This is a genomic window from Caulobacter sp. BE264, from assembly GCF_031457805.1.
Lineage (GTDB): Bacteria > Pseudomonadota > Alphaproteobacteria > Caulobacterales > Caulobacteraceae > Caulobacter.
The window spans coordinates 225,582-280,912 of sequence record NZ_JAVDXI010000006.1 but is presented as its reverse complement, the minus strand read 5'-3'; the positions used below and the strand labels follow the sequence as shown (position 1 = coordinate 280,912).

Sequence of the window (55,331 nt, the reverse complement as noted above, 5' to 3'; positions counted from 1 at the left end):
GCGATCCGGTCTCGGCCCTTTTGATCGACATCGATTTCTTCAAGAAGATCAACGACACCTTCGGTCACGACGTCGGCGACGAAGTGTTGCGGGAGTTCGCCCTGCGCCTCGCGTCGAACGTTCGGGCGATCGATCTGCCCTGCCGCTATGGCGGGGAGGAGTTCGTGGTGATCATGCCCGACACGGCGCTTGCCGACGCCCTGCGGATCGCCGAGCGCATCCGCATGCATGTGTCGGGCTCGCCTTTCAAGGTGGCCCACGGCAAGGAAATGCTGAACGTCACCATCTCGATCGGCGTCTCTGCGACGGCCGGCGAGGGCGATACGCCCGAAGCCTTGCTCAAGCGTGCGGACGAGGGCGTCTACCAAGCCAAGGCCTCGGGCCGGAACGCCGTGGTCGGCAAGGCCGCCTGACCGCGGGCGCCATGCGCCCATTTCAACGCTGAAACGCTTCCGTCCTTGCACGGACGGCGGCTTCGGGCGAAATCGCTCGAATGAAGAAGATGCTTACCTGCGGCGTGATCGCCGCCGCCGTCTCCGTCGGCTTCGCGGCTCAGACCCGACCGGCTCAGGCCCAGTCGACCAAGCCTGCGCCCAAGCTGGTGGTCGTGATTTCGATCGACCAATTCAGCGCCAATCTCTACGCCCAGCACAGGCCTGAGTTCACCGGGGGGCTGAAGCAGCTGAGCGCGGGCATCGTCTACCCGAACGGCTACCAGTCGCACGCCTTCACCGAGACCTGCCCCGGTCACTCGACCCTACTGACGGGCAAGCATCCCAACAAGACGGGCATCAGCGCCAACGACTGGTACGACAAGACGACGGGCAAGACCGTCTATTGCCTGGCCGACCCGAGCGTCACTCTGGCCGACGATCCCCAGGGCAGGGCGGTTTCGCCGGCAAACATGGTCGCGACCACCTATGGCGATTGGCTGAAGGCGGTCTCGCCGCAAAGCCGCGTGTTCGGCGTTTCGGGCAAGGATCGCGGCGCGCTGACCATGTCGGGCCACGCCGCGGACGGCCAGTTCTGGTACCAGCCCGGCTTTGGCTTCACGACCTACGTGCCCCCGGGGCAGACCGCCGAGGCGCGCCTCAAGCCGGTCGCGGCGTTCAACGCCAAGCTGGCGGCGGACCTTAAGAAGCAGCCCTTCGTCTGGGACTACGCTCGCAGCCCGCTGGACAAGGTTACCGGCGGCGGCTCGGCCAAACGCTGCAAGGCGCTGGAAGCCGACTACGAGACCGGCGGTCGCAAGTGGCGCGCGGCGCTGCCCATACCGGCGGCGACCAGCGAGGCGGACAAGCGTCGCGATCTCTACGCCAGCCCCTATACCGATCAGGTCACCCTGGAACTGGCGACCGCCCTGCGCGAGGCCTACGGCCTGGGTGACGGCCCGCAGATCGACCTCCTGACCATCAGCCTGTCGGCGACCGATTTCATCGGTCACCGCTACGGGACCCGCGGTCCGGAAATGTGCGACCAGATCGCGCGCCTCGACGATCGGCTGGGCGTCTTCCTCAAGAGCCTGGAGAAGGTGAAGGGCGGCGTTCTGGTCGCGCTTAGCGCCGACCACGGCGGCGCCGACATGGCCGAGCGTCTGCATGACGAGGGCTATGACTACGAGCGCCTGATCGGTAGGCCCTGGATCGCCAAGCTCAACGCTACGGTTCGTGCGCAGCTGGGTCTGTCGTGGGATCCGCTGAACGCCGATGGCGGGGTGGATCAGATCTATGTCGTCGGACCCGACCGCAAGGCGGTGTCCGATGTCGAGCGCGCGCGCATCACCGCCGCCGCCTTGCCGCTGATCAACAGCGACCCAGCCGTCGCGGGCGCCTTTGACTCCAACGCCATCTTCACCCTCGACCCCGCGGCCGCCGACGCCTCGCCCGAGGAACTGTCGCTGGCCGAGCGCCTGCGCCGCAGCGCCTATCCTGGGCGGGTCGGCGACATCCTGGTGGCCTTCCGGCCCGATAGGGTGCCTGCGACCGCCGGGCCGACCTATGTGTCGACCCATGGCAGCCCCTGGGACTATGACCGCCGCGTGCCGATCCTGTTCTGGTGGAAAGGCGCGAGCCCGCACGAGCGCGTCCTGCCGCTCGACACGGTCGACATCGCCCCGACGCTCGCCGCCGTCACCGGCGTCAAGCCGCCGGCCGACATTGATGGCAAATGCCGCCCGTTAGTCTACGGCCAACGTTGCTAACGGCGGTTAGGGCGACTTTTTAAGCTCTCGCACACGCACGGGGCGCAACCTCCTGCATGCATCTTATGCGGGAGGGGTCGGTGAGGGCGAGACTTCGCGCGAGACGACGGTCTTTTCCGGCCGCTTGGCTGGCCTTGGCCTTGGTGGCCTGCGTGTCGTTGTTCTGGCTGGGCGCGCGCCTTGAGGGCGATCCATCCGGCGGCCTTTCGACAGCCGCTGTGCTGGCCGCATTCGTCGCGCTCTGCATCGGCCCCGTGGTGCTGGCGGTCACCGTGATCCGGGGCGGCTTTGCGTTCTTCCGCTGGTTCTGGTTCGGCCAGGGCCAGTAGTGCGGCCACAAAAGCAAAACGCCCGGCTATCGCTAGCCGGGCGTTTCGATGTCGTAGCGCTGAAAGCGATCTTACTTGATCTTGCCTTCGCGGAATTCGACGTGCTTGCGGATGACCGGGTCGTACTTCTTCAGCACCATCTTCTCGGTCTTGGTGCGGGCGTTCTTCTTGGTGACGTAGAAGAAGCCGGTGTCCGCCGTCGAGTTCAGGCGGATCTTGATGGAAGCCGGTTTGGCCATGGTCGAATCCCTGCGGTGGTCGCGCAGGTTCCCGCGCGTTGGAAATGAGAGGCGCGGAACATACTCATCGGCGGCTCAAAGTCAATTGCCGGCTGGACACCGCTTGTAAGGAAAATCCGCTGACCGCTCCTGGCCGTTCAGAGAGCCCTCAATCCGGGCCACCAGCGTGTCCTTGTCCGCCAGACGATAGAGAATCCGCTGGGGAAAATCATTCTTGGGATTTTCGAAGGTCGCCGTATTGGCCGCCAGATCCTTCAGGGTGAACGCCGTCTCGGCCTGGCCCGACGGAATCACCACGTAACGCAGCGCGCCGTCCTCGCCGGGCACGATGCGCATGAACTCGAATTCGCGCAGCTTGCCGTCGCGCACGCTGCGGCTCATGCCGATCATCGCCCCGCCGGCCGGGGCCAGCCACTGTTCCTCGATCTTCGTGCCGTTGGGGCGTAGCAGCGTCCAGCAGCCGCCCATGAAGGCCAGCTTGTCGATCTCGCTGGGCGCGGCCACGACGCTTAGAGCCATGAGGACGGCGATCATGCGAACCTCCCGATCAGCGACCCGGCGGCTAGAGGTGGGTCAGGTGACGCTTGCCGTTCAGGAAGCGCATGAACGGCGCGGGACGTCCAGTCTCGGCCAAGCGTTGACCGATCTCATGCACGACGAAGCGCGTGATGTTGGGCAGGTCCAGCGCCATCGCCTCCTGGAAATCGACCCAGGCGATCTCGTCCAACTCGCCGCAGTCAGGGCGACGGTCCAGCGATAGCAGCGACTCGGCCGAGGCCATGAAGAACCGGGCGTCGAAGCGGCGGGGGCGATAGGGCGGGGTGATGGCGCGGGCCACGAAGCTCAGCGGGGCTAGGTCGGGCAGGGCGCCTTGGGCCAGGAACGGCCGCCAGGGGCCAGCGCCGGGTCGCTCCGGCGCGGGCTTGGCCAGCAGGAGCCCGGTCTCCTCGAAGGTCTCGCGCACGGCCGCCAGCGCCAGGGCGCGGGCCAGGCGCGCGGGTTTGGGGTGGCGGGGTTCCAGCTCCAGGCGCATGGCCACCTCGCCGTCGAGCTCGGTGGCGCTAGGGGCGTCGTAGTCGGTCCGATCCACCCGTCCGCCGGGGAACACCCACTTGTCGGGCATGAAGGCGTGGCCGCGGTTCCGGCGGCCCATCAACAGGCGCGGCTGCGGGCCGTCGGTGCGGACGATGATCAAGGTGGCCGCATGCCGAGGCTTGAGCGCGACGCCAGTCTCGCGCGTCGCGCCGTCGTTGATGGTGTCGAATTTAGCGTCAATCGGCGGCAGGCTCATGCGCTCAAGGTTAGCCCCATCCGCGCGGCTGCATAGGGCGACGTAGCGTCAAGGCCGCTTGCGGCTTGACCCCCCGCGGCGACGCGTCCCAATCTCGCGCCGGTTTCCTGGAGGGGTGATGATGATCGGACGGATTTCGACGCTGGCGCTGCTGGCGGGTCTGGCGATGAGCGCGCCGGCGGTGGCTGCGCCGTCCGCCGCCAAGGTCGAGGCGGCCGCCAGGGCGGTCCAGCCCAAGGTCATCGCCTGGCGGCGCGATATCCACGAGAACCCCGAACTGGGCAACCAGGAGGTCCGCACCGCCGCCCTGATCGCCAAGGAACTGCGGGCGCTGGGCATCGAGGTGCGCGAGAACGTCGGCAAGACCGGCGTCGTGGGCGTCCTCAAGGGCGGCAAGCCCGGCAAGGTCGTGGCCCTGCGCGCCGACATGGACGCCCTGCCGGTCGAGGAAAAGACCGGCCTGCCGTTCGCCTCCAAGGTCAAGGCCACCTGGGAAGGGCGAACGGTGCCGGTGATGCACGCCTGCGGTCACGACACACACGTGGCCATGCTGCTGGGCGCGGCCACGGTGCTGGCCGGCATGAAGCAGGACATCCAGGGCACGGTGGTCTTCCTGTTCCAGCCCGCCGAGGAAGGTCCCCCGGCCGGCGAGGAGGGCGGCGCCAAGCTGATGATCCGCGACGGCGCGCTGGACAATCCCAAGGTCGACGCGGTGTTCGGCGTCCATATCGGTCCCGGCGATCCGCACGAGCTGAACTATCGCCCCGAAGGCTTCTACGCCTCGTCGGACCGCATCACGATCACCGTCAAGGGCCGCCAGACCCATGGCGCCCGTCCCTGGGCCGGGATCGACATGGCCAGCGTCGCCGCCGACATCATCCAGGCGACCAACCAGATCGCCGCCCGCCAGGTCGACGTCGGCGCCTCGCCATCGGTGCTGACCATCGCTACGATCAACATGGGCTTCCGCCAGAACATCATCCCCGAGGACCTGAAGATGGAGGGGACCATGCGGGCCTTCTCCAAGGCCCGCCGCGAGGACCTGATCGCCCGGATGCAGAAGTCCGTCGCCGCCATCGGCGATCGCTACGGCGCCAAGGCCGAGGTGGTGTTCACCCAGCCCTATCCGGTCACCTACAATGACCCGGCCCTGAGCAAGTGGGTGAAAGGAACCCTGGAAAAGGCCTCGCCCGGCAAGGTCGACGACAACGCCGCCCTGGTCACCGGCGCCGAGGACTTCTCGATGTACGCCGAGAAGGTCCCGGGCGTGTTCATCCAGCTGGGCGGTCGCAAGCCCGGCGTCCCGGCCGACACCGTTCCGGTCAACCACTCGCCCTATTTCGACGTCGACGAGGCCGTGTTCGAGACCGGCGTGAAGGCCCACGCCTTCATGGCGCTGGACTATCTGGCGAAGAAGTAGGGAGCTGCCCAAGTTCCTCCCCCGCGATGCGGGGGAGGTGGCCCAGAGGGCCGGAGGGGGCTAACGCGGCCGATATCCCGCTTGCCCCCTCAGTCGCTCCGCGACAGCTCCCCCGCATCGCGGGGGAGCATCTATCGAGCGCTTCGCGCCTCAAACCACGGCGTGATCCGCCGCAGGGCCTCTTCGACCTCCGGCGTCGAGACCGCGAAGCTGAAGCGGATGAAGCGCTTGCCCTCGACCGGGTCGAAGTCGACGCCGGGCGCGGTGGCCACGCCCGTGTCGCGCAGCAGGTCTTCGCAGAAGGCCAGCGAGTCGTCGGTCAGGTGGGCGATATTGGCCCAGATGTAGAAGGCGCCGTCGGGCGGGGCGATTTCCTTGAGGCCCAGGGCCGGCAGGGCGTCCAGCATCAACTGGCGATTGGCGCGATAGACGGCGATGTGGCCTTCCAGCTCGTCGATGCAGTCCATGGCCGCCAGGCCCGCATGCTGGGCCAGGGAGGGCGCGGTAAGGAACAGGTTGCCGACATAGGCCCGCGCCCGCTCCAGGTCCTCGCCCGGCGGCGTCAGCAGCCAGCCCAGCCGCCAGCCGGCCATGCTGAAGTACTTGCTGAAGCTGTTGACGATCAGCGCATCCGGCGCGAACTCCAGCATCGAGGGCGTGCGGCCGGTGTAGCTGAGCCCGTGATAGATCTCGTCGCTGATGATGCGGATGCCGCGCTCGCGGCAGATCTTGGCGATGGCTTCCAGTTCGGCGGGCTCGATGATGGTGCCGGTCGGGTTGGCCGGGCTGGCGACGATGACGCCGGCGGGAGCCGGATCGAGCGCGGCCAGGTGCTGGGCCGTAAGCTGGAAACGGTCTTCCGGCCCGCAGGCGATCTCGACCGGGTGAAGGTGAAGGGCCTTCAGCGTGTTGCGATAGGCGACATAGCCGGGCCGGGCCAGGGCGATGCGGTCACCCGGCTTGAACGTGCTCGATAGCGCTAGGACCAGCGCGGGCGAGGCGCCGCAGGTCAGGATGATCCGCTCCGGCTCGACAGTGACCCCATAAAGCGTCTGATAGCGCTGGGCGATCTTCTCGCGCAGCAGCGGGCTTTCCCAATAGCCCATGGCCTCGGCCTCGAGGATGTCATGCGCCTTGGCTAGCGCCTTGCTCGGCGCGCCCGTCGAGGGCTGGCCGAACTCCATATGGATGATCGAGCGCCCCTCCATCTTCAACTGGTGAGCCAGACGGCTGATGGCGATGGCGTGGAAGGGTTCGATCTCGGCGCGCATGGCGACTGCATAGCTAGGTTTGACGTCCCGCGCATCCCGGATGAGAAGAGGCTATGCTCGCGCTCATCCTTGCCGCCGCCCTCGCCCAGACCGCCCTGCCGCTGAACATCGGCGGCCGCGTCGCGTCCGCGCCCGACGGCGCTTATGACTTCGGCTGGCCCGGGGTCTATTTTGAGGGGCGTTTCACAGGCTCTTCGGTCGAAGTCGTCGTCGACACGGGCGGCGAGCACCTTGCCGTCAGCGTCGACGGCGTGCGCAAGGCCGAGCTGACCAAGTCGGGCCAGACCCGCCTGAAGCTGGATCGCCTGGGGCCGGGCGAACACGTCGTGCGACTGGACAAGCTGACCGAGAGCCAGTCGGGATCGTCGCGGTTCCAGGGCTTCTTTGTCGGCGAGGGGAGTGAGGCGCTGCCGGCGCCGTCGCGACCGCGCAGGATCGAGTTCATCGGGGACTCCCACACGGTGGGCTATGGCGTGCGCTCGACCAGCCGCGACTGCACCGAAAGCCAGGTTCACGAACTGACCGACACCAGCCTGGCCTTCGGACCGATCCTGGCCCGCCGGCTGGACGCGGATTACCGTATCGTCGCCTTCTCGGGGCGCGGCGTAGTGCGAAACTACAATGGCGTCGCCGCTGGACAGCCGCTACCGGCGCTGTTCCCGCGTCTGATCCCCGGACAGGAGCAGCCGCGAGTCGGCGCGGACGACACGTGGAGCCCGGACGTGCTGGTGATTGGCCTCGGCACCAATGACTTCTCGACGCCGCTGAACCCCGGCGAGCCCTGGGCCAACGAGGCGACCTTACGCCAGGATTATCGCGACCGCTACGTGGCCTTCATCCAGGCGCTGAAGGCCAGTCGCCCGAAGGCGCGCGTCTTCCTGATCGCCGGAGACACCTTCGCCGAAGACGTCGCCCAGGTCGCCGACCGTACCGGCGCCAAGGCCGTGCGGATCACCGACATGGACCGCGGCGCTTGCCACTGGCATCCGTCGGTGGCGGATCAGCGGATGATGGCCGACCGGCTCGAGGCGGCGATCGCGGCGAAGTAGTTCCTCCCCCGCATCGCGGGGGAGGTGGCCCAGAGGGCCGGAGGGGGCGAGCTGAATGGCGGCCGTGATGGCCCCCTCAGTCGCTTTGCGACAGCTCCCCCGCATTGCGGGGGAGCATCTAGTGTCTCTGGCCTCTACCGCCGCTTCCCCCGCCGGACGCCCTTCGGCAATCCGCCGCGCGGCTTCACCGCCGCCTGGCGCCGAGCGCCTAGCCTCGGCCGGGGCATTTTCGGGTCGGGCGGCAGCGGGTCGCTGAGCATCTCGAACAGCAGGCCGCCGGTGACGGGCGTCGCCTCGACCAGCTTGACCTCGACGCCCATGCCCAGCGGCCAACGCTTGCCGGTCCGCTCGCCGACCAGGGCGTGCATCTTGTCGTCGTGGACGAAGAATTCCTGGCCGAGGCTCGAGACCGGCACGAGGCCGTCCGCGCCGGTGTCGGCCAGCTTGATGAACAGGCCAAAGCGGGTGACGCCGGTGATCCGGCCCTCGAAGGTCGCGCCCACGCGGTCGGCCAGGAAGGCGGCGATATAGCGGTCGGTGGCGTCGCGTTCGGCGGCCATGGCCCGGCGCTCGGCGTGGGTGATGACCTCGGCGGTGTCCTTGATCTGGGCGATGTCCTGGTCGGTGAGACCGTCGGTTCCCAGGCCGAGCGCTCGGATCAGGCCCCGGTGCACGATCAGGTCGGCGTAGCGGCGGATCGGGCTGGTGAAGTGCGCGTACTTGGCCAGGTTCAGGCCGAAGTGACCGATGTTGTCGGCGCTGTAGTGGGCCTGCATCTGGGTGCGCAGGACCACCTCGTTGATGATCGCCGCGTTCGGGCTCTCGCGGGTCTCGTCTAGAAGCTTGTTGAACCGCGCGGTCTGCGGGGCCTCGCCCTTGCTCCAGCGGATGTCCAGGGTCTGCAGGAAGTCGGCGAGGTTCTGCACCTTCTCCAGGCTCGGCGTGTCGTGCACCCGGTAGATCAGGGGAGAGCGCTTGGCTTCCAGGCTCTCGGCGGCGCAGACATTGGCCTGCACCATCATCTCCTCGATCAGCTTGTGGGCTTCGAGGCTGGCGCGCTTGGTGATCGAGGTGATTTCGCCGTCACGGATGATGATCCGGCGTTCGTCACTTTCGATAGCGAGTGGCGAGCGGGCGTCGCGCCCGATCTTCATTGTCCGGTAGGCTTCCCACAGGGGCTTCAGGATCGGCTCCAGCAGCGGGCCGGCCTTGTCGTCGGGTTGCCCGTCGATCGCCGACTGGGCCTGCTCGTAGGAGAGCTTGGCGGCCGAGCGCATCAGACCGCGCACGAACCTGTGGCCCTTCTTGCGGCCCGACTTGTCGAACACCATCCGCACGGCCAGCGTGGCGCGGTTCTCAGCTTCACGCAGCGAGCACAGGCCGTTCGACAGGGTCTCGGGCAGCATCGGCTCGACGCGGTCGGGGAAATAGACGCTGTTGCCCTTCTCGCGGGCGTCGCGGTCCAGGGCCGAGGCCGGGCGCACATAGGCGGCCACATCGGCGATGGCGACCCAGACGACAAAGCCGCCCTTGTTGGTCTCGTCGTCGTCGGGATGGGCGTAGACGGCGTCGTCGTGGTCGCGGGCGTCCACCGGGTCGATGGTCACGAACGGCAGGTCGCGCAGGTCATCGCGCCCCGACAGGGTCGGCTCGACGGCGGCCTTGGCCTCGCGTTCGGCCTCTTCGGAGAAGCCGGTCGGGATGCCGTGGCTGTGGATGGCGATCAGCGAGGCGGCGCGGGGATCGTTCTCGGTCCCGACCACCTCCAGCACCTTGCCGGGCTTGGGACCGTAGCGGCCGCCGTGCGTGCCGACCTGGGCGACGACGAGGTCGCCGTCCTTGTACTCGTGGGCCACGCTGGGATCGAGGACCAGGCTTTCCTTGGACTTGCGATCCACCGGCTCGACCCGGACCTCGCGGCGGTGCTTGCGGATCACGCCCAGGATCTTGTGGGCGCTCTGGCCCAGCTTCTTGATCAGCTTGGCCTCGTACTCGCCGGTCTCCAGACGCTCGAAGCGGACCAGCAGGCGGTCCCCCAGGCCCGGCGCGCCGGCGGCGGCCTCGCCCTTGCCGGGCGCGAGGCGGACATTGGGCACGTCGTCGTCGGACTTGGTCAGCTTCACATAGAGCTCGCCGTCGCCGTCACGCTCGACCACGTCGGCCACGCCGACGGGGGGCAGGGAGCCGGCCTCCGCAAAGCCTTTGCGGCCGCGCTTGGCCAGCGCGCCTTGCGCTTCCAGCTCGCGGATCATCTCGCGCAGGGCCCGGCGGTCGGCGCCCTTGAGGCCAAAGTGCCGAGCGATGTCGGCCTTTCCGGTCTCGCCGGCGTCCCGCAGGAACGCCAGCAGCGTCTCGCGATCGGGCAGGCCGGCGGGCGGCTTGGGCTTGAAGGTCTTGGTCGGGCGAAGTTTGGCCATGTCCTGCCTTAACGCGTTCGGCGGACTTAGGGAAACGCGGTGGTGGGGGAGGCGGCCCATGAGCCGATCTCCCCGGCGACACTGACGTGCCGCCGGGGGGATCGGAATAAGAGAGCGCCTAGTACAGATCCTCGATCGACTTCGGCGCTTGGGGCTCGACCGGCTTGGTCTCGGCCACCGGCGCAGGCGCGGTCGGCGGCGCTTCTACCACCGGCGCGGGTGGCGGGGCTTCCTGCTCGACGGTTTCGACCTCGACAGCCTTGGGCTTGGGCTTTTCGACCGGCGGCGGCTCGTAGGCGAGCGCGGGAGCGGCGTCCTTGATCGGAACGCCCGAGGTCTCGGCCAGCGGCTGCTGGCTGGTCACGGCGCCGCCGCGATCCAGCTTCATCGCGTTGGTCAGGCCCATGGCGAAGCCGCCGATGCAGCACAGCACCAGGACCACGACCACGACCTGCAAAGGCAGGGGACGTTCCAAGGTCGTCATGGGCGAACTCTACTCCCGTCCCTCAGCCCTGAACAGCGTCAGCCCTCGTCGTCCCAGGGCGCGGCGCCGTCGTCGGACGTCGCGGCGGCCTTGGCCTTCGGCGCGGCCTTTTTGGCCGCCGGCTTCTTGGCGGCGGGCTTTTTCGCCGCCGTCTTCTTGGCCGGAGCGTCGCCTTCGGCCTTGGCCTTGGACTTCGAAGCCGCCGCCTTCTTGGCGGGCTTCTTAGCCCCGCCCTTGGCCGCGCGTTCGGCGATCAGGGCCAGCGCCTCTTCCAGGGTGATGGCGGCCGGATCCTTGCCCTTGGGCACATTGGCGTTGGTGTCGCCGTGCTTGATGTAGGGGCCAAAGCGGCCCGACAGCACGCGGATCGGCTTGCCGTCCTCGGGGTGGTTGCCCAGTTCCGCCAGGGCCGCGGCGGCCGCGCGTTGCGGACGTCCGCCGCCGGCGCGCTTGTCGGCCAGGATGGCCACCGCGCGGTTGAGGCCCACGTCGAACACCTCGTCGGCGTTCTCCAGATTGGCGTAGGTGCCGTCGTGCAGCACGAACGGTCCAAAGCGCCCCAGGCCCGCCGTGATGACCTTGCCGTCGTCCGGGTGCTTGCCCACCTCGCGCGGCAGCGAGAGCAGGCGCAGGGCCTTCTCGAGATCCATGGCCGAGGCGATCCAGCCCTTGGGCAGGGACGAGCGCTTGGGCTTGTCGCCGCTGCCTTCGGCGGCCAGCTCCTCGACATAGGGGCCAAAACGGCCGTTCTTCAGCCAGACCGCCAGGCCCGTGGCCGGGTTGAGGCCCAGCTGCTTGTCGGCGCTCTCGGCGTCGCCGTCGCCTTCGGACACGCCCAACTGGCGGGTGTAGCGGCACTCCGGATAGTTCGAGCAGCCGATGAAGGCCCCGAACTTGCCGGTCTTCAGCGACAGTTGCCCCGAGCCGCACGTGGGGCACAGGCGCGGGTTGGAGCCATCGCCCTTGTCGGGGAAGATGTGCGGGCCCAGCGCTTCGTTCAGGGCGTCCAGGACATTGGTGGTGCGCAGCTCGGCGATCTCGCCGACGGCGGCGTGGAAGTCCTTCCAGAACTCGCGAAGGAACTCCTTCCAGTCCAGCTTGCCGTCTGAGACGAGGTCGAGCTTCTCCTCCAGCGCGGCCGTGAAGTCGTACTCGACATAGCGCTTGAAGAACTGCTCCAGGAACGCGGTGACCAGGCGGCCCTTGTCCTCGGGGATGAAGCGCTGCTTCTCCATGCGGACATATTCGCGGTCGCGCAGCACGCCCAGCACCGAGGCGTAGGTCGACGGACGGCCGATGCCCAGCTCTTCCATCTTCTTGACGAGGCTGGCTTCCGAATAGCGCGGCGGCGGTTCGGTGAAGTGCTGGTCGGCGCGCGACTTCAGCACCTTGGCGCTGGCGCCCTCGGTGATGGCGGGCAGGCGGGCGCTGTCCTCGTCGCCCTCGTCATCGCGGCCTTCTTCGTACACCGCCAGATAGCCGGGGAACTGCACCACCTGGCCGGTGGCGCGCAGGCCGGTCTGGCCATCGGCGCTGGTCAGGTCGACGGTCGTGCGCTCGATGCGGGCGCTTTCCATCTGCGAGGCGATGGTGCGCTTCCAGATCAGCTCGTAGAGGCGCCCCAGCTCCGGCTCCAGGCGCAGCGAGCCCGGATTGCGGCCCATGCTGGTCGGGCGGATGGCTTCGTGGGCCTCCTGGGCGTTCTTGGCCTTGGACTTGTACATCCGCGGCGAGTCCGGGACGTACTCCTTGCCATAGACCGCGCCGATGACGTCGCGGGCCTCGAAGATGGCTTCGGGCGCCATCGAGACGCCGTCGGTCCGCATATAGGTGATCAGACCCACCGTCTCGCCGCCGATGTCGACGCCCTCGTACAGCTTCTGGGCGGCCTGCATCGTGCGCTGGGCCGAGAAGCCCAGCTTGCGGGCGGCTTCCTGTTGCAGGGTCGAGGTGGTGAAGGGCGGGGCGGGCGAGCGCTTGCCGGGCTTCTTCTCGACGGCCTCGACCTTGAACACGGCGGCCTCGACGGCGGCCTTGGCGGCCAGGGCCGAGGTCTCATTGCCCAGGTCGAACTTGGTGAGCTTCTTGCCCTCGTGTTTGACCAGACGGGCCAGGAACGGGTCCGATCCGGCCGTGACGTCGGCGTCGACGGTCCAGTATTCCTGGGTCTTGAAGCGCTCGATCTCCAGCTCGCGATCGACGACCAGGCGCAGGGCCACCGACTGCACGCGGCCGGCCGAGCGGCTGCCCGGCAGCTTGCGCCACAGCACGGGCGAGAGCGTAAAGCCGACCAGATAGTCGAGGGCGCGGCGGGCGAGATAGGCCTCGACCAGCTCCATGTCGAGATCGCGCGGGGCCTTCATGGCCTCGGTCACGGCGGTCTTGGTGATGGCGTTGAAGGTAACGCGCTGGACGGTCTTGTCCTTCAGCGCCTTCTTCTTGTTGAGCACTTCCAGCACGTGCCAGCTGATCGCCTCGCCTTCGCGATCCGGGTCGGTGGCCAGGATCAGGCGGTCGGCCTTCTTCATGGCGTCGACGATGTCGCTGACGCGCTTGGAGGCCTTGGCGTCGACCTCCCAGCTCATGGCGAAGTCGTTGTCCGGCTCGACCGAGCCGTCCTTCGACGGCAGGTCGCGGATGTGGCCGTAGGAAGCGAGAACCGTGTAGTCGGACCCGAGGTACTTGTTGATGGTCTTGGCCTTGGCCGGGCTCTCGACGACGACGACGTTCATTCTGACTCTTGTTCAGGAAAAAGAGATCGCCCTGCAGGCGAGCGGCGCGAAAGTGGGGGCTTCACTAGGGGTCTGTCAACGAAGGACCCGGAAAACAGTCAGGCTTTGGTGTCCGGTAGGCGCTTGTTAAGCCCCTTGCGCGACACTGACGTGGCAAGTTCCACCTGTGCTGACCCCGATGGACCTGACCGTCAATCGGATCGCCACCGAGGCCTATGTCTCGCCGATCCGCCCGATCAAGCCCGTGACCTCCAACGCCGAACGCGCGGAGATCGTCGATCGGCTGAAAGAAGCCGTGCGCGCCGCGCCGGCGGCCGGGACGGGGCTGCTGGTGGATCTGAGCGTTTAGAGCGGTCGACCGCGCAGGGCTTCGCAATCTGTGGGGCCGGCGCTTGGTTGCTCCGTAGTCACCGGGATCACCTGCGTCTGCCGATGGAGAATGGGCGCTAGCTGCCATTCCTTGTGCACGCGAAGCAGATGCACTGTGTCCAGCCAACCTTCCGCATTGGTCATGATGCAGACCGTGTTGGCGTCCAGACCTACGGTCTGCAGTGGTGGGTCGATATAGCGATCAGCCTCGAAGGTTAATGCCAAAAGGCCAACCGTACCCATGAAGTACCCGTAGGCGATGGGCAGGGTGGCGACGGCCAACGTCGTCAGTCGGGCTGTGCGGTGCCAGGGGAGCCACCCTGTTGCAAACGCTAGAAAGCAGTAGGCGAAATAGGCGATCGCCAGTGCCCAGATATTGGCGAGGATTGGCACGAACCTGACGCCGGTGCAGCCTGCCAGCCCCATTGCGACCAGCCAGACGATCGATGCCCAGAGCAAGGCCTTGGCGATGTTCATCTGGAGGCTTGATGGCAAAACCTTGACCAGGATTTGCGCGATCAATGCCGCAACGGGTGCGGACAGCAGCAAAATCCAGATCAGTTTCAGCAGATTCACTCCGGTGTATCCTTGGTTGGCTTCGATCTTCGGTTGCGCTTCGAGCATTGGCAAGCGCTACCATTCGCCTACTTCCTGACGTCTAGTCGTGGTCCACAGCGTCTCGGGCCGGCGCTTCGGCTTGTGGCTTGGCGAACAGATGGCGGGCTGGAGACGACGGGGCGGGAAGGGCGCGGCGTTGGCGGTGAGCGTGGTCGCGCACGCTGTGGCCGTGGCCGTGCTGCTGGGCGCGCCTGTCACGCCTGCGCCGCCCGAGGCGCCGTCCGTCATGGTCTCGCTCGTCGAGCCGCCGCCACCCCCGCCGCCTCCACCGCCCGCGCCGCATGATGCGCCGAAGTCACCGGTCCAGGCGCCCAAGAAGCCGCCGTCGCCGGAGAAACCCAAGGACACCGCCCGCGCCGCGCCGCGCTCGCCGCTGCGGGTGACCCAGGCGCCGGTCCCCAAGGACGTGATCCCGCTGCCGGCCAGTCCGAAGCCGGCGCCCGCACGCGTGATGGGCCTGGGCGAGGCCGAGCTGACGGGCGCGGCGACCGCCGGCTCGGGGGCTGGCGGCGGCGGGGGCGCGGCGGGCTGCGACATGGTTCGGCTGCTGCAGGAGGGTCTACGCAAGAACCCGCGCGCCCGGGCTTCGCTGATGCGGGCCCACGCCGCCACCGTCGGCGCCGGCCGCGCGCCGCTGGTCTGGAACGGCGACTGGCTTCGCACCGACGGCGAGGAAGGCGACGGCCTCTCAGGCCTGCGCGAGATGATCATGCTGGAGGTCGCCTTCGCCCCCGCCGCCTGCCGGGCCGAGCCGATGCGGGGCCTCGTGCTGATCTCGCTGAACGACGGCCCCGGCGCGGCCCGCTTCGCCCTGGGCGGCGGCCACTGGCGGTGGTCGGACCTGCTGTTCGCCAAGGGCGCGCGGCGTTAGGCCCTAGAGCCTTTAGCCTGAAATCGGAATCGATTTCAGGCGTTAAAAAGGCTCTAAATCATATACTTAGAGCGTGAGGCCGAAACCGGTTCCCACTTTCGGCCTCACGCTCTAGTCTTCCGCAGTACGTAGAGCCCGCCCGGGATCGCGGCGTCGGCCTGACGGCGCAGCGGCGTCTGGCGATGCTGGATCACCTCCAGCCCGACGCCGGCGGCGGCCGCGCGGACATAATCGTCGCCGTGCGCGTAGCGCGCCGAGGGCAGCAGTCGCCACCCCGTCTCGCCCTGTTCGACGCTGAAGGCCAGCAGGCCCTCGTCGCTGAGCGCCTCGGCCGAGGCGGCCAGGATGTCGCCCAGGTCGCCGAGATAGCTGAACACGTCGGCGGCGACGATCAGATCGAAGCGATCCGACGTCTCGCGCAGGAAGGCGACGGCCTCGGCGTGGACCAGCGCGTCATAGCCGCCGCGCTCGGCCGCCTTGGCCAGCATGGCGTTGGAGAGGTCCACGCCGGTCAGGCGCGCGACGGCGGCCCGGAAGGGCGGACCCGCCAGGCCCGTGCCGCAGCCGAGATCCAGCAGGTGTTCGAACCGGCGCCCGGTGACGCCGACCATCTCGGCCAGGATCGCCGGGGCCTGGTACTCCAGGTTCTCCACCAGCTGGTGGTCGAAGCGCTCGGCGAAGGCGTCGAACAGCGCTTCGACATAGGCGGGCGGCGCGCGGTCGATCTCGGGATCGGTCAGCACCCGCAGCTCATGGGCCTGGATCGCATCCCCCTGCGAGCGGGCTTCCAGCCATCGACCCAGCTTGCGCGCGGCGTTCAGGCGCTGGAAGGCCACGAGAGCGGAAAAGCCTTCGCGCGCCACGGTGTCGAGATCCTCGGCCACCGGCCCGGCGATCCGCCCATAGAGCGCCAAGGCGGTATCGGCATCGCTGTCGTCCAGCGCGGCGTAGGCGGCCGAACGGGCCCAGGTCAGGCGCGCGCCGTCGTGGAAGCCCTCCTGGTTTTCCATCGCCGCGAACGTCTCGGCTGCCTGCGCGAATGCGCCGGTCAGGTAGAGCGCCTGGGCCAGACAGAGAAAGCGGATGGGCTCAGCGCCTGGCTGAGCGGCGGCGGCGTGCAGGGGCACCACCGCTTCGGTGAAGCGTCGCAGCCCCATCAGGGTCAGGCCCAGGCCAAACAGGGCCTCGCCCTCATGCGGCAGGACCGCCAGCACGGCGCGGAAGCCGGCCTCGGCCTCCTCCAGCCGTCCCTCGCCATGGGCTTGAACCGCCTCGTCGAAGGTCCGTTGCAGGGTTTCGGCGTCCACGACTCTCTCCGGTGCGTCTGCCGCCAGCCTATCAGCCCGGGCCCGAAGCGGAAGCTCAGGTTCCCGCGACCAGTCCGCCGTCCAGAAGCTCGGCGCGGCCGGCCAGGCTCAGCTCCACCAGCGCCGCCATCACCGCCGAGGCCGGGGCGGCGGCCGCGCGGACGAGGTCGTCGCGCGATACGGGGGTGGGGGAGAGCAGGGCGGCGATGCGTTCGCGCAGGGCGTCGTGGTCGATGTCCATCTCGGGCGCCGGTTCATAGCGGTGATCATGTTCACGCAGATGCGTCTGGCCCGACAGCGAGCGCAGAACGTCCTCGGCGCCTTCGCACAGGATCGCGCCCTGGCGGATCAGGTCGTTCGTACCCTTTGAGCGTGGGTCCAGCGGCGAGCCCGGCACGGCGAAGACGTCGCGGCCCTGTTCGGCGGCCAGGCGCGCGGTGATCAGCGAGCCCGACTTCAGCTCGGCCTCGACGACGATGACGCCCAGCGACAGGCCCGAGATGATCCGGTTGCGGCGCGGGAAGTCCTTGGCCTGGGCCCGGCGGTCGGGCGCGCTTTCCGAGACCACGCAGCCCTCGGCGGCCAGACGGGCGTGCAGCCTGTCGTGCTCGGGCGGATAGATGTCGCCGACCCCGCCGCCCAGCACCGCCACCGCGCCGGTGGCCAGCGAGCCTTCGTGGGCGGCGCCGTCGATGCCGCGCGCCATGCCTGACACAACGACATGGCCGGCGGTTCCCAGATCCGTGGCCAACTGGCGCGCAAAGCGCTGGCCAGCGGCCGAGGCGATGCGGGCCCCGACGATGGCCAGACTGGGCTGGGAGAGCAGTTCGGCTCGCCCCAGCGCCCACAGCACGGGCGGCGGCGGATCCAGGGCCGCCAGCCGGGGCGGGAAGTCGGGCTCGCAGCCGCAGATCAGGCGCGCGCCCAGTTTCTCGCCGGCCTCAAGCTCCTGCTCGATCGCCTCGCGCGGCGGCAGGGACAGCGGCACGGCGCGGCCGCCCTTGCGCGAGAGATCGGGCAGGGCCGACAGCGCCCGCTCGGGCGTGCCGTAACGGGTGATCAGGTGGTCGAAGGCGACGGGGCCGACGGTCTCGGTGCGCGCCAGGCGCAGCCAGGCGAAGCGCTGGATGTCCGAGAGCCGGCCCGAGATCACGGCGCGTCGGGCGCGGGGGGAGCATCCTCCGCCGGCTTCTTCTTGCCGATCTTGGGCTCCTGGCCCTTGAGCAGGCGCGCGATGTTCTCGCGGTGACGGATGAAGATCAGCACGGCCATGAACAGGCACAGGCCCAGCATCGGATAGGGCTGGTCGAAGGCCAGGGCGAAGGGGGCGGCCAACACGGCGGCGGTCAGCGCCGCCAGAGAGCTGATGCGGAACAGGGCGGCCATGGCCAGCCAGGTGGCGCCGGCGGCGACGCCCACCGGCCAGGCCGCGCTCAGCAGCACGCCATAGAAAGTCGCCACGCCCTTGCCGCCCTTGAACTTCAGCCAGACGGGGAACAGGTGACCCAGGAAAGCCGAGCCGCCGGCCAGGGCGATCACCGCCGGATTGCCGTTGGTCAGGTACCGGGCCAGCAGCACGGCCACCACGCCCTTGCCCGCGTCGCCCAGCAGGGTGATGGCCGCCAGGTCCTTGCGGCCCGAGCGCAGCACATTGGTCGCGCCGATATTGCCCGAGCCGATCTGGCGGATGTCGCCCGCGCCGCCCAGCCGCGTGGCGATCAGCCCGAACGGGATGGAGCCCAGCAGGTAGCCGCCGACGATGGCGATCCCGATGGTGAGGTAGGCGATGGCGGCGAGATCTTGCACGGTTCGACCCTAAGGCGAGTTGCGCGCGAATTCAACCGCTGCGCAAGCGAAAGTTGTGAGATAGGTTTAGTGCAGAGTCGGACGTCATCCAAATCCTCCCCCCAGAGGGGGAGGCGGCGCGAAGCGCCGGAGGGGGAAGAGGCAGGGTCAGCAGGACTTCCCCCTCCGTCGGCTGCGCCGACACCTCCCCCGCTTGGGGGAGGGGTTGGGAGCTACCCCTCCGCCCGATGCACCACGCGGCCATCCACCACCGTCATCAACACCTGGCCTTGCAGCCGGCGCCCGTCGAACGGCGAGTTCTTCGATTTCGATAACAGGCGTGCGGCGTCCACGATGATCGGCGCGTCGATGTCGCAGAGCACGAGGTCGGCCGGCGCGCCGGGCGAGAGGCGGCCGCCGCGCAGGCCCAGCAGCTGGGCTGGGGCCAGGGTGACGGCGCGGACTAGGTCGAGCAGCGGCAGGCGCTCCTCGTGGTACAGCGACAGCAGGGCGGGCAGCAGGGTTTCCAGACCCACGGCGCCGGGCGCGGCCTCGTCGAACGGCAGACGCTTGTCCTCGGCTGGGGCCGGGCTGTGTGAAGAGACGACGATGTCGATCAGGCCCGAGGCCAGGGCCTCGATCAGGGCCTGGCGGTCGTCCTCGCCGCGCAGGGGCGGGTTCAGCTTGGCGAAGGTGCGGTAGTCGCCGATGTCCAGCTCGTTGAACGACAGGTGGTTGATCGACACAGAGGCGTTGATCCGCAGGCCCTTGCCCTTGGCGCGAGCCAGGGTTTGCAGCGCCTGGGCCGAGCTGATCTGGTCGACCAGCAGCTTGCCGCCGGTGGCTTCCAGGAGGGCGACGTCGCGCTCCAGCATGATCCGCTCAGCCATCGGCGAGATCGAGGGCAGGCCCATACGGCCGGCGAACTCGCCGCCGATCGCCGCGCCGCCCCGGCCCAGCCACGGGTCCATGGGCCGGTGGGCCAGCAGGGTGTCGAAGCCCTTGGCGTAGGTCAGGACGCGCTGCATGACCTTGCTGTCGACGATCGGCTTGCCCGCGTCGGTGACATAGACGCAGCCGGCCTCGCGCATCAGGCCGATCTCGGCCATCTGCTCGCCCAGGAGGCCCTTGGTCGCCGCGCCGGCCACCAGGATGCGGGCGCTGTCGACGTCGCGGGCCCGGCGCAGGATGAAGTCGACCATGCTGGGGTCGTCGATCGCCGGCGCCGTGTCGGGCTGGACCACGAACGAAGTGACGCCGCCGGCCGCTGCGGCCTTGGCGGCGCTGGCCAGGGTTTCCTTGGTCTCGGCGCCGGGCTCGCCCGTGCGGACGCGCAGGTCGATCAGGCCGGGCGCCAGAAGCGCGCCGCCGCAGTCCACCACGCGGACAGCCTTGCTGAGCTTGCCGAACTCGCGGCTCTTGGCCACGTCGGTGATGACGCCTTCGGAGACGATGACGCCGCCGGGGCCGTCATAGCCGCTCTCGGGATCGACCAGGCGGGCGTTGACGAAGGCGAGGGGCTGGGGGGCGTTCATTGGGCCGCCTCCAGACGGGCCGCGAGGCTGGTGAGCACCGCCATCCGGGCGGCGACGCCCATCTCGACCTGGTCCTGGATCAGGCTGACGGCCGGATCGTCGGCGACGTCGGAGTCGATCTCGACGCCCCGGTTCATCGGGCCGGGGTGCATGACCTTGGCGCCTGGCGCGGCGCGGGAAAGCTTTTCGCGGTCAAGGCCATAGAAGCGGAAGTACTCTCGCGTGGACGGCACGAAGGCGCCCTGCATCCGCTCCAGCTGGAGGCGCAGCATCATGACGACATCGGCGCCGGCCAGGCCCGACTTCATGTCGTGGTGGACGGCGACGCCCCAGCGCTCGGCTTGAGCCGGCATTAGGGTCGGTGGTCCCACAAGGCGCACGCTGGCGCCCAGGGTGTGCAGCAGGGCGACGTTCGAGCGGGCCACCCGGCTGTGCAGCACGTCGCCGCAGATGGCGACGGTGAGGCCCGACACGCGACCAAAGGCGCGGCGGATCGACAGGGCGTCGAGCAGGGCCTGGGTCGGGTGCTCGTGCTGGCCGTCGCCGGCGTTGACCACGTGACCGCTGACCTTCTGGCTCAGCAGGCTGGCCGCGCCGGACGAAGCGTGGCGCACGACCAAGAGGTCGGGCCGCATGGCGTTCAGGGTGACGGCCGTGTCGATCAGGGTCTCGCCCTTGGCGACCGACGAGGTCTTGGGGTTCATGTTGACGACGTCGGCGCCCAGGCGCTTGCCCGCAAGCTCGAACGAGCTCTGGGTGCGCGTGCTGTTCTCGAAGAACAGGTTCATCAGCGTCCGACCCTTGAGGATGTCGAGGGTCTTGGAGGTCTGCCGGTTCAGGGCGACGAAGGCGTCGGCCAGATCCAGCAGGTCCGCCGCCTGGGGCGCGTTCAGATCGCCCGCAGACAGGAAATGGCGCTTGGGAAAAGCAAAGACGCGGCTGCGGATCGTCTCGATCGCGGCGCGGGCGGGGTCATGGGCGGAAGCCGTCATGAGCCCGCGTCTTAGGCGGCTTTGACCGTTAAGGAAAGGCCGGGGTGGCGGGGTCCTGCAGCGCACCGTCTCGCCCGCTCAAATCACACCCTCACTTGTTGCCGCGTGCAGGAGGCGCATACTGTAGAGGTCGCGTTCGAAAGCGCGGCGATCGGGGTTGGCCATGCTGTTGCTTATGCTCGCTTTGTTGCAGGCCTCCGCGCCGGCCGAGGAGACCCGCGCGACGCTGCAGTCCTGCCAGATGACCGACAAGGGCTGGGTCTGCCACTACCAGATGCCGACCGAGATGACGGTCAAGCCGCTGGAGGGGCAGCCGCCCGTCATGGCGCCGCCCCCTTCACTAGAGCTGGCGCCAGCTGCGCGCGCCAAGCCGGCTGTTGACAAGCCGGCAGAAGCGCCCGCTCCCGAAACCACAACGGATCTGTCGCGCCAGACGCGTCTGATCGCGCGGTGCGGTGACGCCAAATGGTACTCGCCCTGTCTGCCCGGCGAGCGCAAGGAGGCCCAGCTCCTGAGAGAGGCTGCGGCCAAGTCAGCGGCCTTGCGCGGCAAGGTCACGGCGCTGTTGAGCGAGAATCGCTGCGACGAGGCGGTGAAGGCTGCGCTGGAGGGCGGTGACCTGCCGCTGGCGCGCGAAGCCCGAGCGTTCTGCGCGCCGCAGCGCTGAGCCCTTATCTGGGCGTCAAAAAGAAAGAGGAGGGGGCCCTGGGCCACCCTCCTCGATAGTCTCACGATTGAGGTTGCGCTTAGCGACGCGGCGGAGCCGGTTCGCAGCGCACGCCGTCGGCGCAGCCGGTGAAGTGGATCTGCGGCGCTTCGACCGTGACGGCCGAGGGACGCACATGCACTTCCGGACGATGCAGATAGATCTGCGGCGCGGCCACGCGGACCGGCGGAGCGTCGACATAGACCGGCGGGCCCTGGATATCGATGCGGCCCGACGGCACGACGACCGGCTCGCCGTAGACGCGCACGCCCGGCGCCGCGACCCGGATGTCGCCCCAGCCCGTGGTCGGGCCGTAGAACACCACCGGGCGGGTGCAGAGGCAGTCGTCCGCAGGCGGGCCCGGCGGCGGCGACGGCGGGCGCGGCGCGGGCGGATAAGACGGCGGCGGCGGCACCGGCGGATAGCTGCGCGCGGCCGGCGCCGGCGCATAGTTGCGGCCGTCCGCGAGCACAGGGCTCACCGACATGCCGGTGACGGCGACCGCCACCAAACCCATCAAGACCTTTTTCGTCACTCGAGCCCCCTCGTTTGCCCTCAACCCAAAACTGTACAGTCGTGGAACGAACTTGGAGTCCGATCCCGGAACGCGACAATTAACCTTAACCAAAGAAAAAACGATGTTGTCCCGAAAATTCACCCGCTGAGCGAATTTCTTTTTCGGTGGGGCCGTCTGGCCTCAGGGGAAAACCCAAAAAGAGTTTCGGGCGAAAGCGGCGTTACTTCAGACGAATTCCGTCCGTTAGCAGACTAGCCACCTGTGCGCGGCGGCGTGCGGCCCGCACCACAGGGGACGACCTGCCAGGTGAAGCTCGCGTCGCGCAGTTTGTGCCGGGTCACCACGATCCTGTAGGTGGCCGGCGCAGTGTTGCTTCCAGTCCGCGCCGGTTGATCGAGCACCTGCTCGGCCCGGTCCTCATAGAGCGGCGGGCTGTAGACCTTCTCATAGCACTTGCCAGGCTCAGGATTGGGCGGACAGTCCGCGCCGTCGCTGGCGACGCCGATGTCGGCTGTCAGCAGAACGATCAAGGCGGCGCTCGCCGCAGTCGCGCGATGGCGATCTGCTTTCAGTCTCAAGTCCACGCCCGTCCCCCGTTTTGGCAATCAACGAATGTTAACCAACTCGGTTCGCGCTCGAAAAGCCTCGACTTTCTCGCCGGGAGGGAATGTTCGATGCGGACCCTGATCTAGAGGCCGCGCAGACGCTCCAAGGCGCCCTGCAGAATCCAGCCGGCGGCCATCTTGTCGACCACCTCGTCGCGACGCTTGCGCGAGATGTCATGCTCGTCGATCAGCACGCGGGTGACCGCCGCCGTCGACAGACGCTCGTCCCAGAAGGTGATCGGCAGGTCGGGCTTCAGGCGCAGCAGGTTGCGGCCCAGCGCCCGGTTGGACTGGCAGCGCACGCCCTCGGTGCCGTCCATGTTCATGGGCAGGCCGATGACGATCGCGACCGCGTTTCGGCTGTCCATTAGCTTGAACAACTGCTCGGCGTCCTTGCTGAACTTGGTCTTCTCGATCAGCGCCAGGGGGCTGGCGACCGTGCGCGTGACATCCGAGACCGCCACGCCGATGGTCTTTTCGCCCGGGTCCAGGCCCACGATGGTGGCGTACTGGGGCAGGGCGGCGGCGAAATCTTCGATGTCGAGAACGGGCATGGCGGTCTTCTACGTCCTCGCCTCGCGCTTGTCGAAGGGCGTCGCGCCGGGCGTCAGCCTGGCCCCTCGACAGGCCAAGGGTGAGGCTGAAGGAGAGGTTCGCCTTGAAACACGAGCCTTCGCCCGCTACCCACCGACAATAACAGTCAATGCTGACTATCTATCCGGAGTAGCCTTCCATGGCCATTGACGCCGCCACCGTGCGGAAGGTCGCGCGCCTCGCCCGCATCGCGACGCCCGAAGAGCGCCTGGAGCCGCTGGCCCAGGAACTGAACGGCATCATGACGTGGATCGAGCAGTTGGCTGAGGTGGACACCGACGGCTGCGAGCCCCTGACCAGCGTGGTCGCCGCTGGCCTGCCGCTGCGCGAGGACGCCGTCACCATGGGCGGAGATCCTGCCCGCGTGACCAGCAACGCGCCCAAGTCGATCAACAACTTCTTTGTCGTGCCGAAGGTCGTCGAATAATGAGCCTGACGAACCTGACCCTGAAGGCCGCCATCGACGGCCTGGCCGCCCGCGAGTTCACCTCGGTCGAGCTGACCCGCGCCCACATCGAGGCCATCGAAGCCGCGCGCGGTCTGAACGCCTACATTCTGGAAACCCCGGAACAGGCGCTGGACATGGCCGCAAAGTCCGACGCCCGCCGGGCGCTGGGCGAGGCCGGTCCGCTGGAAGGCGCGCCGCTGGGCGTGAAGGACCTGTTCTGCACCAACGGCGTGCGGACCACGGCCTGCTCGAAGATCCTCGAAAACTTCGTCCCGACCTATGAGTCGACCGTCACGAGCCAGCTGTGGCGCGACGGCGCGGTGATGCTGGGCAAGCTGAACCTGGACCAGTTCGCCATGGGCTCGTCGAACGAGACCAGCTATTTTGGCCCTGTCACGAACCCCTGGCGCGCCCAAGGCTCGACGAAGGCCCTGACCCCCGGCGGCAGCTCGGGCGGTTCGGCTGCGGCCGTCGCCGCCGATCTTTGCCTGGGCGCCACGGCGACCGACACCGGCGGTTCGATCCGCCAGCCGGCCGCCTTCACAGGCACCGTCGGCATCAAGCCGACCTATGGCCGCTGCTCGCGCTGGGGCGTCGTGGCCTTCGCCAGCTCGCTGGACCAGGCTGGCCCGATCGCCAAGACCGTCGAGGACGCGGCCCTGCTGCTGACCTCGATGTCGGGCCATGACCCCAAGGACTCGACCAGCCTCGACGTGCCCGTGCCGGACTTCACCCAGTTCGTCGGCAAGTCGGTGAAGGGCCTGAAGATCGGTATCCCCAAGGAGTACCGCGTCGACAACATGCCGGCCGAGATCGAGAAGCTCTGGCAGGACGGCATCGCCTGGCTGAAGGAGGCTGGCTGCGAGATCGTCGACATCAGCCTGCCGCACACCAAGTACGCCCTGCCGGCCTACTACATCGTGGCCCCGGCCGAGGCGTCCTCGAACCTCGCCCGCTATGACGGCATGCGCTACGGCCTCCGGGAAGAGGGCGCGAACCTCACTGAAATCTACGAGAACACGCGGGCCTCGGGTTTCGGCGACGAGGTCAAGCGCCGCATCCTGATCGGCACCTATGTGCTGAGCGCCGGCTATTACGACGCCTATTACCTGAAGGCGCTGAAGGTGCGTCGTCGCATCGCCGAGGACTTCGACAACGCCTGGGCCCAGTGCGACGCGATCCTCACCCCGACCGCGCCCTCGGCGGCGTTTGGCCTTGGCGAGAATTCTAACGATCCGATCGCCATGTACCTGAACGACGTCTTCACGGTGACGACGAACCTGGCGGGCCTACCGGGTCTGAGCCTCCCCGCTGGTCTAGACGCCAACGGGCTCCCGCTGGGCCTGCAGATCATCGGCAAGCCACTGGACGAAGCGACGGTTTTCTCGGTCGCGGGAGCGGTCGAAAAGGCGGCCGGGTTCAAGGCCAAGGCTGAAAAGTGGTGGTGATGTGAAAAGGGCGGCTCCAATCGGAGCCGCCCTTCTTCTTAGGATCGGTATCGAGCCTTACATCGGCGTGGTCGGTTCCGGCGTCGAAGGCGTCACGGGTTGCGGCGCAGCCGGCGCCGGGATCACCAGCGGCGGCGGTTCTGCGATGGCCGGCGCGCTGACCGTGGGCGTCGAGGCCGGCACGGTCGCACTGACGTTCGACGCTGCGGTCGACACGTCCGGCGCGGTTGTTTCACGCGGAGCGGTCGACGGGCTGCGCGTGACGGCGCGGCCTTGAACCGAGGCGCGAGGCGCTGACGCGCGCGCGACAGGCGCTGGCGCCGGAGGCGTTTCGTTCATCGCCAGCTCAGTGGGCTGGGGAATCGGCGTCGCGGGTGGCAGCGTCACGGATGAACGCGGCGCGGGCTGGCTGTCGGTTGTGGCCATCTGAAGCGATTGCGGATCGGTCGGCGTCTCGGGACGGTCGCCCATCGCCATCCAGACCAGGCCGCCAGCGACCAGCGCGAGAACCGGCGCCCCGACCATCAACGGCAGATTTCCGCCAGCGCTCTTCTTGGGCGTTCGTGCATAAACGGGCTGCGACGGAAACAAGGCTGAAGCATTCGGATCGGCGGCGACAGTCGGTTCTGGTGAATCGAAATTGAGTGCCGGGCGATTCGTGTAAGCGGTGGGCATTTCTACCTCCGTGAGTGAGCAGTTCGTGGAATCGAACGGCGCGATAACTCGACGGTTCCCAGATCCCGAAATGGTGCGGTTTTGGGCGAATTCCCGCCTTATTTGAGAATTGCTCCATGGCTTTGCTGGATTAGGCTTTGCACGCTGAAAACCGCGATGACGAACGGAATGAGGGAAGATCGCGCGGCGGGCCCGCGAGAGCTTTTCCGCGCCGCCTCGCTTGATGTAGAGAGACGGCCATGACGCAAGAATCCAAACAGATCCAAGGTCGCACCGGCCCCTGGGAAATGGTCCTCGGTCTTGAGGTGCACGCTCAGGTCGCCAGCAAGTCCAAGCTCTTCTCGGGCGCCGCTGTCGGTTTCGGCGCGGGGCCGAACGAGCAGGTGAGCCTGGTGGACGCGGCCATGCCCGGCATGCTGCCGGTGCTGAACCGGTTCTGCGTCGAGCAGGCGGTGAAAACCGGCCTGGGTCTGCGGGCGCAGATCAACCTGAAGAGCCGGTTCGACCGGAAGAACTACTTCTATCCGGACCTGCCGCAGGGCTATCAGATCAGCCAATTCGACCAGCCGATCGTCGGTGAGGGCGTGGTCACCGTCGAGCGTGACGACGGCACGACCTTCGACGTCCGCATCGAGCGCCTTCACCTGGAGCAGGACGCCGGCAAGTCGCTGCACGACCAGGATCCGAACGCGACCTACGTGGATCTGAACCGCGCCGGCACCGCGCTGATGGAGATCGTCTCCAAGCCCGACATGCGCACTTCGGAAGAGGCCGCCGCCTACGTCAAGAAGCTGCGGACGATCCTCGTCTATCTCGGCACCTGCGACGGCGACATGGAGAAGGGCAACCTGCGCGCCGACGTCAACGTCTCGGTCTGCCGTCCGGGTGACTATGAGAAGTTCCGCGCGACGGGTGATTTCAAGCACCTGGGCACGCGCTGCGAGATCAAGAACGTCAACTCGTACCGCTACATCCAGCAGGCGATCGAGTACGAGGCCCGCCGCCAGATTGAAATCCTTGAGGACGGCGGCGTGATCGACCAGGAAACGCGCCTGTACGATCCCAACAAGAACGAGACGCGCTCGATGCGCAGCAAGGAAGAGGCGCACGACTATCGCTACTTCCCCGACCCTGACCTGCTGCCGCTGGTGCTGGACTCAGCCTGGGTGAAGTCGATCGAAGAAACCCTGCCGGAACTGCCGGACGCCAAGAAGGCGCGCCTGCAGAGCCAGTACGGCCTTTCCGCCTACGACGCTGGGGTGTTGATCATCGACGCCGACCGCGCCGACTATTTCGAAGCCGCGGCCAAGGGGCGTGACGCCAAGCTGGTGGCCAACTGGGTCACCAACGAGCTGCTGGCCAAGCTGTCGGCGGCCGGGACGTCGTTCACTGACTCGCCGCTGCCGCACACCGACATCGCCCAGCTGGTCGAGCTGATCGAGAATGGCACCATCTCGTCGAAGATCGCCAAGGAAGTCTTCGAGCACATGTGGGCCGGCGAAGGCCGCCCTGCCGAGATCGTCGAGAAGCGCGGCCTGGTGCAGATCAACGACACCGGAGCCATTGAGAAGGCCATCGATGACCTGATCGCCGCCAATCCTGACAAGGCCGAGGCCGTGAAGGACAAGCCGCAAGCCCTGGGCTGGTTCGTCGGCCAAGTCATGAAGGCCACCGGCGGCAAGGCCAACCCGGGTACGGTCAACGAGCTGCTTCGCAAGAAGCTCGGCGTCGAATAGGCGCTCGATCATCGCGAAACGGACGAGGGCCCGCGGCGCACGCCGCGGGCCCTTTTCGTTGATGCGAACAGTCGTGGTTATTGCGGCGTCGGCGCGGCTTCCGGCGACGTCGTGGCGGCGTCTCGGGCCGGCTTCCGGTGCTTCTTGGCCTTCTTGCCCGTCATGTCGTCCGGCGAAGGCGCGGTAGCCTGATCCTCAGCGATGGGCGCAGAGGCCGAACTGGGCGTCGCAGCGGAATCCGCCGGAGCGGCGGTGTCGGCTAGCGAGGGCGCGGCAGAGTCCGCAGGCGAGGCGGAGGGCGTGGCGGCCGGCGGCGTCGCGGTCATGGACGGCAGCGGCGCGCTCTCGGGCGAGGTCGTCTGGGGCGCTGTGGTTTGGGGAGAGGTCTGGGCCAGCGCCGAGCCGGCGAAGGCGAGGGCGGCCAAGGTCAGGGCGGTGGTGGCGGCGCGCAAGGTGTTCATGGTCGTGACCGTGTTGCTGCAGCGTCGATGTGTGACGCAGGGCCTACGCTGGCGGGGCAATACGGTCGAAATGACTTCGCATTCTGGCCATCGCGCCGCATGCGGGACGAGGGCGAGGCCGTTGTGGCGGCAAAACGGCGTCCGAGGCAAAGCCTAGGACGCCGTCGGGGCGCCGAAAGCGCTTTCAGGTCTAGCGGTTGGCGATGACGTCGAAAATCAAGCCCGTCGCGATCGCCGCCAGGACGTAGTCATTGCCAGTGCGGTACCAATAGTAACCGCGCGGCGGCGAGCGGAGGTTGTAGCGGTAGTAGTCGTTCACGACGTAGCCGTGGCCGCGGTAGTAGCTCGGCAGATAGGCTCCGCGACGCCAGGCGCTGTAGCCGGGCCGATAGCCGGGGTGTCCGTAGTAGGCCGAGGGCGGCGGGCCGTAGTACCAACGGCTGTTGTAGTAGTAGCCGTTGTGCCGGCCGCGATCCCAGCGGTCGCGACGGTCCCAGCGATCACCGCGATCCCAGCGATCGCCGCGATCACGATCCCAGCCGCCTCGGTCGTGGTCTCGGCCGCGGTCCCAGTCACGGTCGCGGTGCTCCCAGCGTCCGCGGTCCTGGGCGGCGGCCTCGGTGGCGGTCAGGGCCATCGGGCCGGCCACCGAGGCCGCAGCGGCGATCGTCAGCAGCAGACGCTTCATCTCGTCTTCTCCTCGTGGTCGGGCGAACACCCTCCGGCGCCGCCTAATGTCCCTCGACCGTGAAGCGCACGATGAGCGGCTCTGGCTGAACCCAGCCTGAATGGGGTTGTCAGCGATTTACCTTGTCGGCCTCTTGGCGCGCGGCGCGGCGGCGACCATGTTCTGCAGCAACGACGACAAGGGGAGGGAAGGCTGATGAGCCGTCCGATCGAACTGCACTACTGGCCCACGCCCAACGGCTGGAAGATCTCCATCGCCCTGGAGGAGATGGGGCTGCCTTATGAAATGGTCCCCGTGAACATCGGGGTCGGCGAGCAGTTCAAGCCGGAGTTCCTGGCGATCAGCCCGAACAATCGCATGCCCGCGATCGTCGATCATGACGGCCCGGACGGCCAGCCGATCTCGATCTTCGAGTCCGGCGCGATCCTGCAGTACCTCGCCCGCAAGTCCGGCCAGTTCTACGGCACCAATGAGCGCGAGCGGGTCGACATCGACCAGTGGCTGATGTGGCAGATGGGCGGGCTGGGCCCGATGGCCGGCCAGACGCACCACTTCCGACAGTACGCCCCGGCGATCATCGCCGACCAGCGCCAGATCGCCTACGGCGTCATCCGCTACACCAACGAGACGCATCGCCTGTATGGCGTGCTCAACAAACGTCTCGACGGCCGTGATTTCGTCTGCGGCCAATTGTCCATCGCGGACTTTATGATCTGGCCGTGGATTGTCCCCTGGAAAAATCAGGGCATCATTCTGGAAGAGTTTCCGCATCTGAAGGCGTGGTTCGAGCGCGTTGGCGCGCGCGAAGGCGTCCAGAAGGGCTTCAAGCTGGGTGCGGAACTTCGCTCCGGCGGCCTGCAAGCCTCTGGAAAAGCTGCGGAAGATGCTCGCAGAGTCCTGTTCGGTCAGCGCGCCCGTTAACGCGCTGTATACTGGCGTTTACGCGCAGTAATCACCTCTAATAACTAGTATACTCGACATTATTTTCATGATGTTCGGCCGCTTAACTATATGTTCAGTGGCTGTGGACTTTTCTTCTCTCAGGCTCTGATCCGCCAGAACGGCGAGGCGAGCTTGAGAGAGGAGATGTGCCATGATGTTGATGAATGAACCGCCGGCCGTCGTTTCCACGCTGCCGCTGCCGACCGCCGCGTCCACCGGCGACGAGCTGTTCCGTATGGGCCTGCTGTACTCGACGGGTCAGGGCGGCGCGCCGCTGGACTATGTTTCGGCCCACATGCTGTTCAACCTCGCTGCGATGCGCGGGTCGATCGAGGCCAAAGTCTATCGCAAGGAACTCTCGCAGGAGATGGCCAGCGAAGAGGTCGCCGAAGCCCAGCGCCAGGCGCGCGAATGGCTTGCCCACGGCTGAGCCCGGTTCTCCGGGCTCACGTCGCCTCGATCTGGCGGTCCGCTAGCGGATGTTGCCGTTGATCGCGTAGCTGAAGCTGACCGGCAGCAGGTCTCGGAAGTACTGCTGCATGAACAGGCCCGTCTCCGCCGCGCCGCTGCGTGGCACATAGACGATGTCAAAGCGGCGCAACGGCACGAGGTCCGCACCGCCGGGGCTGGTCAGACCCCTCAGCAGGTCGGCCGTCCGCATCATCGCCCGCCCATCGGGGCCGCGACGAATGATCACGACCTGGTTGCGCTTGGCGCTGGTCTTGAAGCCACCCGCCTGGATGATGGCGCGCAAAGCATCTCCGTCGCCCGCCATGTCGTAGACGCCGGGGTTTCCGACCTCTCCGCCGACGAACACCTTCAAGGGCGCCGTCGCCTTCACTGAAATCTGCACCTGCGGTCGCAGCAGGGTGCCGGCATAGGCTTGACTCAGCGAGGCCTGCAGTTCGCCGATCGTGCGGTCGGCGGCCATGACCGGCGAGACCAGAGGTACGGTGATCCGGCCATCCGGCTGCACGATGGCGCTCTTGTTGAGTTCCGGCGCCGAAGGCACCGTCATTTCGATCTCATCGCCAGGATAGAAGCGATAGTCGGGCTCCTGCTCGCTCCAGTCCGCGTAGCCGATATTCGAGAAGGTCGCCGTCGGACGCGGCGCCGGCGTGATCGGTTCGGCGTCCAGGTGCCCACAGGCGGTCGTTCCGCCGGCCATCAGGACCACGGCCAAGGCCGTCATGAGGTGCGTGCGGCTCTGCATGCGACAAGTCTTAACAGGAATGGGTAACGAACCCTTAAGACCGCCAGCCCCAGGGTGCGAGCCAAGTTAGATCGCCCGGATTCGCATGTCGACGAGCGCCTGGATCAGCGTGCCGCACGACTCTCCGCCCATGGCGGGGGAGGCGCCGGCCCGCGGGCGCGCTACGCCCCCAGCGACTTTGTCACGCTGCTGTGGCGCGAGCGCTTTCTTATGCTCGTGGTGTTCATGGTGATCGCCGTCATCGGCGTGGGTTTCGCCATGACTCTGAAGAAGAGCTACGAGGCCCAATCCAGCCTCTTCGTGCGGCTTGGCCAGGAATATGTCTACGAACCTCGCGCCGGCGACGCAGGTCGAGGCGCTGTGCCCAACACGGACGAAGTCATACAGTCGGAAGCCGAGATTCTGGGCAGCGGTGAGCTGCGCGAACGGGTGATCCGCAAGATCGGCTTTGGCGCCATCTTCCCCAAGGCGGCGACGAAGTACGCGGTTGCGACGCCGGAGGAGAAGCGCAAGCTGATCGCCGAGGGCCGCGACTCGATCGCCAAGAGCCTCAAGATCGAGACCGCGCCGGATAATTCGATCATCCGTCTGGCCTATCAGCACCAGGACCCCGAGATGGCGGAAAAGGTGCTCAACACGCTGCTGGAAGAGTACCTGATCTATCGCCGCACCCTGCTGATCGGCGGCGACAGCAACGTGCTGCAGCGTCAGCGCGATATCTTCTCTCAGAAGCTGTCTGACGCCGACGCGGCTTATCAATCGTTCCTGATGACCAATGACATTGGCGACTTCACAGCCCAGAAGACCGCGCTGACCCAGCTTCAGGCGCAGGTCGAACAGCAGAAATACTCGGTGGACGCCCAGCTTCAGGACCGCATGGGCCGCCTTGCAGCTGTCGAAGCCGAGCTGGCGCGGACGCCGGCGGAGACGATCCTCTATCGCGACACCGACATGTCGGCCTCGACCAAGCTGGCTCAACTGAAGCTGGACCGCGAGAGCCTGCTGTCGCGCTACACGCCCAACGCCCAGCCGGTGATCGATATCAACGCTCAGATCGCCCAGTTGGAGGCGGGGCTGGCGGCCGGCCGCACGGCGGGCGAGGGCGCGCGCCGCAGCGGCCCGAACCCGATCTGGCAGACCCTGGCCACTACCCGCAACGATCTGCGCGCCGAGGTCGCCGCCTTGCAGCAGTCGCAGGCGGCCTACGCCCAGCAGGTGACCGACGTGAATTCGCGCCTGCTGCGCCTGGCGCAACTGGAGCCGCAGTTCAACGAGCTGTCGCGCGACCGAGACGTGCTCTCCTCGAACGTCCGCGACTTCACCGTCAAGGAACAGCAGGACGAGGCCCAGCGGCAGATGTCGGCCGAGAGCAGCGACAATATCCGCATCGTCCAGCGCGCCGTGGCCCCGTCGACAGGCAAGAGCCTGAAGAAGCCGGTGCTGGCCTTGGCGATCATGTTCGCCGGCTTCACCGCCCTGTGCGCCGGTCTGGTGCGGATGTTCCTGCGTCCAGGTCTGCAAACCCCGGCCTCGGCCTCGCGCACTCTCGGCATGCCGGTGCTGGCGACGGCGGCCGTGAAGCGGTGAGCGCTTTCGTCGCCTTTCGCCCGCAGGGTTAATATCGCAACTTGCGAAGCCCTGGCCGCGTAGCGATTCGGTAGATGGTGGATTTGAACTTCGAGATGACGGAGTTGTGGAGCGCGCTGGGCGCGCCCCCGGCTGGCCGTCCGCACGTCGTTCAGTTCGTGGCTGCGCGGCGCGGGGAGGGGACCTCGACGGTCGCCCGCGAGTTCGCGCGCTTCGCCGCCCGTCGCGCTGGGCGCAAGACCTGGCTGGTCGATCTGGATCTCAACGACCCGACCCAGTTTCACGCCCTCGCGGCCGATCCCCAGCGCTACGGACCGCTGGGACCGCCGGTCGCGGCCTCGCCGGACGGGTCGGTCTTCTTCACTGTCCAGCCGCCCGCGCCGCGCCCGGAGGGCGGGGTCTGGCCGGACGCCAAGTACTTGATCGGTCACAGCGTGGGCGGCCCCCGCCTTTGGGTGGCCCGTTTCAACCGGGAGGCCCTGCGAGGGCGACAACAGGCGCATGTAATCCCGGCGGCGGACTATTGGCGCGCCCTGCGTCAGCACGCCGAGGTGATCGTCGTGGATTGTCCGTCTGTGGACCGCTCACAGTCGGGTCCAGCGATTGCGCGGCACATGGATCAGACTGTCCTCGTCGTCTCCGCCGATCAGCCTGATGTCCGCCAGCCCGCGTTGCTGCGCGACGCGATCACGGCGGCGGGCGGACGGTGCGCGGGCCTGTTCTTCAACAAGGTGTCCCTGCAGCCTCCGGCGTTCCTGAAGGCGATCCTGCCGTGACCTATGCGCCGACGTCGCTGGGTTGGAGCGCGGATCGGCCTCACGCGGCGGCGCCATCGCTCCTGACCCTCGCGGCGGCGATCGTCATGCTGCTGATCTTCAGCGCCGGCTGGCAATTGCCGCTGTTCGGCGAGAAGGCTGATGAGTCCGCTTCCGGCCTCCTGCGCGTGGCCTTTCTGCCGGCCTATGGCCTGGCGTTCCTGCTGATCATGGGGCGCCCCTGGAACATGATCCGGGTGAGCGTCCGTCAGCCATTTCTCATCATCCTGATGGGGGTGGTCGCCGCCTCCATCTATTGGTCGATCCAGCCTGACGTTTCGATCCGGCGCGGCTTCGCAGTCGGCTGCACCACCTTGTCGGGCCTCGCCCTGGCCTCCCGGTTCCGATGGGCCGAGCTGGCGCGATTGTACGGGATCGTCTTCTGTCTCCTGATCGTGGCGAGTTACGCGGTGAGCCTGGCCATGCCGTCGATTGGGGTGATGACCGAGCTGTTTCCCGGCGCTTGGCGCGGTCTTTGGATGGAAAAGAACTCGCTCGGGGGGCTGATGGCGTTCGGCGCGTGTCTGCTCGGCGCGGCGGCCTTGCTCAATCCAGATCGCGCCAAGGTGTTTGTCGTGTTCGTGGGTCTAGCCGTCGGGCTCGTGTTGCTTTCGCAATCCAAGACGGCGCTGGCTTCGCTGCTGTTGGGCATGACGGCGCTGGGGTTCGTGTGGATCGTCCAGCGTGGACCCGCCTTTGGCGCCGCCGCGACCTGGGCTGGCGTGACCGGCGCGCTGTTGCTGGTCATGTTCGTGCTTTTTGCCTCGGATGTCTTGTTCGCGATCCTCGGCAAGGACGCCACGCTGACAGGCCGCACGGAAATCTGGACCGCCGCCATGCGCCAGATCGAGCAACGGCCCTGGCAAGGCTATGGCTACGCCGCCGTCTGGGGTGACAAGTCCGGCTGGGGGCCGCTGGCCTGGATCGTCAATGACGCCAAATTTGTTCCCCAGCATGCGCACAACTCCTGGCTGGAGCAGTGGATCGGCATAGGTCTCTTCGGGCTGATCGCCTGGGGGCTGTTCTATCTGCAGACCATGTCGCTGGCGTTGGTGGCGGTCTACCGCGAGCGCGGCGCGATGCTGGCCTTCCCGTTCCTGGTGGTGTTCACCCTGGTCAGTCTCACCGAGAGCATCGCGGTGGTCTACAACGACTTCCGTTGGGTGCTTTTCGTCTCGCTGGCCGCCAAGCTGGCCTTCTCGGACAGGGCTCAGGACGGGGTCTAGAGCCCGATCCGCCGCGAGCCCTCGGCCACCGTCACGACATCGAAGCCGTCAGCGAGCGCGCGGTCGATCAGCCGCCCCAAGGCGTCTGTCGTGCATCCCCACTGCGACGGCTGTTCGGCGACATCATGGGTATAGAGGATCAGCCACGCCTTACGGTCCTTGGCCTTGTCCAGCCAGACGTTCGCGACCGCCTCGCCATCCTCGCCTTCGATGCCGACGGCGGGCGTCTGGTTGAGGTCGGCCCCGTTCGTGATCAGGCCATGATGCAGCGCGCGCAGCGTCTTGAACCGACCGCTCAGCGCGGTCTTGGCCGGAGCCGCCACATCTCCGTAAGGATAGGCGAAGCTGACCGGTTCGCCAGCGCCCCAAGCCGCCAGGCTCTTGGCGTTGCGATCCACATCCTCCAGAGTCGCCGCGCGGCTCGACTGGCCGCAGTCGAGGTGGGAGTAGGTGTGGCAGGCGATTTCGTGCCCGGCCTCGTGCAGGCGGCGCGCATCCTCGCCGCTGGCGAACCGACCCATGGGACCATCCCTGCCCGCCAGACCGGCGGCGAAGTAATAGGTGCCCCGCAGGCCCCGGGCCTCGAGAACCCTGGCGCCGGCCTCGCAGGCGGTGGCGGGGGCGTCGTCGAAGCTGAACGACACCATCGGCCGCTCCAGAGACACCCGGGCCGGGCGGCGGTGGGCCAGTCGGATCAGGCGTCGACGCAGCTTGCCCTTCAGCGTGCGGTCCGGTTCGTATGCGTCGACCTTCTCGAATTCCACCTGCATCAGACGGCCCCGCTATAGAGCGCCGCGCGGTAGAGCCGCATGGCGAAGGCGCGGAGAGGAACGGGCGCGGCTTCGGCCAGCGCCAGCTGTTTCAGCAGCGGCCGCCACACGCTGCTGAGCGGAACCGCCTTCAACAGCTTGGCGACCTTGTAGCTGGGGTAAGCGCTGACGACATCGCGATGGCTGGCCACGACCCGCGCGAAATTGGCGGCGGACTGCTCGTACTTGGCGGCCATCACCGGCGCCGGATCCAAGCCCAGGTGAGTGGCGGTGTTGTCGATATGCTGGATCGGATGCTGGCGGGCCACCCGCATCGCCCATTCGACATCCTCCCAGCCCCAGCCCGAGAAGCCCTCGTCGAAGCCGATGCTCTCGAAGACGTCCCGTCGCACCAGCAGGTTGGAAGTGAAGACGTGCTTCTCCGGCGCCTTGGCGCGCTCTGGCGCGGGGGTGCAGTCGCTCTTCAGAGCCATGGCCCGGTGCAGCGCGTGCTCGGGGCGTGGCGGCGTCTGGTCCAGGGTGAAGCCGCCGAACGCGACCGCCGCGCCCGTGTCGGCCACTGCAGCCCATCGATCCAAGAAGTCTGGCGTGTCGGGCAGCATGTCGCTGTCCAAGAAGAGAAGGTGGTCGCCGCGCGCATGGGACGCCAGCCGGTTGCGGCCCTTGGCGCGGCCCTCGTTGCGCGACAGGCGCACGAAGCGGGCCGCCGTTCGCATCCTTTCGATACGACGCGCAGTCCGTTCGGCCAGGGCGTCATCGCCGCCGCCGTCATCCAGAACCACGATCTCGGCCGCGGCGGTGGTCTGGTCGAGGGCCTTGAGGAGCGCGCTGGGGTCGTCGCGGAAGGTCGGGATCAGGACTGACAGGCGTGGCTTGGTCGCCGCCCAGCCGGCGTTCTCGAGGCGCAGCTCGTTGACTGGCGCGTTCATGCGGCTTGCGCCTTTCGACGGAGGATCAGAGAGAGCTTGCCGCGAAGGCCCGCGACGTCGAGGCCTAGGACAAGGACCCCATAGACGGTGGTCCCGACGCCGGCTTTCAGGACCAGTTCCAGCAGGCCGCCGGGCGCCGGAAGCATGGCGACACAGGCGGCCATGGCCAGGCTCGCGCCGGCGGCCTTGGCCAGCACGTCCCAAGGGATCGGCAGGGGACAGGCGCGACGACCCAGGGCCCAGGCTGCGACGGCGCCGAGGCCATAGCTGACCGTCGTGGCGATCAGCGCGCCGTCCAGTCCTAGGCGTGGGATCAGGAGGAAGTTCAGGACAACATTGGCCAAGGCCGGCGCGCTCATGCTGACGATCAGTAGCGACGTGCGGCGCGCCAGGGTGAAGGCTTGCAGCAGGTAGTAGGTGGTCACGCCCGACAGCCAGCCGCTGGCGGCGATCCACGGCGTCACATGGCTGGCCTGGACACGCATGACCTCGCCGACCATCAGATCCGCCAGCGGGCGGGCGACGAGCGCAAGGCCGACTGCGGCGGGCAGGGTGAGCAGGACGATGACGCCGGCCTGCTCGCGGGCGGCGTCTTCCAGGGCCGGCTGTCCGCCGCGCTCCAGCGCCTGGATCAGGGCCGGACCACCGGCCATGCCCAGCCAGATGAACACGACGTCCAGGGTGCGGCTGCCCAGCGAATAGCCGGCGTGGTAGACGCCGACCGTCGCCTCGTCGAGGAAGGTCGCCAGCAGCAGGCGGTCGGTGCTGGCCAGCACCAGGGCCAGGATCAACGACAGCGCCACGGGCGCGCCATAGGTGAAGTAGCTTCGCGCCAGCGCCTTGTCGAAACGACCGCCGGCCATGAACTTCAGCTCGCGGGGCAGAACGGCGGCGACGCAAAGCAGCGAAACCACGCCGATGCCAAGCAGGGGCGCCGCGCCGCCCAGGCCGCCCAGCGCCAGGCCAAGGCCCAGCGCGAAGCCGCCGGCGGTCTGCACGATCGACAGCAGCGCCGCGCCCGAGACCTCGCCCGCCGCGCGTCGGCGTTCCTGGGCCAGCTTCACCAGGCTGTTGACCAGCACGGCGGCGAAGCCGGCCGCCAGCGCGACGCGCAGCGGTGCGTTCAGCGGCGCCAAGGTCAGCACCACGCCGCCGATCAAGGGGACAACCAGCGCCGCGCCGAGCCAGAGCCTGTAGAGCGTTGCGAAGTGATCCGCCGTCCGGCCGTCCTCAGCGCGCGTGGCCAGGAACCGCGCCATAGCCGCCTCGGTCCAGGTCAGCAGGCTGGTTTGCACCAGGCTGAAAACCGAGAACGCCAGGGCGTAGACGCCGTACTGGGCCGGATCCAGCAGGCGCGTGAACAGGACTATGGTGAGCAGGCCCACCACGCCCTGAACAATATTGACCGGCAGATAGCCGAGGACGCCGCGCCAGAACATGGGCGGCCTAGCGCACGGCGGACCGATCCCCCAGCAGGCAGGGGATGGTCATGACGATGATGTAGAGGTCCAGCCAGAACGACTGACGCTCGATGTATTCGACGTCCAGCGCCACGCGCAGGCGGACGCTCTCAGGCGTGTCGACGGGCCCGCGCGAGCCCTTGATGGCGGCCCAGCCCGTGACGCCGGGCTTCATGCGATGGCGGTGGGCGTACTGGGCGACCAGCTTGGCTGACTCCACGCCCGCGGTCTTCATGCCGATGGCGTGGGGGCGGGGACCGACGATCGACATCTCGCCGGTCAGCACGTTGAACAACTGCGGCAGCTCGTCGAGGCTGGTCTTGCGGATAAACTTGCCGACGCGGGTGACGCGGTCGTCATCGGCGCTGACCTGGCGCGCGGCGCTGGCGTCGGCCATCTCGTGGCGCATCGAGCGAAACTTCCAGACCAGGATCGCCTCGTTATTGAAGCCGTGACGGCGCTGGCGGAAAAAGACCGGACCGGGGCTGTCCAGCTTCACCGCTAAGGCGACGAGCAGCATCACGGGGCCGGCGACCAGAAGGCCCAGGCCCGCGACGATCAGATCCTGGGCGCGCTTGAGCAAGGCGCGACGGGTCGAGGCGGAGGATGCAGACAGAGGCGCTTCGCTTCCGGCCGCGATACGGACCAGCGCTGCGTCGTCCTCCGCCGCGCCGCCAACGTCGATGAAGAGGTGCAGCGGGTTGGGCAAGACGTCCAGTTTCTCGACCAGCTGGCGCACACGCGCCTGCGCCGTTGAGGCCACCGCGATCACGACGCGGTCGACATACGGCATGATGCGATGATCGAGCAGGGCTTGGGTGTCGCCCAGCACCGGCACGCCCATGATATTCTCGGGCGCGCGGTCCAGGCGGTCGTCGAACACGCCCAGCACATTGACCTCGCCTGTACGCATGGCCGCCTCGATCAGGCGTTCGGCGTTCTGGGTCGCGCCGACAACGACCACATTCGGGGTCAGCCGCCCTTGAGCGCGGCCGCGCGCGATGATGGTCCACCAAGCGACGTGAGCGCCGGAGAGGGCGGTCGTGGCCGCCAGCAGGGCCCAGATGACGGGCGCCTCGGACGGTGCGAAGGCCAGGCTCGCGCCCGTGGCGACCAGGAAGCCGGCGCCCAGAGCCAACCCGACGCGAGCCATATGGGCGCTCAGGGCCTGCTTGCGCGCAAAGGCGTAGGCGTCGACGAGGCGCAGGCCGATCAGAGCGGCGATGGCCCAGACCCCTGCCACGATCGGCGAACCCAGAACCGTGACCAAGACCGCGACGCCAGCGGCGACCAGAATATCTACGCCGCGAAAAACGCGGGCCAGCAGCCGCGTCTCGAGACGCGCGCGGGAGGGCACCAGCTGTCCGGGCCGGAACGGACCTCGTTTGGCCGCGCCCGACGGATCCCCGCCGCCGCCGGACCGCGTTTTCTGCGTGTCCGTCGCCGGGGCGAAGGTCAGGGTTTCGGCTTTGGAAATCGGTGAAGGCACGGGGCGCACGACGCTCGTCGTTGAGAAAACCGCGTTCAGTCTAGCGATCCCGTCTGAGCGTCACGTTAACACCAGAATTTTCCGATATCCGCCGTTGTCATCGCGAAGCGAACAGGCTATCGAACCGCTCCCTCTCAGGAGGAGACGTGGCCGAGAGGCTGAAGGCACCGCTTTGCTAAAGCGGCATACCTCAAAAGGGTATCGAGGGTTCGAATCCCTCCGTCTCCGCCAGCCCCACTTTCCAGACATATCCACCAGCGTCCGCAAACGTCGGAAGTCCGTTGATTTATCACGGAAAACTCGCGTTTCTGTGTCTGGACGCATCCATCAAGATCCGCCTCTATGATGAACAGCCGCGGGGGTCAAAGTGGGGGTTAGCCCCACTTGGGTCAGAGTGTGGGTTAGCGATGGCGCGCGTATACGAGCGACTCACGGCGATGACGGTCCGCAAGCTGCAAGGCGCGGGGCGATACCCGGACGGCGGCGGCCTCTATCTGCAGGTCACGCCAAGCGGGGCGAGGTCATGGATTTTCCGCTATCGCGTCCTAGGCCGCGAACGTCAGATGGGCCTTGGTCCTCTCGAGTTCGTTTCCTTAGCCGAGGCGCGGGAAAAGGCGCGGGCGGCGCGCCTGCAACGCTACAACGGTGATGATCCGCTGGGCGCGCGCGCTGACGCCAAAGGCCGTGCGGTCAAGCTGGAGCGAAAGGGCGTCACCTTCGCCCAAGCGATGGCCGCCTACATTGACGGTAACAAGGCCGCCTGGCGCAACGAGAAGCATATCCAGCAATGGACAAGCACGCTCAACACCTACGCTGTCCCACACTTTGGTTCGAAGGCGCTGGCCGAGATTGAGACGGCTGATGTCCTCAGAGCGCTTGAGCCGATCTGGCTGACGAAATCAGAGACGGCCAGTCGGCTGCGGGGGCGTATCGAAGCTGTGCTCAGCTGGGGCGCAGTGCAGGGTTATCGCCAGGGCGAAAACCCTGCGCGCTGGAAGGGTCACATCGAAATGATCCTGCCGGCCAAGTCAAAAGTGACGACGGTCAAGCACCACGCGGCGCTCGACTATCGGGAGATGCGCCAGTTTATGGCGGCCATGTCTAAGCAGACCGGGGTAGGGGTGTTGGCCTTGCGCTTCGTCATCCTGACGGCCGCGCGCACGGGCGAGGTGATCGGCGCCGATTGGAGCGAGATCGATCTCGACAACAAGGTCTGGACTGTGCCGGCTTCGCGGATGAAAGCCGGACGTGAGCACCGCGTGCCGCTCAGCGCAGCTGCCCTCGAGATCTTGGAGTATCAGCGCGAGGCCTGGTTTGAGATCGAAGCGCGGCGCCACCGCAAGACGCTGAAGGCTGGCGAGGCTGGACCTGTCGGTCCCGTGTTCTGGGGGCAGCTTGCCGGCAAGGGTCTTAGCAACATGGCATTGCTCGCCGTCTTGCGACGAATGGGGCGCGTTGATCTGACCAGCCATGGGTTTCGGAGCTCTTTCCGCGACTGGGCGGCGGAGGAGACCGAGTTTCAGGGCGAGGTGGTGGAAATGGCCTTGGCCCATACGATCGGCAACAAGGTCGAGGCCGCCTATCGCCGGGGAGATCTCTTTGAAAAGCGTCGTTTGTTGATGGATCAATGGGCTTTGGCCTGCTGCGGAGATCTTGCCTGGGGGACTTATTGTTGATCCGCGTCACTGGGCGCCCGCCAAACCATCAAGGGATGTTGTCGTCTCGCGCAAGTGTCTCCGGGATGCCCAAAAAAGCTTGGTAAACGCTCCACGTGCCGATTGTTTCGCTCCCGCTGATTTAGTAAAGGCTTTCTAAATCATCCGGCAAAGATCCGGGGTTTACACTGGTGGGGACCACGTGCTGATCGCAACGAATCCGTCTGCGGACCGGCGAGCCTGTGGCGTGAAAACGTCACCGGTCGCTAAAGATCCGCTTAAGCGCGCCATGGATGTTTTGGTGGCGGGCGGCGCTTTGCTGTTCTTCGCGCCGCTCCTTCTTCTCGTAGCAGTCCTGATCAAGCTGGAATCGCCGGGCCCGGTGCTCTTCCGCCAGTCGCGGGGCGGACTGAACGGCAAGGCCTTCACGATCTTCAAGTTCCGCTCGATGCGGTGCCAGGAGAATGGCTCCAAGGTCGTTCAAGCCAAGCGCGACGACGACCGCATCACGACGATCGGACGCTTCATCCGCAAGACCAGCATCGACGAGCTGCCCCAGCTCCTGAACGTCCTGCGGGGCGACATGTCCATCGTGGGTCCTCGCCCGCACGCCCTGGCGCACGACGAGCAGTACGGCGCCTTGATCGCCAACTATCATCTGCGTTTCCGCACCCGTCCGGGCCTGACGGGCCTGGCCCAAATCAAAGGCCTTCGCGGCGGCACCAGCGCGGTCGAAGCCATGGCCGCCCGCATCGATGCGGATAACGAATACATCGAGCGCTGCACTCTCGGCGGCGACGTCAAGATCTTGCTGATGACCGTGCCGCGTCTGCTGATGGCCGAGAACGCTTACTAAAGGCGACATTTTTCCTGTTTTGCGCCCGGCGAGCTTCGACTTTGCCGGATGCTACTTCGCGCCATCTCCTGACAAAGCGAGCCTTCAATGTTCTCCGCGCCGCGCGCCGATCTGGTTCCCAATACCGCCGCTTATGAGAACGAAGCCCTGGTCAAGCCGACCGGCTTTCGCGAGTACGATGCGCGCTGGCTGTTTGGCCCGGAGATCAACCTGTTGGGCGTGCAGGCGCTGGGCCTGGGTCTTGGGACCTATATCCACGAGCTGGGCCAATCGAAGATCGTGGTCGGCCACGACTTCCGCTCATACTCGTCCTCGATCAAGAACGCCCTGATCCTGGGCCTGATCAGCGCCGGCTGCGAAGTGCATGACATCGGCCTCGCCCTTTCGCCCACCGCCTATCACGCCCAGTTCGACCTCGACATCCCGTGCGTCGCGATGGTCACCGCCAGCCACAACGAGAACGGCTGGACCGGCGTAAAGATGGGCGCCCAGAAGCCGCTGACCTTCGGCCCCGACGAGATGAGCCGCCTGAAGGACATCGTGCTGAACGCCCGGTTCGTCGAGCGCGACGGCGGCAAGCTGGTCCGGGTGCAGGGCCAGGCTCAGCGCTATATCGACGACGTCGCCAAGCGCGCCAGCGTCACGCGCCCCCTGAAGGTGATCGCCGCCTGCGGCAACGGCACGGCCGGCGCCTTCGTGGTCGAGGCCCTGCAGAAGATGGGCGTCGCCGAAGTCGTTCCGATGGACACCGACCTCGACTTCACCTTCCCCAAGTACAACCCCAACCCCGAAGACGCCGAGATGCTGCACGCGATGGCCCACGCCGTTCGCGAGACCGGCGCGGACCTGGCGTTCGGCTTCGACGGCGACGGCGACCGCTGCGGCGTGGTCGATGACGAGGGCGAGGAGATCTTCGCCGACAAGATCGGCCTGATGCTGGCGCGGGATCTGGCTCCGCTGAACCCCGGCGCGACCTTTGTCGTGGATGTGAAGTCCACCGGCCTCTACGCGACCGACCCCATCCTCAAGGCCCACGGCTGCGAGGTGGTCTACTGGAAGACCGGCCACAGCTACATCAAGCGCAAGAGCGCCGAGCTGGGCGCCCTGGCTGGCTTCGAGAAGAGCGGCCACTTCTTCATGAACGGCGCGCTCGGCTACGGCTACGACTGCGGCCTCACCGCCGCTGCGGCCATCCTGGCCATGCTGGACCGTAATCCCGGCGTGAAGCTGTCGGACATGCGCAAGGCGCTGCCGGTGGCCTTCACCTCGCTGACCATGAGCCCGCACTGCGGCGACGAGGTGAAGTACGGCGTCGTGGCCGACGTTGTGAAGGAGTACGAAGACCTGTTCGCCGCCGGCGGCTCGATCCTTGGCCGCAAGATCACCGAGGTGATCACGGTCAACGGCGTGCGCGTCCACCTGGAGGATGGCTCCTGGGTCCTGGCCCGCGCCTCGTCGAACAAGCCGGAAGTCGTGGTCGTCGTCGAGAGCACCCAGTCCGAAGACGACATGCGCGCCCTGTTCCGACAAGAGGTCAAGCCGCGCCTCGGCGACCGGGTCGGCAAGTATAATCAGGAGATCTGAACGCAGAGGGCGGAGGCCGCGCGCTCGGTCGAGGCTTCCTCCAATTTTAAAAGCGCCTCAGTGCTGCGTGGTGCGCATCACCGCGCTGTGGTCACCAAGAGCGTCGCCATGGAAATGACCCGAGCAACTCCACTGGTCTCAAGCTGCAGGATCGTACCTGGGGCGTAGAGCTCCCCCTCGATTTCAATCGTGCCCTCGAGTAGCTGCAAGGTTGAGGGCGTAAAGTCGATGATCTCGCCCGCCAGCGCCCGCTGCAGATCGACACAGAACTTGGCCGTCGATACCAAAGCTTCGGCGCCGTTGGTGGCTATGCTTCTCCTGGAGCCAATTGCGCGTCCTTTGGCCTTTAGCCCGTCCACCAGGGCTTTGACCTTCTGGCTGTCCTTGCGATGACAGACTAGAACGGCATCAGGCTCGGCGATCACGACGATGTCGCTGACGCCGATGACGCCAATATAGGGACCTGTCGAGCGCACCAGGACGTTTGACGTTCCGCGAAGGTCGACATCGCCCACCTGCGCGTTGCCTTCGTCGTCTCGGCTTGATGCCTCCCAGATCGCATCCCAGGCGCCAAGGTCTGACCAGGCGAAAGTCGCCGGAACCACCGCCGCCTTTGAGGTGCGCTCCATGACCGCATAGTCGAGCGAGATTTTTTTGGCCTGACCAAACGCGTTTGGCTGCAGTCGCCCAACCCCCAATTCCAGCGTCATCTCGGCGATAGAGGCCTTGGCTGCGGCGGCCACCGTAGGTTCGAACGCCGCAAACTCGTCGAGCAAAGTCGCGGCTTTGAAAGCGAAGTTACCGCTGTTCCAGAGATAACCCTCCAAGAGATAGCGCTCGGCCGTCGCCTGATCGGGCTTTTCCACGAAGGCGGCCACTTCATGCACGGAGCCATCGAGCAACGCAGCGCCGGGCCGGATATAGCCAAACCCTGTAGCCGGCACGGTCGGCCGAACGCCGAAGGTGACGATCAGGTCGCTCTGCGCCGCCTTTGCGGCGGTGAGGGCGGCTGCGCCAAAAATTTGCGGCTCTGAGATGTGGTGGTCAGCGGCGAGCATCAGTACCACTCCGGCGGGGTCTTTCGCGTGAACGTAGGCCGCGGCGGCTGCGACGGCTGGCCCGCTGTCTCGCGCTTCCGGTTCGACCAAGATGGTGACCCAGGCGCCGAGCTCATCGGTTTGTTGAGCGACGAACTCAATCATCGCCTCGCCGGTGACGATAACGATCTCGGCGACGCCGGCGAGATCCCTCACCCGTAGCACGGTCTCCTGAAAAGAGGAGCGATCGCCGACCAGCTTCAGGAACTGTTTGGGTTGGTCGCTGCGCGAAGCGGGCCATAGGCGCGTGCCAGAGCCACCGCACAGGATGACGGGATAAATCGAAGCCAAGTTATGTCCCCACACTTGCAGTCTTGCTCTCTTCGTAGAGAGTCATTGCGACTAGCCTTTAATGATCATTCGCTTTTGAGCGAAGAACATTTGGTAGCCTGGGGGCTCAGGTTTGTGCGGAAAGGTGGTCAGGTGACCTATTTGCAGCCAATCCGTGGCGATAGCGCCAATGAGGTTACCTCGAACCAGTTTGACGATCGTTTGTCCCGTTCTCCATGATGGACGTCCAGCCAATATCCGTCGTGACGGCGTCACTCCAACCGAGTAGTCAGGCCCAGATTGTTCAAGGCCGCACGTGAACGGTCTTCAGTTCAACCTGTATGCCCCGTTTGATCGGGCAGCGAGCGCGATAGGGAAAATATGCGCGTAGCGATGATTGGTACGGGCTATGTGGGCCTGGTGTCGGGAGCGTGCTTCGCCGACTTCGGGCACGTGGTGACGTGCATCGACAAGGATCCGAGCAAGATCGAGCGCCTGGAGAAGGGCGAGATCCCGATCTTCGAGCCGGGGCTGGATGATCTGGTCGCCCGCAACGTGCGCGAAGGCCGACTGTTCTTCACGCTGGACGGCGCGCAGGCGATCAAGGACGCCGACGCGGTGTTCATCGCCGTGGGCACGCCGACCCGTCGCGGCGATGGCCATGCGGATCTGTCGTACGTCTATGCGGCGGCCGAAGAGATCGCCGGCCTGATCGACGGCTTCACCGTGGTGGTGACCAAGTCGACCGTGCCGGTGGGCACCGGCGACGAGGTCGAGGCGATCATCAAGAAGGTCCGCCCCGACGCCCAGTTCGCCGTGGTGTCCAACCCCGAGTTCCTGCGCGAAGGCGCGGCCATCGAGGACTTCAAGCGTCCCGACCGCGTGGTCGTCGGCACCGACGATGAGCGCGCCCAGGCGGTGATGCGCGACCTCTACCGTCCGCTTTCGCTGAACGAGACCCCGATCGTCTTCACCGGCCGTCGCACCAGCGAGCTGATCAAGTACGCGGCCAACGCGTTCCTGGCGATGAAGATCACCTTCATCAACGAGATGGCCGATCTCTGCGAGAAGGTCGGCGCCGACGTCCAGTCGGTGGCCAAGGGCATCGGTCTGGACAAGCGGATCGGCTCGAAGTTCCTGAACGCTGGCCCCGGCTATGGCGGAAGCTGCTTTCCGAAGGACACCATCGCGCTGGTCAAGACCGCCCAGCAGTATGGCGCGCCAACGCGGCTGATCGAGACCACGGTCGAGGTCAACACCGCCCGGAAGAAGGCCATGGCCACGAAGGTCGCCGACGCCATCGGCTCGACGGACCTCAGCGGCAAGACCATCGGCGTGCTGGGCGTGACCTTCAAGCCCAATACCGACGACATGCGCGACGCGCCCAGCCTCGACATCCTTCCGGCCCTGCAGGCCATGGGCGCCAAGGTCCAGGCCTTCGACCCCGAAGGCGCCAAGGAAGCCGCCCACATGCTGGCCGGCGTCGAGTTCAAGACCGGCGCCTATGACGCCGCCGAGGGCGCCGACGCCCTGGTGATCCTGACCGAGTGGGACCAGTTCCGGGCGCTCGACCTGGATCGCCTCAAGCTGTTGATGCGATCGCCGACGGTCATCGACCTGCGCAACGTTTACAAGCCGGCCGAAATGGTCCGTCACGGGTTCACCTACGCCTCCATCGGTCGCGGCTAAGCATGAGCAGGTCTCCGATCATCGTCACGGGCGCAGCTGGCTTCGTGGGCTACCACGTGGCCGACCGTCTGCTCGATCGCGGCGAGACGGTGATCGGGGTCGACGTCTTCAACGCCTACTACGACCCGGCTCTCAAGGAGGCCCGCGCGGCGCGTCTGGACGGCCGCAACGGCTTTACGATGCTCCGCATGGACATCGCCGACCATGAGGCCTTGGCCGACCTGGTGAAGGCCTCCGGCGCCCAGAAGGTGATCCATCTGGCCGCCCAGGCCGGCGTTCGTTACTCGATCGAGAACCCGTTCGCCTACGAGCGCAGCAACCTGGCCGGCCATCTGTCGGTGCTGGAAGCCTGCCGCCACGCCGGCCTCGAGCATCTGGTCTACGCCAGCTCCTCCAGCGTCTATGGCGACCGGCCGTTGAGCGTCGACGGCTTCAAGGAAAGCGACCCGGCCGAGAGCCCGGTGTCCCTTTACGCCGCGACCAAACGCTCGTGCGAGCTGCTGAGCCAGAGCTACGCCAGGCTCTACGGCTTCCCGCAGTCGGGCCTGCGCTTCTTCACGGTCTATGGCCCGTGGGGCCGTCCGGACATGGCCTATTTCAGCTTCACCGAGAAGATGCTGAAGGGGGAGGCGATCGAGGTCTACGGCGAGGGCAAGATGGCCCGCGACTTCACCTATATCGACGACATCGTCGACGGGATCCTCGGCGTTCTCGATAACCCGCCGGCGAAGGGCGGGCACGAGGTCTACAACATCGGCGACAACGATCCCGTCGGCCTGATGGACATGATCACCACGCTGGAAACGGCGCTGGGGATCGAGGCCAACAAGGTCTTCCGGCCCATGCAACCCGGCGACGTCACCGCCACCTACGCCAACATCGACAAGCTCCATGCGCTCTGTGGTTACAAACCCAAGGTCAAGCTGGCCGAGGGGCTCGCAAGGTTTGTGCGATGGCGTCGGGAGGGGAGCTGGGCAGGCTGAAGATCACGCTTGTTGCGTGCTTCAATCACCGCAGGGGCGGCACCAAGTCGTTGAACTGCGCTTTCAAGCGGGATGAACGGGCTTGAGTTGGCTCGGCAGGCGCGGGGCATGCTCGATCGCAGGGGCGACGTGGTGATCCTGACCGGAGACATCTCGGCCCGTACGCTCCGCGACATCAGCGAGCAAGGCTATCTCCCACCTTCCAAGCCGGTGAAGGTCCCGATCTCAACACCTTGATCCAAGGCCTTCCGGCGCGCGCGGAAGCGGAGGCCATTCGTCGAAGCCTGCGGGACGCAGTTCGACTGATCCCATCGTCTATCTTTTCGATGATGGCAGCGGCGTTCGCGCCGCGATCTGCGAGGTCCTGGAGAGCGAGGATATCGCGGTCAAGGCGTTCGCTTCGGCTGAAATCCGCCCGACGATTGGGGCGCGCTTTACCGGGCCACTTCGGCAAGAGGCTCGATACAGCGATTGGATGCCGCCACGCCATTTGGTCAGTGACCTTGTCGCAAGAGCGCACGGTTGCGGATTCTGGAGGTCATTGTCGGCGCCGCTGAAACCGCAGAGTGGAGGAGGGGCGCATTCTAGGGGCGCACACCCAACCGCACCACTGATGCAGAGCCCGCTGTGGCTTCTAGTCAGCGCCATCAGCCGAAAATTACGATGGCTTTTCAGGGTTTTAGGGATTTCGCCAGCGCTGAGGTTGAAGCCTCTCGCACTGAACCGCCTGCTTCGCCACGCGGAAAATTTCCGCTGTGAGCGTCGAGCAGATCAGCTTTTGTCTTTAGAAATCAGAGCTTTGGAGGTGGAGGCCCGGGCCGGAATCGAACCGGCGTGCACGGATTTGCAGTCCGCTGCGTCACCACTCCGCCACCGGGCCATCCGGGTGTCGACGCAAATCACGTCGGCGGGGGAGGGCGTTCGATACAGGAGCGCTTGCGGGGCTGCAACTGGCAATTCGCGGCTCGCAAAATGGGATGGCGAAAGTGGTGCGCGGCGCATCTGCGCGCGGGCGAACTGACTGGGATCTACAGGGCGGCGCGGAGGGCGTCCGAGGGAGACGCCTCTGCGGCGAATGTCAGGTGCAAGTCTCAACAAGGGGGGCTTAGTCGCGCCTTCGCGATCGCCTTCAAGGCCCACGGCGAACGCTGGCCGCTCGAAGGTGGGCCGGTCATGCCTCGTCTTGGAAGCCTCCGGCGGTTCCATGTCGACCTGCGTACAGGCTAGGTCCGATCTTGCAATCCACCAAAGCGCACCACCGCCTCAGTGCGATTTTTCGCGCCAGCCTCGCCAAGAATACCCTGGACGTGGAGCTTCACCGTAGCGAGTGAAATACCGAGCGCCTCGGCGATCTGCTTGTTGGTTTTGCCATCGAGCAGATGGCCCAGCACTTCGCGCTGGCGCTTAGAGAGGCGCGCGATGGAGGGACGCTCGGAGGCGCGCGCTTCGGGTCTTTTGATCCATGGAAAGTATTCGCCGCCCGCCATGACGAGGCGGAGGATCGCCACGCGCATCTCCTGTTTGGCGTTCTCGGGGATCAAGCCGTTGAATCGACGAGCATAGGCGAGCCTCGCGAGTGCAAGATCACACCACGCGGCGAACAGCACCCGGTGGCGAGCCTTGACGCGAGCGGCTTCGGAGATGGCGGCGAGCGGATCAGTCGCATCGCCCAGGTCGACCAAGAGCAGGTCAAAACAACGATCGTGAGGGAGCTCGAACCCGGACCCAACGCTGACCGCATCCGTATGCAACGCTTCTGAGACCAGTGCGGTCAGCATGGCCGATCGCACTGGTTCGGGGCTCACGACCGCAGCCCTCATGTCCAACACCCGCACCTAAACACAGATCACTCTGATCGCCTTCAATAACCACAAGGCATGTAAGGGCTTTCTCGAGTGGCGCCATCTGGCCCATCGGCTAGGATTTCGCGAATTTTACGGAAGGAGGTTGAGAGGAATCAATTTCGGGATCGCCTAGCCGAAGGGATAGCCCTCGCCAATAGCGGCTATGTCACGCTCTCTTCGAAGGACGATTCGAGGAAGTGATGCCGGTCAAGGAGATTCAATCCAAGGACGCGAATATTGCTCCCGATACTCAAGTTATCCTTACGCAGGGGCAGGGTGGCGCGTGTATCGTCCTTGAGGTCGATGCTCAGCGGCGTGTAACCGGCCTCTCTGGCCTGGGCATGCGTCCTAGTACTATCGGGGCGGACGTTCTTTGCGTGCTTCAGCAAGAGTTTGATGTGCCGTCGGACTGGGCGAAAGCCCTGGTCTTGGGCGCGCTTGAGGGGCGGGCGGGACGTACAATCTTTGCGGCTAAAGCAGGCGCGGTTGAGATGACGCTGGCCGCAACACCCCGGGGCGACCCGGCTGGCGGATATGGCGCCGCGATCACACTCTCGAGCGCCTCAGGTCTGTCGACGGCGCATGGGTGTGACGCACAAGATCGGCTGAACGCCATTCTCGACAACGCCGCTGACGCCATCTTGGTGATTAACACTGAGGGGATCATCGAGAACGCCAACCGCGCTACGGCGGCCCTGAGCGAATGGCCAGCAGAAATGCTGATCGGCCAGCCCTTGACGGTGTTGATGGGGGCTGACGATCAGGACCATCAGGCGCGGGTGTCGCAGTATCTGCTGACCGGGAAGAGCGGGATCCTCAATGTGGGCCCCCGACCCCTGACGATGATCACCCGTTCGGGCGCGGCGGTGCCGATCGAGTTGTCGGTCGGGGAGGCTCGGGTTGGCGGCGCCGTCAAGTTTGTGGGCATTTGCCGTGATATCCGCGAGCGTCTTCAGGTCGAGGCGGCGCTCCGGGTGGCTAACGAGCGCCTTCATGGACAGGTCGACGAGCTTCGCGCGCTTGGTCGTGACCTGGAGGAGCGCAAACGCACCCTCCAGGCGCTGACCAGCGAAGCCCAAGCGGCGCTCCGCGTCGCCGAACATGCCAATCAGGCCAAGTCTCGGTTCATCGCCACCATGAGCCATGAGCTGCGGACGCCATTGAATGGCGTTCTCGCGATCGCCGAAGCTCTGTCGAAGCGCGCTCTGCCCGCCGATGCGCTGGAACTGACCGAGTTGATCAAATCCTCTGGCGAGGGGCTCCTCTCGATTCTCAACGAGGTTCTCGACCTCGCTACAGTAGAGGCGGGCGCGCTGGCGCTGGACGTGGCGGCGATCTCCCCCGGCGAGGCGGTGTCAGCGGTCGCTGACGTCTGGCGTTTCGCGGCGGAGGCTAAGGGCCTCACCTTGACCTTGGAGGTGGCGAACCTGCCTTCGTTCGTGATGGCGGACGCCAAGCGGCTGCGCCAGATTCTCTCCAATCTGGTCAGCAATGCGATCAAGTTTACTGATCGCGGCACGGTCCACCTCTCGGCGATCGGCGGCCCAGAGCCAGGGCGGCTGCTGTTCTCGATCATCGACAGTGGACCAGGTATCAAGCCTCATCAGCGTGAAACGCTTTTTGAGCCTTTCGTCCAGGCCGATGCCGGCGCCACGCGTCGGCACGGCGGAACAGGTTTGGGCCTGACGATCTGTCGTGAGTTGATCACCCTGATGGGTGGTCGCATCTGGGCCGAGGCCGCCCCGACCGGCGGTACGGCCATGATCGTTGACGTGACGCTGCCGCTGGCTGCCGCGCCAGAGATCCTCTCGGCGGGGCCGGACGCGATCGAGACCTCGCCGCCGATCGCCGCGAACTTCGATCCGCTGATCTTGGTTGCGGAGGATCACCCGCTGAACCGCCGGGTGATCGCCATCCTGCTAGATGAGGCGGGGTTGCGTTATGAGTTCGCCGAGGACGGCGAAGCGGCCGTTGAAGCCGCCGCTTCGGGACGGTTCGATCTCATCTTGATGGATGTGCACATGCCGCGGCTGGATGGTCTGGCGGCGACGCAGCGGATTCGAGCGTTTGCCGATGCGCGCGGATCTATCCCCATCGTCGCCGTCACCGCGAACGCCGCCCCCGAGGAGATCGCCGCATGCCGGGCGGCGGGCATGGATGACTTCGTCGGCAAGCCCATCAGCGCTGAGGCGCTGTTCGCGGCCATTACTCGCTTGGCGCGTGCGTGACGGCGCGCGTGTTTTGGCGGAGGGCGCCTTGGCGACGACCGCGTATTACGCACGCGTGGATATGACGCCAGCCTCGCGCTCAAGAGCTGGGCCTCAGACTTTTAGGATGGGTCTGATCGGCGTCGCGCCACGCTATGTCTCGGCGTAGTCGAGGCCTTCACGCGCGGCCAATCGATGGCGGCTGGGATCGAAGACAAGGTTCACGACCGCAAGTCCCGCCAGGAGCCCGGCCAGGCCCGTTGCGAGGGCGAAGCCGTAGGCGGCGTCGCCGAAGCGGTCGCTGATCAGACCCATCATCCACGGGGAGATCACCGCGCTGACGCAGGTGAAGAACAGGATCACGCCCGAGACCGAGCCATGCTCGGCCTTCGGAAAGCAGCTGATGCCCTTGGAGTTGATCGTAGGATACAGCACCGACATGAACAGGCCCGAGATTGGCAGGCTGAAGACGGCGACAGCGCGTCCGCCGGCTAGGGCTGCGGTGAAGCAGACGAGGATCGCCACGCTGCAGATCGCCACCACCTGCGTCCATGACAGGCGGTTGAGCAGCCAGGCACCGAGGAAACGTCCGGCTGCGCGCAGGATGAAGAACACCGACAGGGCGTAGGCCGCCAACAGTACTGCAGGGCCCTTGTAGTCAGCCAGCAGGGTCGGCATCCAGACATAGATCGCCGTCTCGACGCCGACATACAGCATGATCGCGAAGCTGAAGGCCAAGGCATAAGGGTTGCCGAACATGGCCAGGGTCACCCGGGGATCCAGCTTCTGCTGCGCGGCCGGCGGGGTCTGCGGATAGCGCACGTTCAGTGCGGCGATGATCAGCAGCACGCACAGCACACCGGCGATCACGTATAGCCATTTCCAGGACGCGCCCTGGGCCAGGAGCGCGGTGACGATGGCCGGCCCGATGATGGCGCCGAGTCCAAAGAAGCCCTCGACCATGTTCATGGTCGCCGTGTGAGCGCGGGTCGAGGACGAGATGTCGCCGATCAGGGCGAGGGCCCCGGTCTTGAAGACGCCGATCGCCAGGCCCGACAGGAAGAGCAGGGCGACGAAGAAACCGAAATCCTTGCCGACCGCGAACAGGAAGGCCGTCACGGCGAAAGCCACAAGCCCCAGCACGATCGTCGCCTTGCGACCGAGCCGGTCGGCCAGAAAGCCCAGGCAGACCCCGCCCAGCGCGATCCCGGTCATGCTGGCGTAGTGGAACGATCCGGCTGCGGCCATGCCCAGATCGAAGGTCTTGATGACGTGCGGAATGATGACGCCGACCGAGTCGGTGGTCATCGCGAACATCATGAACATGAGATAGGTCAGGATGCGGATAAGGCGCGGATCGCGCGACGCATCGGAAACAGTCTGGGTCATGGCGTCAGCTCCTGGCGTCGTGTCGAAGGGCCAGCGCCACCGCGCCGAGCAGGCCTGAGTTTGCGCCAAGGCCTGGGGGCGCGACGAAAGCGTCGATCTGGGCGCGGGTTTCAAGCGGCGCGAGGTAGCCGGCCAGGCGCGTCTGCAGCTGCGTCCGCGTCTGCGCCAACAGCTGCGAATTGCCCCCGACGCCGCCGCCGATGATCACGCGACGGGGCGAGGCGATCAAGGCGAGGTTGGCGACGAGTTGAGCCAGATAGTCGGCGGCCAGCGCCCAGACCGGATCGTGGCTCGACAGAGACTCGCCGGGCGCGCCAGCCCGAGCGGCTAGGGCCGGCCCGCTGATCAGGCCTTCCAGGCAATCGCCATGGAACGGGCAGCAGCCGGCGAACGGATCGCGGGTCGCGTCCCGCCGGACCAGGATATGGCCGGCCTCGGGATGTAGCAGGCCGTGGGTCGGCGCGCCGTTGACGACGAGGCCAACACCGACCCCGGTCCCGACCGTGACATAGGCATAGTCCTCAAGTCCCCTGGCCGCGCCCCAGAGGCCCTCGGCCAGCGCCGCGCCATTGACGTCGGTGTCGAGGGCCAGCGGTCGGTCGAAGCGCCGAACAAGGCGTGGCGCCACGTCGGCGTGCGACCAGCCGGATTTGGGAGTCTTAAGGATGTGGCCCCAGTCCGGCGCGGCCGGATCCAGGCGGATGGGACCGAAACTGGCGACGCCGATCGCGTCGAAACGACCCTGCTCGGCGGCGAGGGCGTCCTCGATCCGCGCCAGGGTCTCGGCCGGCGTCGTGGTGGGGATACGGAGGGGCGGCGACAGGTCGTGCGGTCCCGATCCGAAGGCGACCATCACCTTGGTGCCGCCCAGCTCGATCGCAGCGATCCGGCTCATCGGGCGACCAGCCACCGGAGGCCATAAGGCGGCAGGCGGACCCGCCCGGTGGGCGCGGGGCCGTCGTCGAGCACGTCCTCGGCCTCTTGGACGAACGCCGAGGGAAGGTCGACCTCTTGCGGCGCGTCGGAGAGGTTGGCGAGGCACAGGAACGGCCGTGCGCCCTCGTCACGCACGAAGGCCAGGACCGCCGGCGCCGAGACCGTGATCGGACGGGCCGGACCGGCCACGCCGAACGCCGCCAGCCCTTGCGCGCGCCGGCTCAGCCTGGCGAAGGCGGCGAACAACTCGGCCTGCAGCGCGCCCGTCTCGTGTCGACGCTCGGCCAGCGACCAGTTCATCTGCGGGCGGTGCAGCCAGCGTCCGTCGCCGGCGCGCAACGGGTCGTCCTGATAGGCCTCGTCGTTATCGAGCCCGATCTCGTCGCCCATGTAGATCAGCGGCCAGCCATCCAGCGCGTAGATGATGCCGTACAGGAGGATGAGCCGCCGGGCGCCGAGGCTGTCGCCATCGGCGTCCGCCGTCAGGCCCGCCAGCGCGGCGGCCATGCCGTTGGTCGACGGAACGCCGCCTTTAGCGGTCTGGAAGGCACGTCCGCGCGAGAAGCTTTCGCCACGGCCGTAGGCGTTCGACCATCGCCGCAGATCGGCAGGCGAGGCGTATCCGGCCAGCGCGTTCCAGATCAGATCGTCATGGCACCGGACATAGTTCAGCCAAGCCCCTTGGGCTGGCTTGCGCGAGGCGACCGCCAGACAGCGCCGCGCGATAGAAGCGTCGCCGTCCGCCAGCGCCGCCCAGAGGGCCGTCATGACCACGTTGTTGTAGGCGAGATTGCAGCCGGGGGCTTCGCCGCCGAAGAACGGCAGGACATCCTCGACGCTCTCGATCGCCTCGGCCAGCAGCACGACGCCCGGCGCGACGATCGACAGGGCCGCGCGCCAGGCCTCGACGATGTCGTAGGTCTGCGGAAGGTTGCGGCAGGTGGTGCCCGCCTGTTTCCAGAGGAACGGGGCGCTGTCGAGCCGGAAGCCTTGCGCGCCCTTGGCCGCCAGGAAGATCAGCACGTCCAGCATCTCGGCGAAGACGGCGGGGTTGGCGTAGTTCAGGTCCCACTGGAACGGGTAGAAGGTGGTCCAGACATAGCCGCCCATCTCCGCGTCGTAAGTGAAGCTGCCGGGCGCGGTGTCGGGGAAGACGTCGATCAGCTCGCGATCACGCGCCGCCGCGCTCTGGGCGTCCGGCAGCACGATGTAGTAATCGCGATAGGCGGGATCGCCCGCGCGGGCCTTGACCGCCCAGGCATGCTCGCGGGCGGTATGGTTACAGACGACGTCGAGGATCAGGCCCATGTCGCGCTGGCGCAGGTCGCCCGCGAGGGCTTCCAGGTCGTCGATCGTGCCCAGGCGCGGATCGACCTTGCGGTAGTCGGCGACCGCGAAGCCGCCGTCACTGTCGCCGGGGCGCGGTTCCAGGAGCGGCAGCGGGTGAAGCCAGCGCACGCCCAGCTCAGACAGGTAGTCCAGCTTGCCGCGCACGCCGTTGAGGTCGCCGGCGAACCGGTCGACGTAGAAGGTGTAGGTGCTCTGACCCGAAGCGTGCAGCCAGGTCGGATCCGCCGCCCGCGCCGCATCGAGCGCCCGCAAT

Annotated in this window: 51 protein-coding genes, 2 tRNA genes and 1 pseudogene (2 of these 54 cut by a window edge); 24 read left to right on the top strand and 30 right to left on the bottom strand. The window is 66.8% G+C overall.

Features of this window, described 5'->3' with window-relative positions; genetic code table 11:
- The 3 genes from J2X45_RS16125 to J2X45_RS16115 form a co-directional block, all read left to right on the top strand.
- Positions 1 to 413: the 3' portion of a PleD family two-component system response regulator gene (locus J2X45_RS16125; protein ID WP_310216665.1), read on the top strand. 952 nt of this gene lie to the left of the window's left edge; the window shows 413 of its 1,365 coding nt (coding positions 953-1,365); the start codon falls outside the window, past its left edge; its stop codon occupies positions 411 to 413.
- 104 nt (positions 414 to 517) lie between these two features.
- Positions 518 to 2,200, top strand: a complete 1,683-nt coding sequence (locus tag J2X45_RS16120) for an alkaline phosphatase family protein (protein WP_310216757.1) — start codon at positions 518 to 520, stop codon at positions 2,198 to 2,200.
- Positions 2,201 to 2,256: 56 nt separating this feature from the next.
- Positions 2,257 to 2,529, top strand: coding sequence for a hypothetical protein (locus J2X45_RS16115; protein WP_310216663.1), 273 nt, complete (start codon positions 2,257 to 2,259; stop codon positions 2,527 to 2,529).
- 71 nt (positions 2,530 to 2,600) lie between these two features.
- Here the strand turns inward: J2X45_RS16115 and rpmG are convergent, their stop codons facing one another.
- From rpmG to J2X45_RS16100, 3 genes are all read right to left on the bottom strand, one after another.
- Positions 2,601 to 2,768 carry a 50S ribosomal protein L33 gene (gene rpmG, locus J2X45_RS16110; protein WP_010920317.1) on the bottom strand — a complete coding sequence of 56 codons (168 nt, stop codon included), beginning with the start codon at positions 2,766 to 2,768 and terminating at the stop codon, positions 2,601 to 2,603.
- An 81-nt stretch (positions 2,769 to 2,849) separates the two neighbouring features.
- On the bottom strand, positions 2,850 to 3,302 hold the full coding sequence (locus J2X45_RS16105; protein WP_310216660.1) for a DUF6265 family protein: 453 nt from the start codon (positions 3,300 to 3,302) through the stop codon (positions 2,850 to 2,852).
- Between the two features lie 28 nt (positions 3,303 to 3,330).
- Positions 3,331 to 4,059 (bottom strand): NUDIX hydrolase, encoded by a 729-nt coding sequence (locus J2X45_RS16100; RefSeq protein ID WP_310216658.1) that lies wholly within the window; start codon positions 4,057 to 4,059, stop codon positions 3,331 to 3,333.
- A gap of 121 nt (positions 4,060 to 4,180) precedes the next feature.
- On the opposite strand from J2X45_RS16100, the gene J2X45_RS16095 reads away from it, so the two are divergent.
- Positions 4,181 to 5,479 carry a M20 family metallopeptidase gene (locus J2X45_RS16095; protein ID WP_310216655.1) on the top strand — a complete coding sequence of 433 codons (1,299 nt, stop codon included), beginning with the start codon at positions 4,181 to 4,183 and terminating at the stop codon, positions 5,477 to 5,479.
- A gap of 131 nt (positions 5,480 to 5,610) precedes the next feature.
- Here the strand turns inward: J2X45_RS16095 and J2X45_RS16090 are convergent, their stop codons facing one another.
- Positions 5,611 to 6,750 carry an aminotransferase class I/II-fold pyridoxal phosphate-dependent enzyme gene (locus tag J2X45_RS16090; protein ID WP_310216653.1) on the bottom strand — a complete coding sequence of 380 codons (1,140 nt, stop codon included), beginning with the start codon at positions 6,748 to 6,750 and terminating at the stop codon, positions 5,611 to 5,613.
- Positions 6,751 to 6,803: 53 nt separating this feature from the next.
- Here J2X45_RS16090 and J2X45_RS16085 point away from each other — a divergent pair, with 53 nt between their 5' ends.
- A complete protein-coding gene (locus J2X45_RS16085) occupies positions 6,804 to 7,799 on the top strand; it encodes an SGNH/GDSL hydrolase family protein (protein WP_310216651.1) in 996 nt (331 codons plus the stop codon).
- Positions 7,800 to 7,933: 134 nt separating this feature from the next.
- Here J2X45_RS16085 and rnr read toward each other — a convergent pair whose 3' ends face one another.
- The 3 genes from rnr to topA all read right to left on the bottom strand — a co-directional run bounded on the left by rnr (position 7,934) and on the right by topA (position 13,432).
- Complete coding sequence (gene rnr, locus J2X45_RS16080) at positions 7,934 to 10,216, bottom strand: ribonuclease R (protein ID WP_310216648.1); 2,283 nt, start codon at positions 10,214 to 10,216, stop codon at positions 7,934 to 7,936.
- 118 nt (positions 10,217 to 10,334) lie between these two features.
- Positions 10,335 to 10,700, bottom strand: coding sequence for a hypothetical protein (locus J2X45_RS16075; protein WP_310216645.1), 366 nt, complete (start codon positions 10,698 to 10,700; stop codon positions 10,335 to 10,337).
- Between the two features lie 38 nt (positions 10,701 to 10,738).
- A complete protein-coding gene (gene topA, locus J2X45_RS16070; protein WP_310216643.1) occupies positions 10,739 to 13,432 on the bottom strand; it encodes a type I DNA topoisomerase in 2,694 nt (897 codons plus the stop codon).
- Between the two features lie 178 nt (positions 13,433 to 13,610).
- Between topA and J2X45_RS16065 the strand changes: the two genes are divergently transcribed.
- A complete protein-coding gene (locus J2X45_RS16065; protein ID WP_310216754.1) occupies positions 13,611 to 13,781 on the top strand; it encodes a hypothetical protein in 171 nt (56 codons plus the stop codon).
- Here the strand turns inward: J2X45_RS16065 and J2X45_RS16060 are convergent.
- Positions 13,778 to 14,425 carry a hypothetical protein gene (locus J2X45_RS16060; RefSeq protein ID WP_310216640.1) on the bottom strand — a complete coding sequence of 216 codons (648 nt, stop codon included), beginning with the start codon at positions 14,423 to 14,425 and terminating at the stop codon, positions 13,778 to 13,780. The two genes, J2X45_RS16065 and J2X45_RS16060, sit on opposite strands and share 4 nt — an antisense overlap.
- Before the next feature lie 91 nt (positions 14,426 to 14,516).
- Between J2X45_RS16060 and J2X45_RS16055 the strand changes: the two genes are divergently transcribed.
- On the top strand, positions 14,517 to 15,290 hold the full coding sequence (locus J2X45_RS16055) for a hypothetical protein (protein WP_310216752.1): 774 nt from the start codon (positions 14,517 to 14,519) through the stop codon (positions 15,288 to 15,290).
- 104 nt (positions 15,291 to 15,394) lie between these two features.
- Here the strand turns inward: J2X45_RS16055 and J2X45_RS16050 are convergent, their stop codons facing one another.
- From J2X45_RS16050 to J2X45_RS16030, 5 genes are all read right to left on the bottom strand, one after another.
- Positions 15,395 to 16,597, bottom strand: a complete 1,203-nt coding sequence (locus J2X45_RS16050) for a methyltransferase (RefSeq protein WP_310216637.1) — start codon at positions 16,595 to 16,597, stop codon at positions 15,395 to 15,397.
- 55 nt (positions 16,598 to 16,652) lie between these two features.
- Complete coding sequence (dprA, locus tag J2X45_RS16045) at positions 16,653 to 17,750, bottom strand: DNA-processing protein DprA (protein ID WP_310216635.1); 1,098 nt, start codon at positions 17,748 to 17,750, stop codon at positions 16,653 to 16,655.
- Positions 17,747 to 18,403, bottom strand: a complete 657-nt coding sequence (plsY, locus tag J2X45_RS16040) for a glycerol-3-phosphate 1-O-acyltransferase PlsY (protein WP_310216632.1) — start codon at positions 18,401 to 18,403, stop codon at positions 17,747 to 17,749. Before plsY ends, dprA begins: the two co-directional genes overlap by 4 nt.
- A gap of 212 nt (positions 18,404 to 18,615) precedes the next feature.
- Complete coding sequence (gene pyrC / locus J2X45_RS16035) at positions 18,616 to 19,917, bottom strand: dihydroorotase (protein WP_310216629.1); 1,302 nt, start codon at positions 19,915 to 19,917, stop codon at positions 18,616 to 18,618.
- Positions 19,914 to 20,909 (bottom strand): aspartate carbamoyltransferase catalytic subunit, encoded by a 996-nt coding sequence (locus J2X45_RS16030; RefSeq protein ID WP_310216626.1) that lies wholly within the window; start codon positions 20,907 to 20,909, stop codon positions 19,914 to 19,916. Before J2X45_RS16030 ends, pyrC begins: the two co-directional genes overlap by 4 nt.
- A gap of 163 nt (positions 20,910 to 21,072) precedes the next feature.
- On the opposite strand from J2X45_RS16030, the gene J2X45_RS16025 reads away from it, so the two are divergent.
- Positions 21,073 to 21,576 (top strand): hypothetical protein, encoded by a 504-nt coding sequence (locus J2X45_RS16025; protein ID WP_310216624.1) that lies wholly within the window; start codon positions 21,073 to 21,075, stop codon positions 21,574 to 21,576.
- 79 nt (positions 21,577 to 21,655) lie between these two features.
- On the opposite strand, the gene J2X45_RS16020 is transcribed toward J2X45_RS16025, so the two are convergent.
- The 3 genes from J2X45_RS16020 to ruvX all read right to left on the bottom strand — a co-directional run bounded on the left by J2X45_RS16020 (position 21,656) and on the right by ruvX (position 23,291).
- A complete protein-coding gene (locus tag J2X45_RS16020) occupies positions 21,656 to 22,150 on the bottom strand; it encodes a hypothetical protein (protein WP_310216621.1) in 495 nt (164 codons plus the stop codon).
- 233 nt (positions 22,151 to 22,383) lie between these two features.
- Positions 22,384 to 22,662: a hypothetical protein gene (locus J2X45_RS16015; protein ID WP_404980082.1), complete on the bottom strand. Its 279-nt coding sequence runs from the start codon at positions 22,660 to 22,662 to the stop codon at positions 22,384 to 22,386.
- 158 nt (positions 22,663 to 22,820) lie between these two features.
- Positions 22,821 to 23,291 (bottom strand): Holliday junction resolvase RuvX, encoded by a 471-nt coding sequence (gene ruvX / locus J2X45_RS16010; RefSeq protein ID WP_310216616.1) that lies wholly within the window; start codon positions 23,289 to 23,291, stop codon positions 22,821 to 22,823.
- A 179-nt stretch (positions 23,292 to 23,470) separates the two neighbouring features.
- Between ruvX and gatC the strand changes: the two genes are divergently transcribed.
- Entirely contained in the window at positions 23,471 to 23,758 is a 288-nt protein-coding gene (gene gatC, locus J2X45_RS16005; protein WP_310216614.1) for an Asp-tRNA(Asn)/Glu-tRNA(Gln) amidotransferase subunit GatC, read from the top strand.
- Positions 23,758 to 25,227, top strand: a complete 1,470-nt coding sequence (gatA, locus tag J2X45_RS16000) for an Asp-tRNA(Asn)/Glu-tRNA(Gln) amidotransferase subunit GatA (protein WP_310216611.1) — start codon at positions 23,758 to 23,760, stop codon at positions 25,225 to 25,227. The genes gatC and gatA overlap by 1 nt, the downstream gene beginning before the upstream one ends.
- Positions 25,228 to 25,284: 57 nt before the next feature.
- Here gatA and J2X45_RS15995 read toward each other — a convergent pair whose 3' ends face one another.
- Positions 25,285 to 25,752 carry a hypothetical protein gene (locus tag J2X45_RS15995; RefSeq protein ID WP_310216609.1) on the bottom strand — a complete coding sequence of 156 codons (468 nt, stop codon included), beginning with the start codon at positions 25,750 to 25,752 and terminating at the stop codon, positions 25,285 to 25,287.
- Between the two features lie 389 nt (positions 25,753 to 26,141).
- On the opposite strand from J2X45_RS15995, the gene gatB reads away from it, so the two are divergent.
- Complete coding sequence (gatB, locus tag J2X45_RS15990; RefSeq protein ID WP_310216606.1) at positions 26,142 to 27,638, top strand: Asp-tRNA(Asn)/Glu-tRNA(Gln) amidotransferase subunit GatB; 1,497 nt, start codon at positions 26,142 to 26,144, stop codon at positions 27,636 to 27,638.
- 77 nt (positions 27,639 to 27,715) lie between these two features.
- Here the strand turns inward: gatB and J2X45_RS15985 are convergent, their stop codons facing one another.
- Both J2X45_RS15985 and J2X45_RS15980 read right to left on the bottom strand, forming a co-directional pair.
- Positions 27,716 to 28,099, bottom strand: a complete 384-nt coding sequence (locus J2X45_RS15985; RefSeq protein ID WP_310216604.1) for a proteophosphoglycan 5 — start codon at positions 28,097 to 28,099, stop codon at positions 27,716 to 27,718.
- Between the two features lie 190 nt (positions 28,100 to 28,289).
- Complete coding sequence (locus J2X45_RS15980; RefSeq protein WP_310216601.1) at positions 28,290 to 28,787, bottom strand: RcnB family protein; 498 nt, start codon at positions 28,785 to 28,787, stop codon at positions 28,290 to 28,292.
- 195 nt (positions 28,788 to 28,982) lie between these two features.
- Between J2X45_RS15980 and J2X45_RS15975 the strand changes: the two genes are divergently transcribed.
- Both J2X45_RS15975 and J2X45_RS15970 read left to right on the top strand, forming a co-directional pair.
- A complete protein-coding gene (locus J2X45_RS15975) occupies positions 28,983 to 29,708 on the top strand; it encodes a glutathione S-transferase N-terminal domain-containing protein (RefSeq protein ID WP_310216598.1) in 726 nt (241 codons plus the stop codon).
- Between the two features lie 172 nt (positions 29,709 to 29,880).
- Positions 29,881 to 30,159, top strand: coding sequence for a sel1 repeat family protein (locus J2X45_RS15970; protein ID WP_310216596.1), 279 nt, complete (start codon positions 29,881 to 29,883; stop codon positions 30,157 to 30,159).
- A 42-nt stretch (positions 30,160 to 30,201) separates the two neighbouring features.
- Here the strand turns inward: J2X45_RS15970 and J2X45_RS15965 are convergent, their stop codons facing one another.
- The gene (locus J2X45_RS15965) at positions 30,202 to 30,942 is read right to left on the bottom strand and encodes a polysaccharide biosynthesis/export family protein (protein ID WP_310216594.1); all 741 of its coding nucleotides are present in this window, start codon (positions 30,940 to 30,942) and stop codon (positions 30,202 to 30,204) included.
- A gap of 85 nt (positions 30,943 to 31,027) precedes the next feature.
- Between J2X45_RS15965 and J2X45_RS15960 the strand changes: the two are divergent.
- From J2X45_RS15960 to J2X45_RS15950, 3 genes and pseudogenes are all read left to right on the top strand, one after another.
- Positions 31,028 to 32,561 (top strand): annotated as a pseudogene (locus J2X45_RS15960) (Wzz/FepE/Etk N-terminal domain-containing protein).
- Between the two features lie 42 nt (positions 32,562 to 32,603).
- Complete coding sequence (locus J2X45_RS15955) at positions 32,604 to 33,305, top strand: sugar kinase (protein WP_310216592.1); 702 nt, start codon at positions 32,604 to 32,606, stop codon at positions 33,303 to 33,305.
- Complete coding sequence (locus tag J2X45_RS15950) at positions 33,302 to 34,570, top strand: O-antigen ligase (RefSeq protein WP_310216590.1); 1,269 nt, start codon at positions 33,302 to 33,304, stop codon at positions 34,568 to 34,570. The genes J2X45_RS15955 and J2X45_RS15950 overlap by 4 nt, the downstream gene beginning before the upstream one ends.
- Here the strand turns inward: J2X45_RS15950 and J2X45_RS15945 are convergent.
- The 4 genes from J2X45_RS15945 to J2X45_RS15930 are packed head-to-tail and all read right to left on the bottom strand — an operon-like array spanning position 34,567 to position 39,218.
- Positions 34,567 to 35,340: a polysaccharide deacetylase family protein gene (locus J2X45_RS15945; protein WP_310216588.1), complete on the bottom strand. Its 774-nt coding sequence runs from the start codon at positions 35,338 to 35,340 to the stop codon at positions 34,567 to 34,569. The two genes, J2X45_RS15950 and J2X45_RS15945, sit on opposite strands and share 4 nt — an antisense overlap.
- Positions 35,340 to 36,269: a glycosyltransferase family A protein gene (locus J2X45_RS15940; protein WP_310216586.1), complete on the bottom strand. Its 930-nt coding sequence runs from the start codon at positions 36,267 to 36,269 to the stop codon at positions 35,340 to 35,342. The genes J2X45_RS15945 and J2X45_RS15940 overlap by 1 nt, the downstream gene beginning before the upstream one ends.
- Positions 36,266 to 37,708, bottom strand: coding sequence for a lipopolysaccharide biosynthesis protein (locus J2X45_RS15935; protein ID WP_310216585.1), 1,443 nt, complete (start codon positions 37,706 to 37,708; stop codon positions 36,266 to 36,268). Before J2X45_RS15935 ends, J2X45_RS15940 begins: the two co-directional genes overlap by 4 nt.
- A gap of 7 nt (positions 37,709 to 37,715) precedes the next feature.
- On the bottom strand, positions 37,716 to 39,218 hold the full coding sequence (locus tag J2X45_RS15930) for a sugar transferase (protein WP_310216583.1): 1,503 nt from the start codon (positions 39,216 to 39,218) through the stop codon (positions 37,716 to 37,718).
- A gap of 140 nt (positions 39,219 to 39,358) precedes the next feature.
- Between J2X45_RS15930 and J2X45_RS15925 the strand changes: the two genes are divergently transcribed.
- The 4 genes from J2X45_RS15925 (at position 39,359) to J2X45_RS15910 (ending at position 43,313) form a co-directional block, all read left to right on the top strand.
- Positions 39,359 to 39,449: transfer RNA gene (locus tag J2X45_RS15925), tRNA-Ser, on the top strand.
- Positions 39,450 to 39,499: 50 nt separating this feature from the next.
- The gene (locus tag J2X45_RS15920) at positions 39,500 to 40,894 is read left to right on the top strand and encodes a phage integrase central domain-containing protein (protein ID WP_310216580.1); all 1,395 of its coding nucleotides are present in this window, start codon (positions 39,500 to 39,502) and stop codon (positions 40,892 to 40,894) included.
- A gap of 181 nt (positions 40,895 to 41,075) precedes the next feature.
- Positions 41,076 to 41,729 carry an exopolysaccharide biosynthesis polyprenyl glycosylphosphotransferase gene (locus J2X45_RS15915; protein WP_310216577.1) on the top strand — a complete coding sequence of 218 codons (654 nt, stop codon included), beginning with the start codon at positions 41,076 to 41,078 and terminating at the stop codon, positions 41,727 to 41,729.
- An 87-nt stretch (positions 41,730 to 41,816) separates the two neighbouring features.
- Positions 41,817 to 43,313, top strand: coding sequence for a phosphomannomutase/phosphoglucomutase (locus tag J2X45_RS15910; RefSeq protein ID WP_310216573.1), 1,497 nt, complete (start codon positions 41,817 to 41,819; stop codon positions 43,311 to 43,313).
- A gap of 77 nt (positions 43,314 to 43,390) precedes the next feature.
- Here the strand turns inward: J2X45_RS15910 and J2X45_RS15905 are convergent, their stop codons facing one another.
- A complete protein-coding gene (locus J2X45_RS15905) occupies positions 43,391 to 44,701 on the bottom strand; it encodes a mannose-1-phosphate guanylyltransferase (RefSeq protein WP_310216570.1) in 1,311 nt (436 codons plus the stop codon).
- A gap of 360 nt (positions 44,702 to 45,061) precedes the next feature.
- On the opposite strand from J2X45_RS15905, the gene J2X45_RS15900 reads away from it, so the two are divergent.
- From J2X45_RS15900 to J2X45_RS15890, 3 genes are all read left to right on the top strand, one after another.
- Positions 45,062 to 46,369, top strand: a complete 1,308-nt coding sequence (locus J2X45_RS15900) for a UDP-glucose/GDP-mannose dehydrogenase family protein (RefSeq protein WP_310216568.1) — start codon at positions 45,062 to 45,064, stop codon at positions 46,367 to 46,369.
- A gap of 2 nt (positions 46,370 to 46,371) precedes the next feature.
- Positions 46,372 to 47,352 (top strand): NAD-dependent epimerase/dehydratase family protein, encoded by a 981-nt coding sequence (locus J2X45_RS15895; protein ID WP_310216565.1) that lies wholly within the window; start codon positions 46,372 to 46,374, stop codon positions 47,350 to 47,352.
- Positions 47,353 to 47,460: 108 nt separating this feature from the next.
- Positions 47,461 to 47,589, top strand: a complete 129-nt coding sequence (locus J2X45_RS15890) for a hypothetical protein (RefSeq protein ID WP_310216562.1) — start codon at positions 47,461 to 47,463, stop codon at positions 47,587 to 47,589.
- Positions 47,590 to 48,158: 569 nt separating this feature from the next.
- On the opposite strand, the gene J2X45_RS15885 is transcribed toward J2X45_RS15890, so the two are convergent.
- Positions 48,159 to 48,232: transfer RNA gene (locus tag J2X45_RS15885), tRNA-Cys, on the bottom strand.
- A gap of 343 nt (positions 48,233 to 48,575) precedes the next feature.
- Entirely contained in the window at positions 48,576 to 49,130 is a 555-nt protein-coding gene (locus tag J2X45_RS15880) for a response regulator transcription factor (protein ID WP_310216560.1), read from the bottom strand.
- 266 nt (positions 49,131 to 49,396) lie between these two features.
- Here J2X45_RS15880 and J2X45_RS15875 point away from each other — a divergent pair, with 266 nt between their 5' ends.
- Complete coding sequence (locus J2X45_RS15875; RefSeq protein WP_310216557.1) at positions 49,397 to 51,424, top strand: ATP-binding protein; 2,028 nt, start codon at positions 49,397 to 49,399, stop codon at positions 51,422 to 51,424.
- Positions 51,425 to 51,556: 132 nt separating this feature from the next.
- Here J2X45_RS15875 and J2X45_RS15870 read toward each other — a convergent pair whose 3' ends face one another.
- The 3 genes in view from J2X45_RS15870 to J2X45_RS15860 are tightly spaced (at most 4 nt apart) and all read right to left on the bottom strand, a layout consistent with a single transcriptional unit that may run on beyond the window.
- Positions 51,557 to 52,792: a sugar MFS transporter gene (locus J2X45_RS15870; RefSeq protein ID WP_310216555.1), complete on the bottom strand. Its 1,236-nt coding sequence runs from the start codon at positions 52,790 to 52,792 to the stop codon at positions 51,557 to 51,559.
- Between the two features lie 4 nt (positions 52,793 to 52,796).
- A complete protein-coding gene (locus tag J2X45_RS15865; protein ID WP_310216554.1) occupies positions 52,797 to 53,702 on the bottom strand; it encodes an ROK family protein in 906 nt (301 codons plus the stop codon).
- On the bottom strand, positions 53,684 to 55,331 hold the 3' portion of the coding sequence (locus J2X45_RS15860) for an alpha-amylase family glycosyl hydrolase (RefSeq protein ID WP_310216553.1). The gene runs 182 nt beyond the window's last position; 1,648 of the gene's 1,830 nt are visible here — the last part of the coding sequence; its start codon lies off the right edge, out of view; the stop codon is at positions 53,684 to 53,686. Before J2X45_RS15860 ends, J2X45_RS15865 begins: the two co-directional genes overlap by 19 nt.

What these genes read in the sequence shown, in the direction of transcription:
- J2X45_RS15980 (WP_310216601.1), bottom strand. Translation starts at nt 28,787, where the DNA reads ATGAAGCGTCTGCTGCTGACGATCGCCGCTGCGGCCTCGGTGGCCGGC.
- J2X45_RS16025 (WP_310216624.1), top strand. Translation starts at nt 21,073, where the DNA reads ATGCTGTTGCTTATGCTCGCTTTGTTGCAGGCCTCCGCGCCGGCCGAG.
- J2X45_RS15900 (WP_310216568.1), top strand. Translation starts at nt 45,062, where the DNA reads ATGCGCGTAGCGATGATTGGTACGGGCTATGTGGGCCTGGTGTCGGGA.
- J2X45_RS16075 (WP_310216645.1), bottom strand. Translation starts at nt 10,700, where the DNA reads ATGACGACCTTGGAACGTCCCCTGCCTTTGCAGGTCGTGGTCGTGGTC.
- J2X45_RS15955 (WP_310216592.1), top strand. Translation starts at nt 32,604, where the DNA reads ATGGTGGATTTGAACTTCGAGATGACGGAGTTGTGGAGCGCGCTGGGC.
- gatA (WP_310216611.1), top strand. Translation starts at nt 23,758, where the DNA reads ATGAGCCTGACGAACCTGACCCTGAAGGCCGCCATCGACGGCCTGGCC.
- J2X45_RS15985 (WP_310216604.1), bottom strand. Translation starts at nt 28,099, where the DNA reads ATGAACACCTTGCGCGCCGCCACCACCGCCCTGACCTTGGCCGCCCTC.
- J2X45_RS15875 (WP_310216557.1), top strand. Translation starts at nt 49,397, where the DNA reads ATGCCGGTCAAGGAGATTCAATCCAAGGACGCGAATATTGCTCCCGAT.
- J2X45_RS16095 (WP_310216655.1), top strand. Translation starts at nt 4,181, where the DNA reads ATGATCGGACGGATTTCGACGCTGGCGCTGCTGGCGGGTCTGGCGATG.
- J2X45_RS15970 (WP_310216596.1), top strand. Translation starts at nt 29,881, where the DNA reads ATGATGTTGATGAATGAACCGCCGGCCGTCGTTTCCACGCTGCCGCTG.
- J2X45_RS15890 (WP_310216562.1), top strand. Translation starts at nt 47,461, where the DNA reads ATGCTCGATCGCAGGGGCGACGTGGTGATCCTGACCGGAGACATCTCG.
- J2X45_RS16055 (WP_310216752.1), top strand. Translation starts at nt 14,517, where the DNA reads ATGGCGGGCTGGAGACGACGGGGCGGGAAGGGCGCGGCGTTGGCGGTG.
- J2X45_RS15935 (WP_310216585.1), bottom strand. Translation starts at nt 37,708, where the DNA reads ATGTTCTGGCGCGGCGTCCTCGGCTATCTGCCGGTCAATATTGTTCAG.
- J2X45_RS15965 (WP_310216594.1), bottom strand. Translation starts at nt 30,942, where the DNA reads ATGCAGAGCCGCACGCACCTCATGACGGCCTTGGCCGTGGTCCTGATG.
- J2X45_RS15995 (WP_310216609.1), bottom strand. Translation starts at nt 25,752, where the DNA reads ATGGTCGGGGCGCCGGTTCTCGCGCTGGTCGCTGGCGGCCTGGTCTGG.
- J2X45_RS16100 (WP_310216658.1), bottom strand. Translation starts at nt 4,059, where the DNA reads ATGAGCCTGCCGCCGATTGACGCTAAATTCGACACCATCAACGACGGC.
- J2X45_RS16115 (WP_310216663.1), top strand. Translation starts at nt 2,257, where the DNA reads ATGCATCTTATGCGGGAGGGGTCGGTGAGGGCGAGACTTCGCGCGAGA.
- gatC (WP_310216614.1), top strand. Translation starts at nt 23,471, where the DNA reads ATGGCCATTGACGCCGCCACCGTGCGGAAGGTCGCGCGCCTCGCCCGC.
- ruvX (WP_310216616.1), bottom strand. Translation starts at nt 23,291, where the DNA reads ATGCCCGTTCTCGACATCGAAGATTTCGCCGCCGCCCTGCCCCAGTAC.
- rpmG (WP_010920317.1), bottom strand. Translation starts at nt 2,768, where the DNA reads ATGGCCAAACCGGCTTCCATCAAGATCCGCCTGAACTCGACGGCGGAC.
- rnr (WP_310216648.1), bottom strand. Translation starts at nt 10,216, where the DNA reads ATGGCCAAACTTCGCCCGACCAAGACCTTCAAGCCCAAGCCGCCCGCC.
- J2X45_RS15895 (WP_310216565.1), top strand. Translation starts at nt 46,372, where the DNA reads ATGAGCAGGTCTCCGATCATCGTCACGGGCGCAGCTGGCTTCGTGGGC.
- J2X45_RS16085 (WP_310216651.1), top strand. Translation starts at nt 6,804, where the DNA reads ATGCTCGCGCTCATCCTTGCCGCCGCCCTCGCCCAGACCGCCCTGCCG.
- J2X45_RS15910 (WP_310216573.1), top strand. Translation starts at nt 41,817, where the DNA reads ATGTTCTCCGCGCCGCGCGCCGATCTGGTTCCCAATACCGCCGCTTAT.
- J2X45_RS15880 (WP_310216560.1), bottom strand. Translation starts at nt 49,130, where the DNA reads ATGCTGACCGCACTGGTCTCAGAAGCGTTGCATACGGATGCGGTCAGC.
- pyrC (WP_310216629.1), bottom strand. Translation starts at nt 19,917, where the DNA reads ATGAACGCCCCCCAGCCCCTCGCCTTCGTCAACGCCCGCCTGGTCGAT.
- J2X45_RS16105 (WP_310216660.1), bottom strand. Translation starts at nt 3,302, where the DNA reads ATGATCGCCGTCCTCATGGCTCTAAGCGTCGTGGCCGCGCCCAGCGAG.
- J2X45_RS16065 (WP_310216754.1), top strand. Translation starts at nt 13,611, where the DNA reads ATGGACCTGACCGTCAATCGGATCGCCACCGAGGCCTATGTCTCGCCG.
- J2X45_RS15870 (WP_310216555.1), bottom strand. Translation starts at nt 52,792, where the DNA reads ATGACCCAGACTGTTTCCGATGCGTCGCGCGATCCGCGCCTTATCCGC.
- J2X45_RS16030 (WP_310216626.1), bottom strand. Translation starts at nt 20,909, where the DNA reads ATGACGGCTTCCGCCCATGACCCCGCCCGCGCCGCGATCGAGACGATC.
- J2X45_RS15945 (WP_310216588.1), bottom strand. Translation starts at nt 35,340, where the DNA reads ATGCAGGTGGAATTCGAGAAGGTCGACGCATACGAACCGGACCGCACG.
- J2X45_RS15975 (WP_310216598.1), top strand. Translation starts at nt 28,983, where the DNA reads ATGAGCCGTCCGATCGAACTGCACTACTGGCCCACGCCCAACGGCTGG.
- J2X45_RS15940 (WP_310216586.1), bottom strand. Translation starts at nt 36,269, where the DNA reads ATGAACGCGCCAGTCAACGAGCTGCGCCTCGAGAACGCCGGCTGGGCG.
- J2X45_RS16090 (WP_310216653.1), bottom strand. Translation starts at nt 6,750, where the DNA reads ATGCGCGCCGAGATCGAACCCTTCCACGCCATCGCCATCAGCCGTCTG.
- gatB (WP_310216606.1), top strand. Translation starts at nt 26,142, where the DNA reads ATGACGCAAGAATCCAAACAGATCCAAGGTCGCACCGGCCCCTGGGAA.
- J2X45_RS16060 (WP_310216640.1), bottom strand. Translation starts at nt 14,425, where the DNA reads ATGCTCGAAGCGCAACCGAAGATCGAAGCCAACCAAGGATACACCGGA.
- topA (WP_310216643.1), bottom strand. Translation starts at nt 13,432, where the DNA reads ATGAACGTCGTCGTCGTCGAGAGCCCGGCCAAGGCCAAGACCATCAAC.